This window comes from Corallococcus sp. AB032C, assembly GCF_003668935.1.
Taxonomy (GTDB): Bacteria; Myxococcota; Myxococcia; order Myxococcales; family Myxococcaceae; genus Corallococcus; species Corallococcus exiguus.
Genome location: NZ_RAWP01000077.1, coordinates 1 through 49,876 on the forward strand (window position 1 = coordinate 1; position 49,876 = coordinate 49,876).

The 49,876-nt window shown below is 68.8% G+C and carries 39 protein-coding genes and 2 tRNA genes; 19 read left to right on the top strand and 22 right to left on the bottom strand.

Annotated elements, in window-relative coordinates; genetic code table 11:
• Positions 1 to 145: 145 nt before the first annotated feature.
• The 6 genes from D7X99_RS28395 to D7X99_RS28425 all read left to right on the top strand — a co-directional run bounded on the left by D7X99_RS28395 (position 146) and on the right by D7X99_RS28425 (position 13,494).
• Positions 146 to 1,744 (top strand): ABC-F family ATP-binding cassette domain-containing protein, encoded by a 1,599-nt coding sequence (locus D7X99_RS28395; protein WP_121780532.1) that lies wholly within the window; start codon positions 146 to 148, stop codon positions 1,742 to 1,744.
• A gap of 179 nt (positions 1,745 to 1,923) precedes the next feature.
• Entirely contained in the window at positions 1,924 to 7,101 is a 5,178-nt protein-coding gene (locus tag D7X99_RS28400; protein WP_121780533.1) for a DUF4011 domain-containing protein, read from the top strand.
• A 13-nt stretch (positions 7,102 to 7,114) separates the two neighbouring features.
• Positions 7,115 to 8,680, top strand: coding sequence for a DUF4041 domain-containing protein (locus D7X99_RS28405; protein WP_121780534.1), 1,566 nt, complete (start codon positions 7,115 to 7,117; stop codon positions 8,678 to 8,680).
• Positions 8,681 to 8,720: 40 nt separating this feature from the next.
• On the top strand, positions 8,721 to 10,451 hold the full coding sequence (locus tag D7X99_RS28410; protein ID WP_121780535.1) for an SIR2 family protein: 1,731 nt from the start codon (positions 8,721 to 8,723) through the stop codon (positions 10,449 to 10,451).
• Between the two features lie 6 nt (positions 10,452 to 10,457).
• The gene (locus tag D7X99_RS42435) at positions 10,458 to 11,123 is read left to right on the top strand and encodes a hypothetical protein (protein WP_147476292.1); all 666 of its coding nucleotides are present in this window, start codon (positions 10,458 to 10,460) and stop codon (positions 11,121 to 11,123) included.
• 919 nt (positions 11,124 to 12,042) lie between these two features.
• Positions 12,043 to 13,494 (top strand): hypothetical protein, encoded by a 1,452-nt coding sequence (locus tag D7X99_RS28425; protein ID WP_147476293.1) that lies wholly within the window; start codon positions 12,043 to 12,045, stop codon positions 13,492 to 13,494.
• Here the strand turns inward: D7X99_RS28425 and D7X99_RS28430 are convergent.
• A complete protein-coding gene (locus D7X99_RS28430) occupies positions 13,481 to 14,578 on the bottom strand; it encodes a serine/threonine-protein kinase (RefSeq protein WP_158624397.1) in 1,098 nt (365 codons plus the stop codon). The genes D7X99_RS28425 and D7X99_RS28430 overlap by 14 nt on opposite strands.
• A 237-nt stretch (positions 14,579 to 14,815) precedes the next feature.
• Here D7X99_RS28430 and D7X99_RS28435 point away from each other — a divergent pair, with 237 nt between their 5' ends.
• Complete coding sequence (locus tag D7X99_RS28435) at positions 14,816 to 16,351, top strand: serine hydrolase (protein ID WP_233613798.1); 1,536 nt, start codon at positions 14,816 to 14,818, stop codon at positions 16,349 to 16,351.
• Positions 16,352 to 16,358: 7 nt separating this feature from the next.
• On the opposite strand, the gene D7X99_RS28440 is transcribed toward D7X99_RS28435, so the two are convergent.
• The gene (locus D7X99_RS28440; protein ID WP_120576684.1) at positions 16,359 to 17,018 is read right to left on the bottom strand and encodes a glutathione S-transferase family protein; all 660 of its coding nucleotides are present in this window, start codon (positions 17,016 to 17,018) and stop codon (positions 16,359 to 16,361) included.
• Positions 17,019 to 17,109: 91 nt separating this feature from the next.
• On the opposite strand from D7X99_RS28440, the gene D7X99_RS28445 reads away from it, so the two are divergent.
• From D7X99_RS28445 to D7X99_RS28455, 3 genes are read left to right on the top strand one after another with little or no spacing between them, the layout of a single operon-like run.
• The gene (locus D7X99_RS28445) at positions 17,110 to 17,622 is read left to right on the top strand and encodes a helix-turn-helix domain-containing protein (protein WP_121780539.1); all 513 of its coding nucleotides are present in this window, start codon (positions 17,110 to 17,112) and stop codon (positions 17,620 to 17,622) included.
• Between the two features lie 23 nt (positions 17,623 to 17,645).
• Positions 17,646 to 18,266: a hypothetical protein gene (locus D7X99_RS28450; RefSeq protein WP_147476294.1), complete on the top strand. Its 621-nt coding sequence runs from the start codon at positions 17,646 to 17,648 to the stop codon at positions 18,264 to 18,266.
• A 48-nt stretch (positions 18,267 to 18,314) separates the two neighbouring features.
• Positions 18,315 to 18,800: a hypothetical protein gene (locus tag D7X99_RS28455; protein ID WP_121780541.1), complete on the top strand. Its 486-nt coding sequence runs from the start codon at positions 18,315 to 18,317 to the stop codon at positions 18,798 to 18,800.
• A 53-nt stretch (positions 18,801 to 18,853) separates the two neighbouring features.
• On the opposite strand, the gene D7X99_RS28460 is transcribed toward D7X99_RS28455, so the two are convergent.
• The 5 genes from D7X99_RS28460 to rfbB form a co-directional block, all read right to left on the bottom strand.
• Complete coding sequence (locus tag D7X99_RS28460) at positions 18,854 to 19,915, bottom strand: YihY/virulence factor BrkB family protein (RefSeq protein ID WP_121780542.1); 1,062 nt, start codon at positions 19,913 to 19,915, stop codon at positions 18,854 to 18,856.
• Positions 19,916 to 20,060: 145 nt separating this feature from the next.
• The gene (gene rfbC / locus D7X99_RS28465) at positions 20,061 to 20,606 is read right to left on the bottom strand and encodes a dTDP-4-dehydrorhamnose 3,5-epimerase (RefSeq protein WP_121752054.1); all 546 of its coding nucleotides are present in this window, start codon (positions 20,604 to 20,606) and stop codon (positions 20,061 to 20,063) included.
• Complete coding sequence (gene rfbA, locus D7X99_RS28470) at positions 20,603 to 21,484, bottom strand: glucose-1-phosphate thymidylyltransferase RfbA (protein ID WP_120576678.1); 882 nt, start codon at positions 21,482 to 21,484, stop codon at positions 20,603 to 20,605. The genes rfbC and rfbA overlap by 4 nt, the downstream gene beginning before the upstream one ends.
• Before the next feature lie 72 nt (positions 21,485 to 21,556).
• Positions 21,557 to 22,456 carry an SDR family oxidoreductase gene (locus D7X99_RS28475; RefSeq protein ID WP_120565563.1) on the bottom strand — a complete coding sequence of 300 codons (900 nt, stop codon included), beginning with the start codon at positions 22,454 to 22,456 and terminating at the stop codon, positions 21,557 to 21,559.
• Between the two features lie 4 nt (positions 22,457 to 22,460).
• Complete coding sequence (gene rfbB, locus D7X99_RS28480; protein WP_121780543.1) at positions 22,461 to 23,486, bottom strand: dTDP-glucose 4,6-dehydratase; 1,026 nt, start codon at positions 23,484 to 23,486, stop codon at positions 22,461 to 22,463.
• Positions 23,487 to 23,600: 114 nt separating this feature from the next.
• Between rfbB and D7X99_RS28485 the strand changes: the two genes are divergently transcribed.
• The 6 genes from D7X99_RS28485 to D7X99_RS28510 all read left to right on the top strand — a co-directional run bounded on the left by D7X99_RS28485 (position 23,601) and on the right by D7X99_RS28510 (position 29,350).
• Entirely contained in the window at positions 23,601 to 25,247 is a 1,647-nt protein-coding gene (locus tag D7X99_RS28485) for a glycosyltransferase (RefSeq protein ID WP_120576676.1), read from the top strand.
• On the top strand, positions 25,237 to 25,776 hold the full coding sequence (locus D7X99_RS28490) for a hypothetical protein (protein ID WP_121780544.1): 540 nt from the start codon (positions 25,237 to 25,239) through the stop codon (positions 25,774 to 25,776). The genes D7X99_RS28485 and D7X99_RS28490 overlap by 11 nt, the downstream gene beginning before the upstream one ends.
• A gap of 64 nt (positions 25,777 to 25,840) precedes the next feature.
• Positions 25,841 to 26,752 carry a bifunctional 2-polyprenyl-6-hydroxyphenol methylase/3-demethylubiquinol 3-O-methyltransferase UbiG gene (locus D7X99_RS28495; RefSeq protein ID WP_121780545.1) on the top strand — a complete coding sequence of 304 codons (912 nt, stop codon included), beginning with the start codon at positions 25,841 to 25,843 and terminating at the stop codon, positions 26,750 to 26,752.
• Positions 26,753 to 26,811: 59 nt separating this feature from the next.
• Entirely contained in the window at positions 26,812 to 27,510 is a 699-nt protein-coding gene (locus D7X99_RS28500; protein WP_121780546.1) for a glycosyltransferase family 2 protein, read from the top strand.
• 5 nt (positions 27,511 to 27,515) lie between these two features.
• Positions 27,516 to 27,926, top strand: coding sequence for a DUF2304 domain-containing protein (locus tag D7X99_RS28505; RefSeq protein WP_121780562.1), 411 nt, complete (start codon positions 27,516 to 27,518; stop codon positions 27,924 to 27,926).
• Between the two features lie 26 nt (positions 27,927 to 27,952).
• Positions 27,953 to 29,350, top strand: coding sequence for a DUF2142 domain-containing protein (locus D7X99_RS28510; RefSeq protein WP_121780547.1), 1,398 nt, complete (start codon positions 27,953 to 27,955; stop codon positions 29,348 to 29,350).
• A 4-nt stretch (positions 29,351 to 29,354) separates the two neighbouring features.
• Here the strand turns inward: D7X99_RS28510 and D7X99_RS28515 are convergent, their stop codons facing one another.
• The 12 genes from D7X99_RS28515 to D7X99_RS28570 all read right to left on the bottom strand — a co-directional run bounded on the left by D7X99_RS28515 (position 29,355) and on the right by D7X99_RS28570 (position 44,076).
• Positions 29,355 to 30,227, bottom strand: coding sequence for a bifunctional 2-polyprenyl-6-hydroxyphenol methylase/3-demethylubiquinol 3-O-methyltransferase UbiG (locus tag D7X99_RS28515; protein ID WP_121780548.1), 873 nt, complete (start codon positions 30,225 to 30,227; stop codon positions 29,355 to 29,357).
• Between the two features lie 18 nt (positions 30,228 to 30,245).
• Positions 30,246 to 33,854 (bottom strand): class I SAM-dependent methyltransferase, encoded by a 3,609-nt coding sequence (locus D7X99_RS28520; RefSeq protein WP_121780549.1) that lies wholly within the window; start codon positions 33,852 to 33,854, stop codon positions 30,246 to 30,248.
• A 150-nt stretch (positions 33,855 to 34,004) separates the two neighbouring features.
• Positions 34,005 to 36,191, bottom strand: a complete 2,187-nt coding sequence (locus D7X99_RS28525; RefSeq protein ID WP_158627086.1) for a glycosyltransferase — start codon at positions 36,189 to 36,191, stop codon at positions 34,005 to 34,007.
• A gap of 4 nt (positions 36,192 to 36,195) precedes the next feature.
• On the bottom strand, positions 36,196 to 37,617 hold the full coding sequence (locus D7X99_RS28530) for a glycosyltransferase family 2 protein (RefSeq protein ID WP_121780551.1): 1,422 nt from the start codon (positions 37,615 to 37,617) through the stop codon (positions 36,196 to 36,198).
• Positions 37,614 to 38,465: a glycosyltransferase family 2 protein gene (locus D7X99_RS28535; RefSeq protein ID WP_121780552.1), complete on the bottom strand. Its 852-nt coding sequence runs from the start codon at positions 38,463 to 38,465 to the stop codon at positions 37,614 to 37,616. Before D7X99_RS28535 ends, D7X99_RS28530 begins: the two co-directional genes overlap by 4 nt.
• Positions 38,462 to 39,772, bottom strand: a complete 1,311-nt coding sequence (locus D7X99_RS28540) for an ABC transporter ATP-binding protein (protein ID WP_121780553.1) — start codon at positions 39,770 to 39,772, stop codon at positions 38,462 to 38,464. Before D7X99_RS28540 ends, D7X99_RS28535 begins: the two co-directional genes overlap by 4 nt.
• A complete protein-coding gene (locus D7X99_RS28545) occupies positions 39,769 to 40,548 on the bottom strand; it encodes an ABC transporter permease (protein WP_120576666.1) in 780 nt (259 codons plus the stop codon). Before D7X99_RS28545 ends, D7X99_RS28540 begins: the two co-directional genes overlap by 4 nt.
• Positions 40,549 to 40,703: 155 nt before the next feature.
• Positions 40,704 to 40,778: transfer RNA gene (locus D7X99_RS28550), tRNA-Gly, on the bottom strand.
• A 30-nt stretch (positions 40,779 to 40,808) separates the two neighbouring features.
• Positions 40,809 to 40,883 (bottom strand) — tRNA-Gly (locus D7X99_RS28555).
• A gap of 85 nt (positions 40,884 to 40,968) precedes the next feature.
• Positions 40,969 to 41,658, bottom strand: a complete 690-nt coding sequence (gene pgsA, locus D7X99_RS28560; RefSeq protein ID WP_014397631.1) for a CDP-diacylglycerol--glycerol-3-phosphate 3-phosphatidyltransferase — start codon at positions 41,656 to 41,658, stop codon at positions 40,969 to 40,971.
• An 11-nt stretch (positions 41,659 to 41,669) separates the two neighbouring features.
• Positions 41,670 to 43,430 (bottom strand): tetratricopeptide repeat protein, encoded by a 1,761-nt coding sequence (locus D7X99_RS28565; RefSeq protein WP_121780554.1) that lies wholly within the window; start codon positions 43,428 to 43,430, stop codon positions 41,670 to 41,672.
• Positions 43,387 to 44,076: a transglycosylase SLT domain-containing protein gene (locus D7X99_RS28570; protein WP_121780555.1), complete on the bottom strand. Its 690-nt coding sequence runs from the start codon at positions 44,074 to 44,076 to the stop codon at positions 43,387 to 43,389. Before D7X99_RS28570 ends, D7X99_RS28565 begins: the two co-directional genes overlap by 44 nt.
• A gap of 89 nt (positions 44,077 to 44,165) precedes the next feature.
• Between D7X99_RS28570 and nadB the strand changes: the two genes are divergently transcribed.
• The 3 genes from nadB to D7X99_RS28585 are packed head-to-tail and all read left to right on the top strand — an operon-like array spanning position 44,166 to position 47,128.
• Positions 44,166 to 45,752: an L-aspartate oxidase gene (gene nadB, locus D7X99_RS28575; protein ID WP_121780556.1), complete on the top strand. Its 1,587-nt coding sequence runs from the start codon at positions 44,166 to 44,168 to the stop codon at positions 45,750 to 45,752.
• A gap of 6 nt (positions 45,753 to 45,758) precedes the next feature.
• Complete coding sequence (locus tag D7X99_RS28580; RefSeq protein ID WP_169830003.1) at positions 45,759 to 46,523, top strand: rhomboid family intramembrane serine protease; 765 nt, start codon at positions 45,759 to 45,761, stop codon at positions 46,521 to 46,523.
• A gap of 2 nt (positions 46,524 to 46,525) precedes the next feature.
• The gene (locus D7X99_RS28585; protein WP_121780557.1) at positions 46,526 to 47,128 is read left to right on the top strand and encodes a TIGR00730 family Rossman fold protein; all 603 of its coding nucleotides are present in this window, start codon (positions 46,526 to 46,528) and stop codon (positions 47,126 to 47,128) included.
• A 17-nt stretch (positions 47,129 to 47,145) separates the two neighbouring features.
• Here the strand turns inward: D7X99_RS28585 and D7X99_RS28590 are convergent, their stop codons facing one another.
• The 3 genes from D7X99_RS28590 to D7X99_RS28600 are packed head-to-tail and all read right to left on the bottom strand — an operon-like array spanning position 47,146 to position 49,604.
• Complete coding sequence (locus tag D7X99_RS28590; RefSeq protein WP_121780558.1) at positions 47,146 to 47,775, bottom strand: hypothetical protein; 630 nt, start codon at positions 47,773 to 47,775, stop codon at positions 47,146 to 47,148.
• On the bottom strand, positions 47,772 to 48,347 hold the full coding sequence (pyrE, locus tag D7X99_RS28595) for an orotate phosphoribosyltransferase (RefSeq protein WP_121780559.1): 576 nt from the start codon (positions 48,345 to 48,347) through the stop codon (positions 47,772 to 47,774). Before pyrE ends, D7X99_RS28590 begins: the two co-directional genes overlap by 4 nt.
• Before the next feature lie 3 nt (positions 48,348 to 48,350).
• Positions 48,351 to 49,604: a ParB N-terminal domain-containing protein gene (locus D7X99_RS28600; protein WP_121780560.1), complete on the bottom strand. Its 1,254-nt coding sequence runs from the start codon at positions 49,602 to 49,604 to the stop codon at positions 48,351 to 48,353.
• Positions 49,605 to 49,876: the final 272 nt, after the last annotated feature.

Here is a 49,876-nt window from a genome sequence, read left to right on the forward strand (position 1 = left end):
GGGTGGCTGGGGGGATGGAAACCCGGTGGGAAGGCGGCATTTCCGGGGCGGTCCGGCGGTTACATTGGGTCCTCCGGTACGCCGCCGGGCTTCGATTTACCGCGCGTCTTGGGTCGCCGCGCCATTTCCGTTACAAGCCGCCGCCATGTTCAACGTCATCAACGTCTCCAAGGCCTATGGGCCCAAGAAGCTGTTCGAGGAGGTCAACGTCGCCTTCTCGCCGGGCCGCCGCTACGGCCTGACCGGTCCGAACGGGGCCGGCAAGTCCACGTTCATGAAGATCCTCGCGGGAGACGAGGAGCAGGACATGGGCGACATCATCCGCCCGCGGAAGCTGGGCATCCTGCGCCAGGACCACTTCCGCTACGAGAGCGACCGCGTCATCGACGTGGTGCTGATGGGCAACCGCCACCTGTGGGCGGCGATGGACGAGAAGAACAAGCTGCTGGCCAAGTCCGACATCACCGAGGAGGACGGCAACCGGCTGGGTGAGCTGGAAGGCGTCATCGCGGAAGAGGACGGCTACTCGGCGGAGAGCGACGCGGCCACGCTGCTGGCAGGCCTTGGCATCGAGGAGTCCTTCCACGAAGAGCCCATGCGCCAGCTGACGGGCGGCCTGAAGCTGCGAGTGCTGCTCGCGCAGGCGCTGTTCGGCAAGCCGGAGGGGCTGCTGCTCGACGAGCCCACGAACAACCTGGATATCGACTCCATCCGCTGGCTGGAGAACTTCCTCCATGTGTACGAGGGCGTGCTGATCACCATCAGCCACGACCGGCACTTCCTGAACTCCATCTGCACGCACATCGCGGACATCGATTACGAGACCATCATCCAGTACACGGGTGGTTACGACGACATGGTCCGGCAGAAGTCGCAGCTGCGCACCCGGGTCGAGTCCGAGACGGAAGAGAAGAAGAAGAAGATCGCCCAGCTGCAGGACTTCGTGGCGCGCTTCCACGCCGGTACGCGAGCGTCGCAGGTGCAGAGCCGCATCAAGCAGATCGACAAGCTGAAGACGGAGGACCTGAAGCGCTCGAACATCGCGCGGCCGTTCATCCGGTTCGACCAGAAGGTGATCAGCGGTCGTCAGACGCTGATGTTCGAGGGCCTGAAGAAGTCCTTCGACGGGGTGCCGGTCATCAAGCCGTTCACGGGCCTGGTCTGCAAGGGCGAGCGCATCTGCGTGATTGGCCGCAACGCCGTGGGCAAGTCCACGCTGGTGAAGATGCTGGCCAACCAGCTGGAGCCGGACGCGGGGACCATCACCTGGGGCCACCAGGCGACGGTGGGCTACCTGCCGCAGGACCACCACGGCGTCATCCACAAGGGCACGACGTGCTTCGGCTACCTGCGGGAGATCAGCGAGAAGCTGACGAACGAGGAGATTTCAGGCGTGTTGGGCCGGATGCTCTTCTCGGGTGAGGAGCGGATGAAGGCGACGGACACGCTCTCCGGTGGTGAGACGGTGCGCGTGCTGTTGTCCAAGCTGATGATCACGCAGGACAACGTGCTGATCCTCGACGAGCCGACGAACCACCTGGACCTGGAGTCCATCGCGGCGCTGGCGGAAGGCCTGTCCAAGTTCGACGGCACGGTCATCTGCGTGACGCACGACCAGGAGCTCATCTCCGAGGTCGCGACCCGCATCTGGAGCCTGGAGGCGGGCAAGGAAGTGCTCGACTTCAACGGCCCGTATTCGGAGTTCAGGGAGAAGCACGCGGACGCGGCGCTCAAGCGCCGGTAGTCCTTCGCTCCTTCAGGCAGTGCCGACGCCGCCCGTTTCCGGTCTTCCGGAAGCGAGGCGGCGTTTTCGTGCGGGTGTCAATCACCCTCACGAGGGATGCACTTGTCGCGGGGAATAGGCCAGAACCTGCGGTGCCAGGTCGCCCTTTTGCGTGACGACCCGGGGAGGGGCACGCATCCATGAATCCGCACGACCCGGTCCTGCTGAAGGAGCTTGAACGGCAACGCACGCGACTCCTGGACCTGAGTGCATCCAACCGGCTGCTGCACTTCAGGCACACGGCGCGGACGTCGCTGCGGCTGGTGGACGAACTGCCCGGCGTCATCTTCGAGCGTTTGAGTAATCACCGCGCGCTCACGTTCCTGCCGGTCCCCGAGCCGATCCGGGAGCCCCCCGCGAAGGAAGCCGGACCCGGGGTGCTGACAATGACGGCCGTCGAGCCGCTTGGCGTCTCCCGGCAGCGGTTGGCGATCCAGGAAGCTGAACGCCTGGGCATCGACATCCGGTTCGATCTGCCGCCAGCATTCCCGGAAGAGGCGTCCACCCCCAGGAAGCATCAGGACCGCCACCTCCAGACCCTCTTCTTTCCAGAGGAGCTGGAGGCCCACCTGCACCGCCTCCACGGCCTCGCGCAGACGGCCATCCAGGAGACGGGGGCGAACCTGCTCCACCTCGTCTTCGGGTTCCTGCGTTGGTTCGAGGCGGGTGACACCCAGCGGGAGAAACCCCGCAGCGCGCCCCTGGTGCTCATGCCGGTGAGCCTCAAGCGCGGCCCTCCCGACCCGAGGACCCAGCTCCACGCCTACGACGTGGACTACAACGAGGGCGAGGCCATCGAGCTGAACCTCACGCTTCACGAGAAGTTGAAGCAGGAGTTCGGTATCGCCCTGCCCGCGTTCGATGCCGACGAGGGATTGGAAGCGTACTTCGCGAAGGTGAACGCGCTGCTCGCGAGCCTTCGCCCGGGATGGGCCCTGGAGCGGCAGGTGACGCTGACGCTGCTGTCGTTTGGACGGTTGCTCATGTGGCGGGACCTGGAGCCAGGCCGATGGCCGGAGGCGAGCCCGCTGCTGACCAGCCCCCAGGTCCGGACACTGCTGGGTGCACGCGACGCACCCGAGGCCACCGAAAGAGGAACACCGTCCTTCGCGCATCGCCGGCACGAGATCTACGACCTGGACTCACCCGCGCTCGCCGCGGAGTTGCCCCCGCTCATCACGGACGCGGACAGCAGCCAGCACAGCGTGTTGGTGGACGTGTTGCGCGGGGAGAGCCTGGTGGTGCAGGGCCCGCCTGGCACGGGCAAATCCCAGACCATCACCAACCTCATCGGCGCGGCGCTGGCTGCGGGCAAGACCGTGCTCTTCGTCACCCAGAAGCTCGCGGCGCTCGAGGTCGTCTCCCGGCGCCTCCAGCATGCGGGGCTGGGGGACTTCTGCCTGGAGCTGCACAGCCACAAGACCCAGAAGCAGCAGTTCATGGACGACCTGCGTCGGCGGATGAAGCAGCGTCACGCCGCTGCTTCCACAGGCCCACTTGTATCCCAGGTCACGAGTGCCATTGGCGTCCTGCGCGCCCATACCGAACGGCTGCACCAACCGGCCGGGGCACTCGGCCTGACGCCTCACGACATCTTCTGGAGGGTCAGCCGGGCCGAGACGGAGTTGGGGGACGCGCTCGCGGAGCTGGAGGGCATCCGGATCGAGTCGACGGAGCGCTTGTCATCAGAAGCCCTGGAGGACCTGCGTGAATCGGTGCGCAAGCTCGCGGCGCAGCTGGAAGACGTCCGCCGCATTGCTCCCCTTCCCTTCGACCACCCGTGGTTTGGCGTCACCAGCCCGCAGCTGTCCGAACGGGATTGTCAGACGCTCCTCGAGCACGTCGCCCGTTGGGAAGAAGCCGCACTGCACCTGAAGAAGGGCCTGGAAGCCTTTACGCCGCTCACGGGCGTGAGCCTTCGCGACAGCGCGCTCGCCGCGGATGCGCTGGTGTCCGCGGTGCGGCTGCTGCCAGAGCCGCCAGCCGCGACGCCGCCGGGGCTGCTTGCTGCCTTGCTCGACGCCACCCATCGTGAAGGGCTGCGCGCGCTCCTGGACGCCGTTGATTCGGTCCAGAACCAGTGGGCCGCGCTGGGGGACAGCTGGCGTTCGCGGGAGGAGCTGTCCTCGACGGCCCTGTGCGGCGCGGAGGCGGTGCTGGACACCTGTCTGCGCCTCTTCACGCCCGAGACCACGCTGTTGAGCGTGGTACGGGCTCACGAAGCCGTGGAAAAAGCCGCGCTGGCCGTGGCGGCGGGCCGTGGCTTCGCGGAAGCAATTGCCCCCGCCCTGGGACTTGAAGGCGCCCTGACGCCGACGGAGATCCAGACGCTCGCCCGGGTCGTGGAGGTGGTGGCGGATCTCGACGACGGAGCCCTGGAGTGGCGCGAAGCCCGATGGGTCACCCGGGAAGCGGAAGAGGTGATCAGGGCCGCGGCGACGACCTGCGCGGAGCTGAAAGAGCAGGCGCGTGCACTCTCGGTCCGCTTCATGCCCGAGCTTGTTCCTTCCCTGGAGGTGTTGAAGGCCCACGCCGTCGCGGTCGCGACCGCGCCCTTCATCCCGTGGCTCTCTGGCGCCTGGCGGTCCGCACGGCGCGACTTCCAGGCCATGGCGCATGGCGTCCGGCCAACGCGGCCCATCTTGATCCAGGCGTATAACGACCTGCTGGCCCACCACGCGGCCCGTGAGCGGTTCCAGGAGGACGCATCGCTCAAGGCGCTGCTGGGGACTCGCTTCCAGGGAACCAACACCCGCTTCGACCGACTCATCGCGTGGGTGGATGCCTATCGGAAGGCGGAGCCCCTGCTACACGCGATGAGGCCCGCGCTGGCCCAAGCGGTCCTGGAGCTGCCCGCGAGTCCGTGGCGCGACGTACTGCTCAAGGCGCGTGCTCGTGGTGAAGCCTGGTCCCAAGCCCGTGAGGTCTGCACCATCCTGCAGGAAGCCGCGAACCGCCTGAACTTGCGGAACGCGCCCTGGGGCACCGAGCCCGCGGCGAAGGCCCAGGACAGCGTGGACGCGCTTCTGCGTCACCTGGGCGAAGTGCTTGCGTGGGCACGCAAGGGGGATGTGCCACCGTCACTGCCGCTGTCCCGGCTCCAGTCGCAGGTGCATGCCGTGCGGCAAGCCTGTGAAGCCGCGGACCGGCTGGCGGATCATGCAGCCGCCGCGGCATTGCTGGGCCCGGTGTATCAGGGCCGGAAGACGCCGACCGCCGGGCCGAGGACGACCTTGCGCTACGCCGATGACGTGCTCGCGGCACCTCTGCCGGAGGGGATCGCGGCCTGGCTTCTCCTGGAGGCCACGGCCCGGCGTCAGGCGGAGCTGGCCGCCTCCGCTCGCGACGTGGAAGCGCGGCTCCAAGCGTACCAGGAGGCGGCGGCCCGGGTCTGGAGCCTGGGTCAGATGGCGCCGGGAACCTGGGAGGATGCCGCCTCTGAAACGCCGCTGACGGCCACCGTGAAGCGGCTGCAACGGGCACAGGGACGTGCCTCCACCCTCCCCGGCTGGGCCGCGTATCAACGTCAGCGTCACGCGGTCGCGCGACTGCGCGGCACCGCCGCGTTCCTGGAGCGCATCGATACCCGGCCTTCCCTTGCCACGTCGAAGGTGCTCGCGGCCTTCGACGCGGTCTTCTTCCGCTCCCTGGCGGAAGCCCTGCTGCGGGACCAACCCGAGCTCGACCGGTTCTCCGGGGCCGTGCACGCGGCGCAGCGAGAGGACTTCGCGAGGCTGGACGAGCAGTCCATCAAGCAGCAGGGCCCGAACCTGGCCCACCAGCTCAGCCGTCGTCCGGTGCCACAGGGAGTCCACTCGCAAAAGGTGGCGGGCCTGACGGAGGTCCAGCTCATCGAGCACGAGCTTGGTAAGAAGCAGCGCCATGTCTCCATCCGCGAACTGGTGCAGCGCGCGGGCAAGGCGCTCCAGGCACTGATGCCTTGCTTCATGATGGGGCCGCAATCGGTCTCGCAGTATCTGCCTCCCGGACTCCTGCGATTCGACCTGGTGGTGATGGACGAAGCCAGCCAGCTTCGCCCCGAGGACGCGCTGGGAGCCATTGCCCGGGGTAGTCAGCTGGTCGTGGTGGGAGATCCGGAACAGCTTCCCCCTACGAGCTTCTTCGCGCAGTTGGAGCAGGACGACGACGGCGCGAGCGATGACGCCGGTCAGGAGGAGGCGCGCGGCCCCTCCCTGTTGGATGAGTCGGAGAGCATCCTCGTCGCCGCGGCCCAGCGCTTCCCCATGCGGATGCTTCGCTGGCACTACCGCTCCCGGCATCCCGCGCTCATCTCGTTCAGCAACCGGGAGTTCTACAACGGGGACCTCATCGTCTTTCCCGCGCCGGGACAGCACCTGGAGGGACTGGGCGTCCGTTTCCATCGGGTGGAGAAGGGCCTGTACGAAGCCAACCGCAACGAGCCCGAGGCTCGCGAGGTCCTGGCAGTGGTCAAGCAGCATGCAAGGACACGCGCCGATCAAAGCCTGCTGGTCGTCACGCTGAACTCAAAGCAGCGTGACCTCATCGACGACCTGGTGACAGCGGAGGAGAAGACAGACGACGCGCTCAGGGCCTTCCTGGCGAAGTGGGCGAAGACGCCCTCCCCGTTCGACGTGAAGAACCTGGAGAACGTCCAGGGTGACGAACGCGACGCCATCTTCGTGTCCGTGACCTTCGGTCCAGACAGGGAGAGCCGCTTCCGGAAGAACTTCGGTCCCATCAACCAGGCGGACGGCTACCGGCGCCTGAACGTCCTCTTCACGCGAGCGCGGTGCGCGCTGACGGTGTTCGCGTCGTTCGACCCGTCGGACCTCAAGGTGCAGGAGAGCAGTCCACGGGGGATGCGGGTCCTCCAGCGTTACCTGCTGGAAGCCCAGGGCTCGGTCGTGGCGCATGGGGTTGGGAGCGGCCGTCCACCCGATTCGGACTTCGAGGTCGCGGTGGCGAAGGCGCTCGCGGCGCGGAACTACGAGGTCGTCCCGCAGGTGGGCGTCGCGGGGTACTTCATCGACCTGGCCATCCGGCATCCCCATCACCCTGGCCGTTACATCCTGGGGGTGGAGTGTGATGGCGAGCGCTATCACTCGTCGCGCTCCGCGCGGGACCGCGACCGCCTTCGGGATCAGGTGCTGAAGGGGCTGGGGTGGAAGCTCCACCGCATCTGGTCCACGGACTGGTTCCGCTCGCCGTCGGAAGAGGTCGCCCGGATCGTCGCGCACGTGGAAGCGCTGCTGCGGGACGAGGCGGCAGCGGAGCTACCAGCAGTGGTGCGCGAGGAGCCCGCGGCGGAGAATCAGTTGCGCGCCGTCAGCGCCTGAACAGGAGACAACCATGACCACGATCATTGCCATTGGCCTGGGTGTGCTGGGCCTGCTGCTCCTGGGGCTGTGGCTCCAGGCGCGAAGCCGGCTCAAGGCGGTGCAGGAGCGCTTCAAGCCCATCCTGGACCTGGAGGCCGAACGGCGCCGGGTCGCCGAGGAGCTGACGAAGGCCCGCACGGACGCGGACGCCGCGATGGCCGCGGACCAGAAGCGGGTCCGCGATGAGCTGGCGAAAGCCAGGAGCGAGGCGGACAGCGCGCTGGCGGCGGAGCAGAAGCGGGTGGAAACCCAGCTCGCCCGGGCCAAGGCGGACGTGGAGCAAGCCATCGCGGCCGAACAGGGCCGGGCGAAGGCGGAGTTGGGCAGGATTCGCGAGGAGACGGCCAAGACGACCCAGAGCGCGACGCGCGCCATGGAGGAAGCGGAGGCGCGGCGAAAGCAGGCGAACACCGAGCGAAGCAGCCTGGAGTCAGGCATCGCCCGATTGAAGGCCGAATTGAAGGCACTGGAGGAAGAGGAGGTCCTGCTCTCCTTTGGCTTCTACAAGCCGGTGTACGCCCTCTCTTCCGTAAAGGAATACGAGGAGCGCCTGGAGCGGATCCGCGAATCCCAGAAGCAGCTATTGAAGAGCAAGGAAGCCGCCACGTGCTCCATCCAATGGGAGGTCAATGGCAGCAAGGCGGAGGGCAAGAAGCAGACTGACCGGACCCTGAAGCTGATGCTGCGCGCCTTCAATGGCGAGGCGGACGCGTGCGTCGCGAAAGTGTCGTACAAGAACGTGAAGGCCATGGAGACGCGCATCGAGAAGGCGGCTGCCGCCATCAATGGCCTCGCGGAGATCCAGCAGTGCGTCATCGCCAGGCGCTACGTCAAGCTCAAGGTCGAGGAGCTGATGCTCGCGTATGAGTACTCGGAGAAGGTGCAACAGGAGCGGGATGAACAGCGCCGCATCCGGGAGCAGATGCGAGAGGAGGAGGCCGCCCAGCGTGAACTGGAGAAGGCGAAGCTGGAAGCAGAGCGCGAGTCGAAGCGCGACGCCGACGCCCTGGCGAAGGCGAAGGCGGACTACGAGCAGGCCAAGGGCTCCGAGCAGCAGAAATTGCTGGAACGCATCGCGGAGCTGGAGCGCCGGGTGGCCGAAGACCTGGAGAAGCAGCGGGCCATCTCCCAGGCACAGCTCACGCGGACAGGGCACGTCTACGTCATCTCCAACATCGGCTCCTTCGGGGACGGCGTGTACAAACTGGGAATGACGAGAAGGCTCGTGCCGCAGGACCGCATCGACGAACTGGGGGATGCATCCGTGCCCTTCGAGTTCGACGTCCACGCCATCATCCGGACCTCGGATGCCCCGGCCCTGGAAAATGCACTGCACAAGGCCTTCGCGAACCGACGCGTCAACCGTATCAACGAGCGCAAGGAGTTCTTCCGCGTGGGCCTCGAGGAAATCGCGGAAGCCGTGCGCAAGCATCACGGAGAGTTCGAGCTGACCCAGCTCGCGGAGGCGGCGGAGTACCGCAAGACGTTGGCGCTCCAAGAGGAGGAGCAAGGTCGACCAGGTGAGCGAGCCGCATGAATTCTGACCGGCTTGCACTTCTGGTAGCGTTCAGCTCCCGATGAGTCCCGACCAGTTTCTGCATCCTGCGGATGCGCTCCCGAACGCCGTCATTACCGCCTCTCAAACTCGGAAGATCGCGTTTTTGGTGGGCTCCCCTTTGTCGATGCAGGAAAGAGCTGACGCCCCCCAGGTCCCTGGGGTGAATGCGATGCTGGAGCTAATCCGCGAGCACGTTCCAGCCCAATTTCAAGCGAGATTCGATTCAGAGCGAGCTCACATCAAGAGCAATGCATATCAATGGGCCATGCATTTCGTGCAAGGCGTTGGAGACAAAAAAATCGCCGAGAGGGTTGTGAGAGAGGCTGTCCTCCGCGCACGGCTGGATCGTCAACGGGATGGCACGGCAACTGACGACCAGCTTGATCAGGATTATAAAGGATGGGCGCTGCCGCCTGCGACGGAACACCTTGGCAAACTGCTGGTGAGCAAGGCCGATAAGTTTGGTCCTGTCTTGACCACAAACTTCGATCCGCTCATTTCCGCCTCAATCAAGATGGCTGGCGGAGATCCCCATCGCACCATCGTGGTCGACGACAGCCCCTTCGGACACACAACTCTGTCCTCCAGTTCAACACACATCATTCATCTCCACGGTTACTGGCATCAATCCCGAACGTTACACACCAGCGTGCAGATTGCTCGCGAGCGCAAAAGCGTTGTCGCGGAACTCATACAGATTCTTCAAGACCACACCCTGGTTGTCGTCGGGTATGGCGGATGGGCCGACGTCTTCACGCAGACGCTCGCAACCATTGACGGCGACCGTCACAAGGACGTCGATATCCTCTGGGCGTTTTACAATAAGGAAGATGACGCCGTAGTTGAGGCCCGCTATCGGAACCTCTTCGACAAGGTTCCCAACCTGCGGGGCAACAAGGGACTTCGCTGCTATAGCGGAATCAACTGCCACGAGTTCTTTCCTGAGCTGCGAAGGCAGTTTGGCGAGTCAATTGCCCCGCAACCGGCCTCTCCAGGCACAGTCCGACAGCCACCGCCGCCATCCATCCCAATCGCCTCGACCAGCAGAGCCCCTGGGCCGGCGACCTCGCCCCCCTCAGGTGCGGCGAAGCCACCCGAGCCTGTGCCCTCCGCGTCGGACCGTACCACCTCCCCTTCCGTTCCGAAGACGGACAGCACGGGCAGCCCTCCGAAATCAGGCTCCAGGAGAATCCTGCCCTTTGCAGCTGCCGCGCTGTTTGCTGGCGGCATGGCAGCGGTCTGGCCATCCCCGAGCAAAGGCGTCAGCAATGACGTCTTTGTCGTTCAGACTCCGCGCAATCTGAGACCTGTCCAGCCGCCGCCCCCGACGACAACTGCTCCGGTCGCGGTACCCGCGAGCACGCTCAGAGGCGTGCGCCAGCAACACCAGGTCGTGGCCGCTTCGGACGCCGAACGCGGGGCTCGCGTTTCGCAACTTCCCCGGGGGCGCTACGCATTTGTGCCGATGAGCGCTGTGCCCACCTACAGCGCGAACACTCCCATCTACGGCCCCATCCAAGAGGGAATCGAGCTTCATCGCGCCCTCTCGGATGGATCCCTGTACCTCGTGGGCTACGCGGATGCCCCAACCATCACGGCCCTGGGATATCCAAACCCTGCGCCCATCGTCATCACCCCCACGCCCAGCAACAGAAGGGCGCAGGTGGCGAGCATTCCTGTGACTCGGATGGCCACCGCTGAAGTTCGCATGGACAAAAGCGCCCGCGTGTTGGTTCTCCATCTCAACTAACAATCAATGACACTCAATAATCGAATCCTCTTTCTTGGCCTGACGTCGGTTCTCTTGCTTGCGGGCTGTGGGCCCGAGGACTTCAGCCCAGGACCCATCACGGAAGACCCGCCACTCGAAGAAATTTGTACTTTGGCGAACTGCGGAGGCTGCTGCGATCCGACCACGAACAAGTGCGTCGAAGTTCGTACCAACGACGCATGCGGAGTCACCGGCACCAAATGCACGAAGTGCGCGACCGGGACCATCTGCCATCCATCACAGCAGCAGTGCTACACGCCCACCATTCGCACGAAGATCCAGCCCCTGCGCGCCACGATCGCACCGCAGGATCCTGCTGACAACAGTGACTGGGATGTTGATGGCTCGCCGCCGGATGTCGTGATCAACCTGTCCTGCCCCAACGCGCAGCCCGCCGTTTCCCCCTCGGAGGAAGTTGAAAGCTTCACTCCCACCTGGGTGAAGGGGTCATGCGACGTCCTGAGTACCGATCTGCTTTCGGCCCCCATCCAGTTCAGCGTCATCGACGTTGACGCCTTCTTTGACGACCCGATTGCGTCGGCGCAGTACCAGATAACCCGAGCCGACATTGACCGTGGCGTCCTGGAGTTCACGGGTTCCGGTGCGCTGCCCTCCGTGGCCTTCCAGATCACCACCTACTACGCCGAATAGGTCGGAGCCAAGAGCGCAGGTTCCAAGGCTCCAGGCAGTGCCCACGCCGCCCGCTTCCTATTCTCCGGAAGCGAGGTGGCGTTTTCGCAGAACTGTCCATCCCCCCTTCGAGGGATTGGGGTTTTCAGCCCTCAGTGGCATTACAATATCCCCCATGGCCAGAAGAACTCAGATTGAGAAACCCATGCTCCATTTGGTTGTCCACCACGAAGACGACCCGAATCGCACTTGGATGAACGAGTGGATTGACGCGAACAGGGTCAAGTTCATCTCAACGACGACTGAGATTGGGCACCTCTGTGAAGCGGCCTTACGCAACGGAGAACAGGTTCGATTCCACAGGTGTGGCTACGGCGCCTCAAGACCGCTTGTTTGTGCCGAAGCGCGTGTCACGTCGGTTCAACGCATGGACAGGACGACGTGCTTGGTGTACTTCGACGGACACACCATTCTGAATGAAGAGCCGCAGGTGAGTCCTCAGCGAGGAACCAACTGCTATCATAAGTAGAGCATCCCAAGAGCATGGACGAATGAACTGGGCCATGTGGCTTCCCAGCGTATGATTCATTCCTGCTCCTCGTTCGTCAGACTCTTCCTGCTCTTGCTGGTGCTGCGCCCCCCTTCACGTCGGCGCTGTCCCCATGTCCGCGGAGCAGTTGGTCGGAATCTGAGGTAGTGAGCACATCCTCGGACCTCAAATCCGGGGGAAACTGACGCTGGTGCGGGAAGGGAACTCCTGGCACACAAGCATCGTGGGATTCGACGTTCCGGCCCGGGTCGACGCAAGGTATTCGTCTTCTTTCCCGGTGACGGGGGCAAGCTTCGAGCCACGCTTGCAGAGAATAGCCAGAGCATCATCAGGCACTGGATCCAGCCGCGCGTGCTCATCAGCGACATGAAGTAGGTATGATGCAGGGCCATGTATCCGAGACGCCGTCTTCTGGCCCGTGGACAGTGGCTGTTCGATCTCAGGCCGCATCGGCTCATCGTCTTCCACGGAGCCGAAGGCGTGCGCCGGGAGGCCAGTGGAGACGTGCCGAATCCTCCGTCCGCGCCCGTGGTGCTCGCCGCGCTCGACGAGGCGACGGGCGTCTGGGTGGGGTGCGGGGATCGGCGTGTCTTCTCCGTGGGGGACGGCGCGAGCGCTCCCGTCCAGGCCTTTCCGCGGGAGTGCTTCGATCTCACCACCGATAGGGACCGGCTCATCGGAACGGTGGTGGACGGCTCCCTCAAGCTGACCACCCTCTTCACGACCGATGGATCCGGGCAGCGATGGGAACCCATGACCTTGCCCAAGCCAGTGTCCGCCAGGCACGGGTACGGATATAGCGAGGGGCACCCCCACCGTCAGTCCCCCGATGGGGCGTTCCTCGACACGAGCCCCTTTGGCATCACCGTCGTGGAGAAAGGCCGGGGCCGCGTCTGCGTACTCCGCCCGGGGGCGGCTCAGCCAGAGGGTGCGCTCCAGTTGGAGCCGGGCCATGAGCAGGACATCTGGCGTGTCCTGGCCACTCCCCACGGCGTGCTTCTCCTGCTCGTCATCAACTACCGGCAGACGGTGCTCCTCCACTTCGCGCTCGACGGCACCCTGCTCGGCTCCATCCCGGCTCAGGATGATGAGGACGATGAGGATGATGAACTGACCTGGGGCGGTGCCGGGGTGTGCGTCCTCGACGCGGACCGGGCGCTCCTCTTCGTCCAGGACAAGATCCTCCTGGTGTCCCTGCCCGGGCTCCAGGTGCTCGAGACGCTCGTGGGGGAGTGGCCCCACTTCGTGTCCGTGACACCCGCGGGGCCTGACCGGTGGTGGGTGGGCCCCGAGGACAGTGACGCGCTCTTCCTGCTCACCGCCGAGCCCGGACACCCCTTGCGCCTCAACGCCTCGAACCGTCCGGTGAGCCCGGGCTCGCCGCTCATGCACGTGGGCTACAAAACGCCCGCGATCCACTGGACCGAGCACACCTCTGCGCCGCTGACCGTGTCCGCGCCCGTGACCGAGACATGGCGGGCGGTGGTTCGCAATGACGGGACCGCGTGCGAGGCGGTGCGGGTCCGGGTGTCCGGGGTGCTCGTCGGCGCTCGCGTGGTGGACGTGAGCGTGCGGTATCGCGGCCAGCCGCTCCCGATGGTGGAGGAGCACCGCGTGAACGTTGTGGGCGTTACCGCCGGTCTGGAGGGAGGGGTCACCGCGGAGCTGGAGGTGAGCTTCAAGCCCCGGGGCGAGGGCTCAGGACCGCTGACCATCACCGTCGAGCCATGCTCCTGGCAGTCGCAGGGCAAAGAGTGGCAGTGGCAGACCCAAGAGGAGTCTCGCGTCCTCGCGGTGACGGGCCATCCAGCATCTGCCCAGCTCCTGCTCACGGTGGAGTAGCGCGAACCTTCCCGGGTTCTGGCGCGGCGCCCATCTTCCAGAGCAGGGCGCCGCCTCCGAGCAGGACCGCCAGGCCGACTGCCGCCAAGAGGATCCAGCCTCGTCCCACGCGGGGCCGGGCCTGGCTCTCCGGACCGTCCGGAGCCGGGGCGATGACGGTCGGGTCGTCGCTCGGAGAGACCTGCTGGACGAGCTGGGCCAACTGCCGCGGGGTCACGGGCTCACCCACCGAGCGGATGAAATCCTCCAGGTCCTTCCGGAACGCGTGGCAGTCCGGATAGCGCTCATCGAGATCCTTCGCGAGCGCCCGAGCGAGGATGGCTCGAAGGGCATCGGGCAGGTCCGGCCGGTGCTGCTCGGCGGGCACGATGGGCTCGGATACGACGGCCCGAAACAAGTCCCAGTCGGACGTGGATTCAAAGGGCCTGCGCGTGGTGAGCAGTTCGTAGAGCACCAGACCCAGCGCGTAGACGTCCACCCGCCGGTCCACCGACACGCCCATGATCTCTTCGGGCGCCATGTACCGGTACTTGCTCATGTCGGGGATGTGGTGCTGGGGGGCCCACCGGACCCGGAAGTGGTCGATGCCGAAGTCCACCACCTTGGCCATCCCCTGGCGCGACAGGAGGATGTTGTACGGCCGGACGCAGCGGTGGATGAGCCGCAGCGGCTGGTTCGTCTCAGGGTCGGTGAGGTCGTGGGCATAGGCGAGCCCCTCGCAGGCTTGCGAGATGATGCGCGCGCACAGGGTCGCCGGCAGGGTCATCCGCTCGGCCGCCACGTGCTTGATCACCCTGCGCAGACCAGGCCCATCGATGTGCTCCCTGGCGAGGAAGTACGTGCCGTCCGCCTCACCGACGTCGAAGACCTTCGCGAGGTGCGGGTGCGTGAGCTGGGCGGCGTCCCTCGCCGTGTCGAGGAACATCTCCGGGAAATCCACCTGCTCGGCCATGTCCGAGCGGAGGCACTGGAGCACCAGCGTCTTATCGACGCCCTGCGGGCCCGCGGTCTTGGCCAGATGATCCTCGATGATGCCTTCGGTGAGCAGGCGGATGCGCTGGTATTTGCCGACATGGGATGTCACGAGACGTATGAATAGCAGACCATGACCCGCTACCGCTTCCTTGGGCTTCTGCTGGCGCTGCTCCCTGTCCATGTCGGCGCTGTTTCCATTCCAGCCGAGCAATTGGTGGGCAGCTGGGGCAGTGAGCGCGTCCTGGGTCCTCAAGTCCGAGGCGAACTGACGCTGGTTCGGGAAGGGAACACCTGGCGCGCGCGCATCGCCGGATTCGATGTTCCTGCCCGGGTTCAGAGTCTGAAGGTGTCCGTCGTCTTCCCAGGAGGCGAACTCCGAGCGACGTTGGCTGAGAACGGGCAGAGCATCACCGGTCACTGGATCCAGCCGCGCGTGCTCATGAGCGGAATGAAGTTCGCCAGTCCGGTGGAACTGCGAACACTTCAGCCGGGTGTCTGGCGCGGCACCGTGACGCCGCTGGAGGACCGGTTCTCGCTGTACCTCGTCGTCAAGAAGCAGCCTGATGGCTCCGTGACAGCGTTCATCCGCAATCCGGAGCGGAACTTCGGCAACCGGATGCTGTTCCGCGTGGAGCTCCAGGACCGCACGGTCCGGCTCACGGCCACCACGGGCACCACCCAGATCGAAGGCACGTTCGACGCGCAGTCCGGTCGGCTGTCCCTCCCCTACCCTCCCTTCGACACGACGTTTGACTTCACCCGCCGGGACCGGTCACAGGCCGTGGGCCTCTACTCCCGCACGCCCGCTCCCGGCCCCTACGCCTACCAGCAGCCCATCGCGGAGGACGACGGCTGGACCACGGCCTCCCCCGCCGACGTCGGCATGGACGTCCAACCGCTCCAGAACCTCGTGCAGCGCATCCTCGACCAGGAGCCGAGCCCGGAGTCAGTGCCCGCCATCCAGGGCCTGCTCATCGCGCGCCACGGAAAGCTCATCGTCGAAGAGTATTTCCAGGGCTTCGACAAGGAGCGTCCTCACGACCTGCGCTCCTCCTCCAAGTCCTACGCGCCCCTGCTGATTGGCATTGCCCTGGACCAGGGTGCGGCCTTCTCCGTGGACACGCCCGTCGCGTCCCTCTTCCCCGAGTACAAGGGCAAGCTCTCCAACCTGGACGCGCGCAAGCGCAAGCTCACCGTCGCGCACTTGATGACCATGGCGACGGGCCTGGCCTGTGACGACGACAATCCGGACTCACCCGGCAACGAGGACCGGCTCGAGGACTCCGTGCCGGATTGGTACAAGTACACGCTGGACCTCCCCATGGTCCGTGCTCCCGGCGGCGGGAAGGCCGTGTACTGCTCCGCGAACATCAACCTGCTGGGCGGCGTCCTCCGCAACACCACCCGCACCTGGATCCCCGAGTTCTTCACCCAGAACGTCGCCACCCCCCTCCAGATGCGCGGCTACCACGTCGACCTCATGCCCGACGGCGAGCAGTACCTGGGCGGCGGCATCTACATGCGCCCTCGCGATGCCCTGAAGCTCGGGCAGCTCTACCTCTCTGGTGGCACTTGGAACGGGAAGCGCGTGGTCAGCCAGCGCTGGGTCGAACGCTCCGTCGCGAACCAGGCGACGATGCCGGACGGACGGACCTATGGCTACACGTGGTGGCGCCATGAACTGCGCGTCGGCGACCGCGTGTATTCACAGTACGAAGCCAGCGGCAACGGTGGCCAGCTGGTGATGGTCGTTCCCGAGCTGGACCTCGTCGTGCTGTTCACCGCGGGCAACTACAACCACGTCGCCCTCTGGCGGAAGTTCCGCGAGGAACTCCTGCCCCGGTACATCATGGCCGCGGCCTCCACGCCCCCGCGGCCTTGACCCACTCTCAATCCCGGTCCGGCGCTCCCAGCGGGAAGAGGGGGCGGTACGGCCTCCCGCCATCCACAGCCCGGGCGACCGACGGACGCGCGAGCAACCTCGCGCGATAGGCGCGCAGCTGGGGACACGACTCGGGAATCCGGTGCGTCCAATCCGCGTAGAACAGCGACGGCGCTGCCGCACAGTCCGCCAGCGTGAAGTCGTTGCCCGCGGCCCAGGTCCTGCCCCCGAGCTGCCCTTCAATCCAACCGTAGGCGCGCTCCAGCTTCTCCACCGCCATCTTCATCCCGTCCTGGCGCTTCACCGGGTCCCCCGTCAACGCCCCGTCCACGGCGTGCTGGACCATGTTCATGACGTGCAGGTCGAAGAAGCGGTCGAGGAACCGCACGTCCAGCGCGACCATCGGGTCCTCGGGCAACAGGCGCACCGGCCCGGGATGCTTCAGCTGGAGGTACTCGATGATGATGCTCGTCTCGACGACGTTACGCTCGCCGTCCACCAGCAGCGGGAACTTGCGCAGCGGCCAGCGGCGCAGCCATTCGGCTGAATGCTCCGGTGTCTCCGGGCTGATGCTTCGAAACTCGAAGGGCGTGCCGTTCTCGTACAGCGCGATGAGCACCTTCTGCGTGTACGAAGAGAAATAGTGACCGTAGACCGCGAGCGACATCGTCGGACCTCTCCATTCGACCACTTGCGTTTCACAATGGGTTGAACCGTATTTGCACCACTTGCATACTGCAAGCAGAAACCCCAGGAGCATGGCCATGCCGCAGACAGGGCGCTCCGGCTGCCCCATCAACCTGACGCTCGAACAGCTCGGCGACCGTTGGAGCCTGATCGTCATCCGCGACGTCATGTTCGGGAACCGGCGCAGCTACGGCGACCTGCTCTCCCAGAGCGAGGAAGGCATCGCCTCCAACATCCTCGCGGACCGGCTGAAGCGCCTGACTGCGTCCGGCCTGCTGTCGCGACGCCCGGATCCGAACCACCAGCAGAAAGGCATCTACAGCCTCACGGAGGCGTCCATCCAACTGGTGCCCCTGCTCGCGCACATGGGTGCCTGGGGCCGCCGGCACACGCAGGTGAGCGAGGAGCTGTCGGTGCGCGCGGAGCTGCTGGAGATGGGCGGCCCGTCCCTCTGGAACGCGTTCATGGAGGAGCTGCGCCACCTGCACCTGGACGCGCCGCGCCCTTCCCGCTCGGTGTTCCGCGAGCTTCAGGCCGCCTACGAGAAGGCCGTCGCTCGCAACGCTCGGGACGGACGGACCTGAAGCGGGTAGCGTTCACCGCGCTCATGAAAGTCATCGGCTGGTGGATGTTCGTCCTGATGTGCGCGCTGTGGCTCCCCGCCTGCGGTCCCTACGACTGCACCCCGGAGAACTGCGCGGACGGCTGCTGCTCCTCGTTCAATGAGTGCATCTCGTTCCGGAGCGACTCGGAATGCGGCCCCAATGGCAGCGCCTGTGAACCCTGCGCGGAGGGCAGCGTCTGCCGGCTCGACCAGCACACCTGCTACGTGGGCGTGATGCGCACCTATATCCAGCCTCGGTACGCCACCATCGCGGACGTCGACCCGGATACGGGCGAGGACTGGGACTCCGACGGCTCTCCTCCGGACGTCGTCGTGGAGATGAAGTGTCCCGGCGCTCCCGAGCGCTCCCGCACCGAGGAGGACGAGAGCTGGGACCCCGAATGGCGCTCCGGCGGCTGCCAGGTCATCACGTCCAACCTGCTGCGCTACCCGCTCGAAATCTCCATCTTCGACAACGACGACTTCACCTTCGATGACGAGTTCGGCGGCCTCTCCTACCAGGTCACCCGCGCGGACCTGAACCTGGGCCGCATCGAGCTCTCCATCCCGCCCATCGTGAAGACGCTCGTCTTCGACCTGAGCCACAACTACGCGCCGCAATGAGCCGGGCCCTGCTGTAACCGCCTCCGCGCCCCTGGCGTAGTCCTGGGCATGCGCGCCCACGCACTGCCCCTCCTGGTCCTGTTCGCCTCCGCCTGTGGTCCCTCCTCCTCCGTGGACGAGGGCCTCGGCGTCGTCCAGGGCATCGACACATCCGAGACCGGCATCACCGCCTTCGTCCGCTCGGGCGAGTACACCTCCTGGCTCGCGGAGCCCTCGGTCCACGACACGCGCGCGCCCCACGGCAGCAAGGTCCGCGTGTTCTTCAACGACGTCGTCGCGCGTTCGCTACGCGACGGCAACGCCACGCACCCCGTGGGCAGCATCCTGGTGAAGGAGCTCTTCGAGGACGACAGGAAGACACTCCGAGGCCACGCGCTGGACGTGAAGGTCGAGGAAGGCCCCGGCAAGGACACCTGGATCTTCTACGAGGGCTTCGGCCCTGACTACACCCGGAACTATTACGGCCGCGCCCACTCGACCTGCCACGGCTGCCACTCCGACGGGACGGACTACGTCACGTCACCGCTGCCGTGAAAATGGCAACGGGCGGCCCCCTTTCGAGGACCGCCCGCCGCTAAACACCATGCCTATCGCGCCGTGGACTTGCGGCGCATCAGGAACACGCCCAGGCCCACGCCCGCGGCCCACTTCGCCGCGGCGGCCAGCGGCGTCTTGCTCAGCGCCACCGGGCGGCTCTCGTACTGGGGCTGGGGCGGAACCGGACGGAAGTCCGTGGCGCCGGGGAGGTTCGCGCCTCCCTCTTCCGCCTCCGTCTTCGTCACGTTCGGTCCCGGCGCGTCCGGATCCCGCGACCCCGGCGCCTTCCCGTCCGGCGACTTGTGCTCGAGGATGCCGTTGATCTCCGCGCCCAGCAGCACGACCATGCAGGAGATCTGCATCCACAGCAGCATCACGATGACACCGCCGATGGCGCCGTAGTTCACGTCATACGAGCCGAAGTTCGCCACGTACTTCGAGAAGCCCCACGAGGCGATCACCCAGATGACCACGCTCACCACCGAGCCCGGCGTGATGAACTTGAACTTCTGCTTCACGTCCGGCAGCACGTAGTACAGCACCGCCAGCAGCATCATCATCAGCAGGCCCGCCACCGGCATGCGCAGCCACAGCACGACGCTGGTGAACGGCTCGCCCAGCCGGTTCGCGATCGCCGGTGTCACGATGGCGACGAGGGCCGCCAGCACCACCGTCACCGCCGTCCCCAGCGTCGTCAGCAGCGCGAGGCCGCGCTTCTTCCAGAACGGGCGCTTCTCCGTCACGCCGTAGACCGTGTTGAGCGCATCCATCAGCGCCACCACACCGCCGGAGGCGGCCCAGATGGCGCCCACGCCACCGATCGTCAAGAGCCCCACCGGATTGCTGCTCGCCAGCGCCTCCAGCCGCTCGCCCAGGATCTTCGTCACCTCCTGGGGCGCCACCTTCGACAGCTCCTGGATGAGCTGCTGCGCCTGATGCGGATCAATCAGCACACCGGCCAGGGACACGAGGAACAGCAGGAACGGGAACAGCGCCATGATGGCGGAGAACGTCAGCGCCCCCGCGACGTTGCCCACGTTGTCGCGCCCCCACTCATCCTTGAGGGACTTGAAGAACTCCTTCCAACTCATTCCCCTGCCGGGCAGGACCATGCGTCTCCTCCTCGGAGGAGATTGGGCATTCCATCCCCCGGCTGGCTTCCTCCCCTGGGACGCAGCTCGCCCCCCTGCCTGCTCACCGCGCAGGGGGCGGGGAATGACAAGCCCCCGCGCCACGCCTGCCCGGCCGCCCTTCGCGTTAGAAAACGGGCAGCACGGGCGCGTCCTTCAACCGGGGCGCGCGCTGATCCTTCGCCGACAAGAGCGGCTGCTTCACCGGCCACGGGATGGCCAGGTCTGGATCATCCCAGGCGACGCTCTGCTCGGACTCCGGGGAGTACAGCGCGGTGCACTTGTAGAAGAAGTCCGCCGAGTCGCTCACCACGCAGAACCCGTGCGCCAGGCCCGCGGGCACCCAGAGCTGATGCTTGTTCTCGCCCGTCAGCTCCGCGGCCACCCAGCGGCCGAACGTGGGCGACCCCTTGCGGATGTCCACCGCCACGTCCCACACCGCGCCCGCCAGGCACTGCACCAACTTGCCCTGCGCGTTCGGCTCCTGGAAGTGCAGGCCTCGCAGCGTGCCCTTCACCGAGCGCGACAGGTTGTCCTGCACGAACGGGCCGACCACCCCCACGTCCGCGTAGCGCTTCGCGTGGAAGGACTCGAGGAAGAAGCCCCGGTCGTCGCCGAACACCTTCGGCTCGATGAGCAGGACGTCCGGAATCGCCAGCGGGGTCACCTTCACGACACCGCCCCCCGCTTCTCCACCAGGTCCAACAGGTACTGGCCGTACTCGTTCTTGCGCATGGGCTCCGCCAGCGCCGTCAGCCGCTGCTCGTCGATGTAGCCCATGCGGAAGGCGATCTCCTCCGGACAGGCCACCTTGAGGCCCTGACGGCGCTCGATGATCTCGATGTAGTTGGATGCCTGCATCAGCGACTCGTGCGTGCCGGTGTCCAGCCACGCGTAGCCGCGTCCCATCAGCTCCACGTTGAGCTGGCCGCGGCGCAGGTACTCCGCGTTGACGTCGGTGATTTCGTACTCGCCGCGCTTGCCCGGCTTGAGGTTCGCCGCGATGTCGATGACCTGGTTGTCGTAGAAGTACAGACCGGTCACGGCGTAGTGCGACTTGGGCTTCGTCGGCTTCTCCTCGATGCTGACGGCCTTGTGCTGGGCGTTGAGCTCCACCACGCCGTAGCGCTCCGGATCCTTCACGTAGTAGCCGAACACCGTGGCGCCCTGCGTGCGCTTCGACGCGCGCTGGGTGAGCTCTCCCATGCCGTGGCCGTAGAAGATGTTGTCACCCAGGATGAGCGACACGGGGTCGTTGCCCACGAAGTCGCGGCCGATGACGAACGCCTGCGCCAGGCCTTCTGGACGCGGCTGCTCGGCGTACTGGAGGCGGATGCCCCACTGCTCTCCGTCGCCCAGCAGCTCGCGAAAGCGCGGCAGGTCCTGCGGCGTGGAGATGACGAGGATCTCCCGGATGCCCGCCAGCATCAGCGTCGTCAGCGGGTAGTAGATCATCGGCTTGTCGTAGACGGGCAACAGCTGCTTGCTCACCACGCGCGTCAGTGGATACAGGCGCGTGCCCGAACCCCCGGCCAGAATGATTCCCTTCATGCGTGCTCCCCTGTGTTCCACGGCGCGGCCGCGAAACGGATGCGCGCGGCCCGGCCGCCACGCGCGCGATGCTCAACCGGCGCGGTGCGCCTTCCAGGCCGCGTGGAAGCGCGCCAGTGACTCCGCCAGCTCCAGCGGCTGGGCCTTCAGCTCCGTGCGCACCTTGTCCGTCTTGAGGCCGCTGCGCAGCGGACGGGGGCTGGCCAGCTTCAGGTCCGCCATGCGCGTGGGCGTGATCAGCGACGCGTCGAAGCCGAACACCTCGCAGAGCGCCCGGCCGAAGCCCACCCGGTCGATGACCGTGCCGCCGCAGGTGTTCCACACGCCACCAAGGCGGCGCTCACCCAGCTCCACCAGCATGGCGGCCACGCTGTCCGCGAAGCTGGGGGACACCACCTGGTCCTCGAAGAGCTTCACCGGCTGGCCCTTCTCCAGCGCCCCCACCAACCACGCCCCGAAGTTGGGACGCCCCGCCGCGGGCCAGCCATACACCACCGCCGTGCGCGCGATGGCGCAGCCCGGCGCGAACACTCGCGCCGCCTGCTCGGCCATGTGCTTGGTCAGCGCGTACACGCCACGCGGGTTGGGCAGCGCGTCCTCGGAGTACGGCCCGGCGTCTCCGTCGAAGACGTAGTCCGTGGAGACATGCACCAGGTGCGCGCCCGCGAGCTTCGCCGCGCGGGCCACCGCCGCCGTGGCGTGGACGTTCGCCGCGTAGGCCGCGTCCGGGTCCTTCTCACACGCGTCCACTTCCGTCATGGAGGCGGGGTGGATGATGGCCTCCGGACGGGCCTGGGCGATGGCCGCGGCCACGTCCTGCTCGCGCGTGAGATCCACCTCCACGTAGCCGTGCGTGCCGCCCGTGCGCCGGGGACCGCGCCCCAGGCCCACCACTTCGTGACCGCGCTCGGTCAGCTGCGCGCAGACGCGGCTGCCCACCAGGCCGTTGGCTCCCGTGACGAGAAAGCGCATGGCGTCAGCCCCGCCCCTGCAGACGGGCCTTGTACTGGGTGTCGAAGTACTGGCGATAGGCGCCGCTGGTCACCCGCTCCCACCAGGCGCTGTTGTCCACGTACCAGGCCACAGTGTCCGCCAGCCCCTGCTCGAAGGTGTGCTTCGGCTGGTAGCCCAGCTCCGTGCGGATCTTCGTCGGGTCGATGGCGTAGCGGCGGTCATGGCCCGGCCGGTCCGCCACGTACTGGATGAGCGACTCGGGCTTCTTCAGCAGGCCCAGGATGCCCTTGACGATCTCGATGTTGCGCCGCTCGGAGCCGCCGCCGATGTTGTAGACCTCGCCCGCGCGGCCCTTCTCCAGCGCCACCAGCAGGCCCTGGCAGTGGTCCTCCACGTGGAGCCAGTCGCGCACGTTGGCGCCGTCGCCGTAGACGGGCAGCGGCTTGTCGTGCAGCGCGTTCACCACCATCAGCGGGATGAGCTTCTCCGGGAACTGGTAGCGGCCGTAGTTGTTCGAGCAGCGCGTCACCACCACGTCCATCTTGAACGTGTGGTGGTAGGCCAGCGCGATCAGGTCCGAGGACGTCTTGGAGGCCGAGTACGGGCTGGAGGGCTGCAGCGGAGAGGTCTCCGTGAAGGCGCCCGTGGGGCCCAGCGAGCCGTAGACCTCGTCGGTGGAGACCATCAGGAAGCGCTTCACGCCCCGGGCGCGGCAGGCTTCCAGCAGCTGCTGGGTACCCAGCACGTTGGTGTTGATGAACACCTCCGGGCCCAGGATGGAGCGGTCCACGTGGCTTTCGGCCGCCAGGTGCATCACGGCGTCAATGCCGTGCTGGACGATGAGGTGTTCCACCAGCTCCCGGTTGGCGATGTCGCCGCGCACGAAGACGTGCTTCGGGTCACCTTCCAGGTCGGCGAGGGTCTCGAGGTTGCCCGCGTACGTGAGCTTGTCGAGGTTGATGATCTTCCAGTCAGGCCGCTCGCGGCGCAGGTACTTCACCAGATTGGAGCCGATGAAGCCGCAGCCCCCTGTCACCAGGACGTTCATTGACAAGCCACCACTCGCACTTCGAGAGAAAGCGCCCTCCGTAGCGGAGGGAAGGATCCCCGTCAAGGCAAGCGCGCGACCACTTGTGGCCGGTCCGGGCCAGGGGTAAATGCCATGCCCAACGTGAGCCTCTGGAACAGCAAGCGAGGGACCGCGTCCTCGAGCGCCGGAGCAATCCACCAGCTCGTGCCGCGGCTGGCCTGGGGCGACGCCGTGGGCAACCAGGTGCGCTACCTGCGAAACCTCCTGCGCGGATGGGGATACGCGTCGGAGATCTACGCCGAGCAGTGGGACGAGGCGTGTCGCGACGAGGTGCGCCCCGCCCTCGACTACGCGCGCGACGCGGGCCGGGACACCGCGCTGCTCGTCCACCACAGCTTCGAGTCGCGGCTGGTGCCGCTGGTGGCCAAGGCGAAGGGCCGCAAGGCGCTGCTGTACCACAACGTCACGCCCGAGCGGTTCTTCGAGGGCACCGACCGCCACGTCGCCCGCGGCTGCATGCTGGCGCGCGAGGAGCTGCTCCAGCTGCGCGAGCACGTGACGCACGCCTGGGCGTACTCGCACTTCAGCGTGGAGGAGCTGTCCGCCGCCGGCTATCCGGACGCGAGCGTCCTGCCCTTCGCGGTGGACTGGAACGCGTTCAACGTGCCGCCAGACACGGCCCTGCGCGAGCAGGTGGAGGACGGGTGCGCCAACGTGCTCTTCGTGGGCCGCACGGTGCCCAGCAAGCGGTTGGAGGACGTGCTGCGCGTCTTCACCGCCTACCAGCGCCTGTACCAGCCCAAGAGCCGGCTGCTGGTCGCGGGGACGCTCTACAGCAGCGCGCCCTATGACGCGTCCGTGCTGGCGCTGCGCGAGCAACTGGGCCCGGATCGCGTGGTGTTCCTGGGCCGCGTGGACGCCGCGCAGCTGTCCGCGTGCTTCGCCTCCGCCACCGCGTACCTCTCCATGAGCCGCCACGAGGGCTTCGGCGTGCCGCTCCTGGAGGCCATGTACCGGGGCGTTCCGGTGGTGGCCTATGGAGCCGCGGCGGTGCCGGAGACCATGGGCGGCGCGGGCCTCACCACCCTGTCGGACGACCCCGCGCAGGTGGCGGGGCTGCTGGCGGTGCTGGAGCGAGACCCCGCCCTGCGCTCGCGGGTGGTGGAGGCGCAGCGCCAGCGACTGGCGTCCCTGGACCAGCAGTCCGTGGCCCAGCGCGTGCGCGAGGCGCTCATGCCCTTCCTCCAGGGGGATGCGCCCCCGGCCCGTCCGCCCGCCGCGCCCGCCGTCACCGTGGTGTGCCCGGGCTTCGACGCCGCGCCGGATGCGCCCATGTCCCAGCTGGCGCGCGCGGTGGTGGACCGGCTGCCGGACGCGAGCCTGTGGACGGTGCGCCGTCAGGTGCTGCCCCTGCAGCTGGCCCCGAGCGATGAGCGCGACGGCGTGACACGGGTGCGGCGCTTCACGCCGGACGAGCCGTGCTTCGGGTTGGACGGGGTCAGCCCGCCGTCGTCGTCGCTGGAGACGGGCGTGCGGTGCGCCCCGGGGCCGTTGCTGTTCGCGGGTGCTGGTGAGGAGGTGGCCCGGCGCACGGTGTCGCGGCTGCCGCCGGACTCGCGCGTCGCGGGCATCTGGGAGCCTCGCCGCGCGCCGGACGCGGGCGTCAAACAGGTCCTGGGAAAGAGGCTGTGGGAGCTCACCCCGGGGGGCGACCTGACGTCGCTGGCGGCGGAGCTGGCAAGGGAGCTGGACGTGGGAGGACGCCCGCATGCGCGCTGAAGACCTCATCACCGGCGACCCCACCGTGAAGGCGGTGCTGGAGTCCCTGGAGCGGCTGCCCACGCCCGAGCCCGAGAAGGTGGAGGCGCTGCGCAGACGCCTCGCCGCCACCCAGGGCCCGGCCACCAGCCCCGCGTGGCCCCCGTTCCTGGAGGGCGCGCGGCTGAAGCGCGACGCGCGCTACGCGGACCCGCCTTCGTCCCACCGGCCCGTGGTGGGGCCCGCGCTGGTGATGGCCAAGCGCGCCTTCCGTCTGGCGTTCCAGCCCTTCATCAACGAGGCGCTCCGGCGGCAGGTGGAGTTCAACGAGGCCATCCTGGACGCGCTCGCGCTCATCCACGAGCACCAGCGTGTCCAGGCGCGCACGCAGTCCCTGTGGCGCCAGGAGGTGGAGCGCCAGTTGGAGCAGTTGACGTCGCGCCAGCCTGCCGCGACGTCGGAGCCTTCGCAGAAGCCGTCGCCGGAGCCGTCGCAAGAGCCCACGCAGGAACCGCCGCGCCGTGGGCCCTCGCGGCGACGGGGCCGCTAGCCGGCCTGGAACCCTGGCGGACACGTGACGGGGGACGCGCGGAAGCGGTAGGGTGCCGCCCCCTATGTCCGCCCCCTCCTGCCCCGCCTGCGCTTCGTCCTCGCTCCGACCGTCCTTCCAGGGACCCCGGCTGGACGTGGAGACCTGCGCGAGCTGTGGCCACCGCGTGGCGACCCACCGCGCGCCGCGCAACACCGCCGACTACCACGCGCAATACGACAGCGGCGGCTTCATGGACTCGCTGCGCGTCACGCGCCAACGCCAGGCCCGGGGCATCGTCGAGCGCCTGCGCCGCCACATCCCCCAGCCCACGCGGCTCCTGGACTTCGGCGCGGGCCGGGGCTGGTTCCTGGAGGGCTGCCGCGAGGCGGGCGTCCAGGAGCTGGCCGGCGCGGACATCTCCGAGCTGTCCGTCAACCTGATGCGCGACGCGGGCATCCCCGCCATGCGCCTGCCCCTTCCGGAGGGCGGACAGTGGCACCTGCCCCTCCAGGACCTGCCCTTCCGTCCGCGCATCCTCACGCTACTGGACGTCGTGGAGCACTTCCCGGGTGCGCACCTGACGGACATGGTGCGCCACCTCGTCACCCAGCTGGCGCCCGAGCTGGAGTGGGTGGTGTTGAAGGTGCCGGTGGCCAGCGGCCTGCTCTACCGCGTCTCCCGTGCCATGGCCGGCGTGGCCTCGCCGGGGCTGCTGGAGCAGCTCTACCAGGCCGGCACCTTTCCTCCGCACGAGAGCTACTTCACCCACGACTCCATGGAGGCCCTGCTCCCGCGCGTGGGCCTGGAGCGCGTGGACGCCTTCGGGGACCTGGACTTCGAAGCCGACAGCCTGGCGGACCGGGCGCACGCCCTGCGGAAGCTCCCCCGGCCGCTCGTCTCCCTGGCGGGCCAGGGCCTGGGCGCGGTGGCCCGGGGCCTGAGCCTGGAGGACGCGGGTATCTTCATCGCGCGCGTGAGCGGGAACCGGGCGTAGCGAGTTGTTCGTGTGGGCCGGGAAACGATAGAAGCCCGGAAGACGCAGGAGGGGGCTGAATGGACACCCGACAGGGCCTCATCGTGTTGCTGGCCTTCAACGAAGAGGAGTGCATCGGCTCGACGGTGGCGGAGCTGCGCGAGGCGCTGCCGGAGTTCGACGTGCTCGTCGTGGACGACGGCTCACGCGACGCCACGGCGCAGCGCGCGCGGGACTGCGGAGCGAGGGTGCTCAGCCATCCGTTCAACCTGGGCGTCGCCGCGGGCGAGGCCAGCGGCCTGCTGTTCGCGTCCCGCAACGGGTACGAGCACGTCATCCGCATGGACGGCGACGGGCAGCATGATCCGGCGTCCGTGCCCGCGCTGCGCGAGGCGCTCCAGTCGGGCGTGGAGCTGGTCATCGGCAGCCGCTTCGCGGGCGTCACCAGCTTCCGCTCCACGTGGCTGCGCCGCTTCGGCAACCAGTTCCTCGCGGGCCTGCTGTCCACGCTGAGCCACCACCGCATCACCGACCCCACCTCCGGCTTCCGGGGCTTCGGTCCGCAGGCGATCCGCTTCTTCGCGCGCGTCCACCCGCATGACTACCCGGAGCCGGAGAGCGTGCTGATGGCGGCGCGGCAGGGCTTCGCCATCGCGGAGGTGCCGGTGCGCATGCGTCCGCGCCTCACCGGCACCAGCTCGCTGACGCCGTGGAAGTCGGCCTTCTACATGGCGAAGGTGTCCTTCGCCCTGCTCATGGAGCGGGTCCGTCCCGTCTGATGCCCATGCTTCGCTCCAGCCTCATCGGCGTGGCCTTCGCGGCCGCCTTCGCCTTCAGCGTCCTGTGGTCGGCCCGGGGTCGGCGCACCAGCGAGCGGCACACCTTCGCGTGGCTGCTGGTGGCGGTGGCCATCGCGGGCCTGTCGCTGTGGCGCCAGGGCATCGACGCGCTGGCGACGGCCATGGGCATCTACTACGCCCCGTCCGCCCTCTTCTTCATCGCCCTGACGTGCCTCATGTGGCTGGTGTACCGGCTGAGCCTCCAGGTGGCCGACCAGCGCCAGCAGCTCAAGCGGCTGGCCCAGGAGGTCGCCCTGCTCACCTCCGCGGAGGCCGAGCGCGCCGCGCGTGCGCAGCCCCGTCCTGAAGTCATCTCCCCCGCCGTCGCCGCCCATCGCGACTCGCACGCCGTCTGAGGGCCCACCGGGCCCACCCCTTCTCCATGCTTCCGTCTTCACCGCCCCCGTCCCCGCTGCGTCCGTTCTTCATCGCGCCCGTCGTGGCCTTCCTCGTCGTGGCCGCCGTGTTGGGCGCGGTGCTGAGCTTCCTCACCCCGCCGTTCCAGGTGGCGGACGAGCCCGCGCACTTCTACCGCGCATACCAGGTCTCCGAGGGACAGCTGACGGCCACGCGCATCCCGGTGGGGGACGCGGGCGGGCAGCTCCCGCGCAGCATCGTGCGGGTGGCGCAGGAGGTGTCCGACGGCGTGGGCGGCCATCCCGAGGTGCGCCAGGACCGGCAGCGCCTGAGCGACGCGATGCACGCGGCGCTGGCGCCCCAGGACACCCAGGAGTGGCGCTTCGCCGCGTCCGCCATCTACTTCCCGCTGGTCTACTTCCCGCAGTCGTTGGGCATGGTGCCCGCGCGGCTGTTGGAGGCGTCCCCGGTGGCGGTGCTATGGGCGGGCCGGCTGGGCAACGTGCTGGTGGCGCTGTTGCTCACCGCGCTGGCGCTGCGGCTGATGCCCTTCCAGCGGTGGGCCTTCGCGCTGCTGGCGCTCACGCCCATGGTGCTCTTCCAGCGCGCGTCGGTGTCCGCGGACCCCATCACGATGTCTGCGTGCCTGCTGCTGGTGGCGCTGTCGCTGCACTACACCTTCGCGCACCCGGGGCCGCTGGGCGCGAAGCAGCTGGGGCTGCTGCTGGCGAGCGCGGTGTTCGTGGCGCTGTGCAAGCAGGCCTACCTTCCGCTGTCGCTGGTGTTCCTGCTGCTGCCGCTCACCCGACTGGGGACGCGCGGCCGCTACGCCCTGGCCCTGGCCGCCATCGTCGCCGTGCCCGCGCTGCTCCAGTTCGCGTGGTCCTCCACCGTGCGGGACATCTTCCGCCCCAGCGAGGTGGTGGCGCAGGTGGCCCACATCCGCGCGCACCCCTTCCAGGTGCTGGGTGTCCTGGTGAGCGACTTCTGGAGGCGGCTGCCGGACTTCCTGCACCAGGGCGGCGGCGTGCTGGGCTGGCTGGACACGCCGGTGCCCCGCCCTGCCCTCTTCGCCCTGGCCGCGTTGCTCCTGGGAGTGATGGCGCTGGACGCCGACGGGTCCGCGCCGAAGGTGGGCTGGCGCGAGCGCGCGGTGGCGCTGGGGGTGGCGGTGGCGGGCGTGCTGGCCATCCAGGCCATGCTGTACCTGGCGTGGACGGCGCCGGGCGCGAACCACGTGGACGGAGTGCAGGGCCGCTACCTGCTGCCCTACACGCCGCTGCTGGTGGTGGCGCTGGCCCCGCCCGCCTGGGCACCGCGCACGCTGACGCGCTTCAAGCCGGTGCTCATCGCCTGCTTCATCCTGCTCACCGCGGCGGTGACGCTCACCACGGTGTACCAGCGCTACTACGGCCCGGCGTAGGGCCTCAGGCCTGGGGCTTCTTCACTTCCAGGACCCACACCACTTCCAGACACGGCGGATCCAGGAAGGCCAGCTTGATGTCGAAGGGCAGGCCCAGCTGGTCGCGGGCCGCGGAGAACAGCTCGAACATCTCGTTGAAGGTCCACACGTGGAAGTGGATGTTGGTGCCGTTCCGGATGAAGTCCTCCGTCAGGCGGGCCAGCTCCTCGCCCTCCTTCCGGTCGATGACGCGCAGCCACTCGTCGTAGTGGGCGCGCCGGGAGACCTCCGGCCCCTTGAGGTGGTCCTCCACGACGTGCGCCGCGGAGGTGAGCGCCCGGGGCAGGTCGAAGGTGAAGCGCTTGTCCGGGATGGCCATGAAGAGGATGCCTCCGGGCCGCAGGACCCGGATGAAGTTCTTCAGCGTGCCAATGGGATCTTCGCAGTGCTCCAGCACGTGGTTGGCGATGACGAAGTCCTGTGACTCCGGCGCCACCGTGCCCAGCTCCTCGCCGTTGTCCACGATGTCCGGCGTGACGATGAGGTCCGCCACCTCCGGGAAACGGGCGCGCAGCACATCGATGGGCGCCACGTCCACATAGCGGACCCGGACTCCCGCGGGCAGCTGCGTGGGATTGGACAGGGCACCAATCTCCAGGCCTTCACCGCGCAGGTACTGGGCCGCGATGAGCTGCCGGGTGATGGGCGGAAGCGTGGGGGCCGGCGGTGGCGGCGCCTCGACGACCGACGGTGACAGCTCCACGGGGACCGGCGGCGACCAGCGCGACCGCAGCGATGCCAACTGGTTCTCCGTGCGCGTCAGCCCCGTGTGGAGCTGGGAGCGCACGGCGGTCTTGATCGCGGGAGGAATCAGGGCCTTGAGCTGGGACAAACGCATGGGTCGTCTCCGGTGGGTTCAGCGTTGGGTCGCCGCGGTGTTGGCTTCCTTGAGAGGCGTGCTTCGGGCAGGCGGATTCACCAGGCCGGACAGGAGCCCGTGGAGCTCCTTGGCCTGGGTCTCGTAGTCGCGCACGGTGGTGCGCTGGGAGCTCGGTGCGCGCGACAGACGCTCCGGGTGGGCCACCAGGTCGCGCAGCACGCGGCGGAAGCCGTCGGCGTCCGTCATGTCCACGACGTTGCCGTTGATGCCCTCCACGATGTCCTCGCTGACGCCGCCTGACGCCGTGGTGACCACCCACACGTCGCGGGCCATGGCCTCGCGCACCGTCAGGCCGAAGCTCTCCTTGCACTGCGAGGGCATCAGCAGCACGTCCACCCCGTCGAAGAAGGCGTCCATCCCGTCCTGATCATACGGAGGCACCACCTCCACCTGCCCCTTCACCTTCCACTCCTTCGCGTCGATGGAGGCCGACCCCATGCGCAGCTGGATGTCGGTCATCTTCAGGACCCAGCCGGACTCCGGCACCGACTCCAGGATGTCCTTGAGCCAGAAGTACCCTTTGTGCACCGCGTGGCCGCCCAGGTAGGCGAAGCGCACAGGGGCGTTCGCGGGGCGCGGGGCGCGCGCACGGCCCGGCAGCAGCACGCCGTTCTTGTTCACGACGATGCGCTCCGGCGCGACGCCGTTGGCGATGTAGAGCTGGCGCTGGAACTCGCTGGGCGCCATCAGCAGGGCCGCGCCGTCCAGCACCTTGCGCAGGGCGAACGTGCGCTTGAAGGTGAAGCGCGAGTCCGGCACGCACTTGGTGCACACGCGCAGGTCGATGCCCTTCTGTCCGCAGTACGTGGCGTCCTCGCGGACCATGAACTGCCGCTCGCACAGCCACCACGCGTCATGCACGGTGATGGTGTACGGGATGCCCTCCGCGGCGCACGCCGTGGCGAGCGCGGAGCTCAGGAGCTGGATGGAGTGGAAGTGCACCACGTCCGGGCGCACCGCCTTGAGCACCTGGGTGAAGGTCTCCCCCATGCGCGGGTTCTGGTACTCCTGGGCGCGGTCGGTGAGGGCCGGCACCTGGGTGGCGATGACCGGCAGGCCCAGCGCCTCGTAGCGCACCACCGAATAGGCGGGCAGCGGCGAGTTGAGGATGCCGGTGAACACGGTGACGTCGCAGCCCTCCGCCTTCAGCTGGTGCGCCAGCTGCTCCGTGACAACGGTCGCCCCACCGAAGCTCAAGGGCGCGAAGAGGATGTTGGCTTCCAGCACCTTCAGGCGCGGAGGCGGCGCGGGCGGCAGGTGCTGGAGGATGGGCTGAAGCCGCTCCGTGGCCACCACCGCCGGGTGGTAGCGCGCCATCACGCTGCGGTGGGCCTCCTCGCCCATGCGCTTGCGCAGTGACGCGTCCAGCACCAGCGCGGACAGCCCGGACTCCCACTCCTCACGGGTGGTGGCGACGAAGCCGTTGCGGCCGTGGTCGATGATCTCCCGGAACGGCCCGGAGCCGGAGCACACCGCGGGCACGCGGAAGATGGACGCTTCGATGAACTTGATGTTGCTCTTGGCGTCGTTGAAGACCGTCGTCTCCAGCGGCGCGATGGAGATCTGCCAGGACGCGAGCGCGCGCAGGTAGTCGTCCGCGTCCAGGAACGGGATGCGGAAGACGCGGTCGGAGTAGCGCTCGAAGCCCGCCGGCAGCTCCAGGAAGCCGTGGATGGCCAGGCGCACGTTCGGGTGGCGCTCCATCACCGCGAGGATGGCGTCCGCGGCGATGGCGAAGTCGGCGTCGTGCGTGCGGGTGCCGCTGCCGTAGCCGATGGTGACCGTGTCCGCGTCCACCGCGGGCGGGCGCGCTTCCATCTCCCGGGCCAGCTCCAGGATGCCGTCGTCCAGGCAGTTCTCGACGACGTAGACCTTGCCGGAGATGACGCGGGCCATCTGCTCCGCGATGGTGGGCGTGCTGGCGATGGCGTGCTCACACAGGCTGAGCGCCTTGCGGTAGAGCTTCGCGCCGTTGAGCAGGAGCTCGCGCTCGTTCTCCGGCAGCCGCTGCACGTTGGTGTTCTTCTGGTACTCCTCCACGTCGAAGATGAGGTCGTCGACGTCGAAGAAGTGCGGGACGCCCAGGCGCTTCGTTTCCGCCAGCAGCTCCTCCACGCCAGGGAACGCGGGCACCCGGTAGTAGATGACCAGGCCGTGGAACTGGAGCGCGGCCTTGCACTCCTCGTGGTCGTTCCAGCGCAGGACGGTGACGTCGTACCCGAGCCGGTGGAACATGGCGACCTTCTGATCCACGCGGTAGCGCTTGCACTGGGGCAGCGACAGCTCCGCGATGATCAGGATGCGCCGGCCCAGGCTGGCCTGGGAGAGCTGCGTCAGCGGCGCGGTCCACGGAGCCGGAGGCGCGAGCGGCGCGCTCGGGGCCACGACCGCGGCGATGGAGGCGGTGGGCGCGGCCGGCTTGAGTGCGGCCTTGGCGGCGCGCAGTGCCTTGAGCGCGCCCTGCTTCGCGGGCAGCTTGATCAGCTTCGCGCCCACCTTGTGCAGCGTGCCCTTGCTCCTCTGGTAGAGGTGGCCGCGCTTCGTGCCGGGGGGCAGCACGCGCTCGCGCATGGCCCAGTAGCGGTTGATGGCCTTCCACGCGAGGCTGCCGTTGATGTGCGCCAGCTCCGAGCCCTGGCGCGACACGTGCGCATCCAGTTCGTAGATACGGGCGTTCTTGCGGCCCAGCTCCTCCTGGAGCATCCGCTGGGCCAGGCCCTGCCGCGCGAGCCGGCCTTCGAACTCGCGCAGGGTGCTGGCGGTGTCGCGCGCCGCTTCACGGGCGGCGTCCAGCTCCGCCTGGAGCTGCTGCGCCTGGCGCGCGTGGTCCGCGGCCTGCTGTTCCTTCTGGCCGTAGGCGTCGCGCAGGTGCTGCCGGTGCAGCAGGAGCGTCAGTCGCCCGCCCAGCGTGGCGAAGGCCTGCCGCACGTGTTCGCGCTCCGCGTCCCGGGTGCTCGTCAGCGCGAGCATCCCTTCCGGCTGCTCCGGGCCCACGGCGAGCACGCCCAGACCGAAGCCGTGCTCGAACTCGAAGGAGGGATGCTGGCCCCGGAGCTCCTCCCACAGCTGCCAGACGCCGAAGTTGCGCTCGTGCACATGGGTGTCGTGGAAGAGGATGACGCCGCGCGCGCTCATCTTGGGGCGCCAGTGCTCGAAGTCCGCCTTCACCTGCGCGTATTCGTGGCAGCCGTCGATGTGGAGCAGGTCGATGGAGCCGTCCGCGAACTGGCTCAAGGCCTCGTCGAAGGTCATCTGGTGCAGCTGGGAGAACCGGCTGTAGAGCGGGTCATGGTGCGCGCGCAGGTCCGCGAGCACGTCCGCCCCGTAGAAGCCCGCGTGCGGGTCGCCCTGCCAGGTGTCCACCGCGTGGCAGCGCGTCTCCAGCTTCAGCGCGTCCACCGCCTGGCAGAACGCGGAGTAGGACACGCCAGTGTGCGCACCCAGCTCCACCAGCGTCGAGGGACGCAGCAGGTCCACCAGGAACATCGCGAACGGGACGTGCTCCACCCAGGCAGAGGAGGCCAGCAGCCGCAGGGGCTGCGTGAGGCAGAGGGGGTGTTCCAGGGGATTGAGCTGTGGATGCATGTTGGTGGCGTCCGGAAGGCCGACCCTCGCTGCAGGCAAGGCACGCCCCCCTCTCCTTGGCGGATGTCCTCCATGTCACCCCCCTCCGGGAGCGTCAAGGCTGGCAGCCCGCCCGCTCCCCATGGGAGGAGGCGCGTTCACTGTTCATTTCTACGGTGTCTGGAGAAAGCCGAGGCGCGGATGTCCGGTGGGGTCGGTCCGTCCCGCGCGGGCCCACGCTTCACGGAGCCGGTCGGCGTCGTGGGAGACCTCGGGTGCGTCGTCCCGGGAGCGGGTGCGTACGAGTCGCGCATGGGGTGCGTAGAGGACGCGCAGCCCGGCTTCGCTCGCGCGCAGGCACAGGTCCACGCCGCGGGCCTCGTCGGAGGTGAAGGCCGCGTCCCAACCTCCGAGCGACTCCAGGACCTCGCGGCGGATCATCGCGCAGGCGCTGGAGACGGCGCGCACGTCGCGCGGCCAATGCGAACCACCGAATGCGCCGAGCGTGGGATCGAACAGCCCCGCGAAGGGACGCAGCACCCGGCCCTCTGCGTCGAAGCGCAGCCCGGCCTCCAGCACCAGCCCCCAGGGAGAGACGATGCGCGCGCCCACCACGCCGACGCCGGGGCGCGCAGCCTGCGACGCGAGCTCCCTCAGCCACCCCGGTCCGGTCGGGAGCGTGCCTGCCTCCAGGACGAGGATCAGCTCGCCCCGGGCCTCGCGCAGCAACTGGTTCGCCACGGCGCCCGGAGTCGCGGCCGCGTCCACCTGGACGCGGATGGAGTTGCCGGTGGAGGAATCGCCTGGAGACAAGACAGGGACGCGGACCTCCACGTCCAGGTCGTCCGTGAAGGCGAGGAGCGCCGCGAGCTCGGCCTCGGTGGGCGCTTCCGACAGCAGCACGGACACCCGGGGACGGCCTACGAGCGGGTGGCGGATCCGGTACAGCCCTGGCGAGACCGTCTCCGCCGAGCCACCCTCTCCCATTCGCGCCAGATGCTCCGCCACGGCCCTGCGTCCCGCTTCGGAGGCCGCGGGCTTCGCGCTGGCGTCCGTGGCCGTGGAGCCGGGCAGCGTCCTCCAGTGGTAGAGCACGCGGGGGATGTGCTCGAAGCGCCGCGTGCGCTCCATCAGGCGCAGCAGCAGGTCGTGGTCCTGCGCTCCCTCGAAGCCCGGGCGGATGCCTCCCACCTCGCGCAGCAGCGATGCACGCACCACGAGGAAGTGGCACACGTAGTTCACCGCGCGCAGCAACTCCGGAGACAGCGCGGGCTTCAGGTAGGGCGCGAAGCGCAGCCCCTGCGCGTCCACCTTGTCCTCGTCCGAATAGACGACGTCCGTGTCCGGCGCTTCACCCAGCCGCAGCGCGACCTCGGCCAGCGCGTGTGGCGCCAGCAGGTCGTCGTGGTCGAGGAAGCCCACGTAGTCGCCGGTGGCCAGTGCGAGCGCGGCGTTGGTCGCGCGGGCGATGCCCTGGTTCGACCCCAGCCGTTCGAAGCGGATCCGCGCGTCGCCGGCCGCGGCCTCTCGCAGCGTGTCCGCCACCGCCGCCGAGCGTGATCCGTCGTCGACGATGCACAGTTCCCAGTGCGGATACACCTGCGTGCGCACGGACGCGACGCATGCGAGGAGGACGTCCACCGGCGTCTCCCAGGCGGGCGTGACCAGGCTGATCAGCGGCCGGCGCTCCAACCGTGCCAGCGCGGCGGTCGCGTCGTGGACCTCGTGGGCCTCCTGCTCCAGGGCGTCGCGCGTGTACCCCACCGGCGCGGGCAGAAGCACGGCGGGACGGGCCGCGCCCAGGAGGTGCCGCAACAAGCGGATGGTCGCGTGATTGAAGGCGACCTGCCGCCGCCACAGCTCACGCCACAAGGGCAGGCCCACCGCGCCGGCCTCTTGCGACAGCACGTCGCAGCGGGCCTCCAGCGCGTCCAGTGCCTCGGCGGCGCCTTCGGTCCGGAGGGGCCATCCAGGTCTGGATAGCAGGGCCACGACCGCGAGGTTCCAGGCCCGCTGTGCCTCCAGCCCAGGCACGGAGGGAAGCCACCGGCCCACCAAGCCCACGGGCCGCGGATCCGCGAGTCGCGCGAGTTCCTCGCGGGCCAGCTCCGGCAGCGTCCGGTCCGGCTGCCGGATCAACGCCCTCAGCCGCAGGTCGAAGCGCAACTGGCGGTCCAGCACCCACCGCTGCAAGGGCGAAAGCCCCCGCGTCCCCAAACGTTTGGCGGCGGTGATGACCGGGCCCCAGCGCGCGCGGTGCGACCGCGGAACATCGAAGCCCAGCACCTCGACGAAGATATCGCGCGGCGGATGCGTCTCCCGCGAACCACGAGGGCCATCACTGTCGGCGGTGCCCATCGTCTCAGCGTCCGCTGCCGGATTTGAGCCGGTTCGCCAGGGCCTTGAGCGTGCCGTGGACCCAGGGGATGCCGTGGACGCGGGCATTCAGCATGTCCACCACCCGGTGGCGGAACTCCCGGGCCTGGAGCGTCTCTTCGCGGATCCGCGCCACGACATCCACCCAGGCATCCAGCGGGCGCACCAACCAGGTCCCCGGAGCCACGGCGACGGCCGGCGGCTCGCGCGGACCGCGTACCTCACACGAGGCGATGCCGCCCAGGAACACCGGAGGAAACAGCGCCCCCAGCCGCGCGGGCAGGTCCCCGAGTCCCGACTCCATCGCCACCGGGAAGGGCCCGATGCGACTCCGGTCGATCACCATCGCGTGGACGAGCTCCGGGTGGATCACCAGGTGCTCCACCTCCAGCCGCTCACCCAGCGGGAACGGCACCTTCGCGCGCACGTACGGCGGGGTCCCCTCATCGGACGCCCACTCGGTGCGGAACGCCCGCGCCAACGCCCAGGCCTCGCGGCCCGTCTGGAGCGCGCGCACCAACTCCACGAAGTGACGCGGGTACACCACACACCGTGCATCCACCAACGCCAGGTACTGTCCTCGGGCCTCACGCACGGCCTCCGCGTACAGAGCCCCCGAGGGCGCGCGCACGGTGCGCGCCTGGAACGACCCCAACCTGCCGTAGCGCTCCAGCGCCGCCTCCGCGGCGGACAAGTCCACGCCCTCGGGCGCCGCGAGCAGCAACTCCAACGGCTGCTGCTCCTGACAGGCCAGCGCGAAGAGGGCCTCGTCGAGCGCCGCGTTTCGAGTCCCCGGCTCCACCATGACGACGACGCTGAGCAGCCCCGCCACCGGCGCGCGCACGGGCCCGTCCGGCACCGCGACGTAGAGCCCCTCCTCCACCTGCGTGGACGGCGACAGCTGGGCCAGCAGCGCCCGAAGCGCCTGCGCAGTGTCCTCCGCCAGCGCCGTGCCCCCGGACGCGCACGGCACCACCTCACGGTGCGCCACGCGGTAGCCCGCATCGGCCAGCCGCCGCAGCATCCGCTGTTCGGAGAGCCCCGCGCGCACCGGCGCCTCTCCCGTCAGCGCGCCCATCAGCGCCCGCGCCGAACCGGCGTTGCGCAGGCTGAACACCAGCTCCGCTCCCGGAGCCTCGCGCCGCAGCGCCTCCAGCCCTTCCTCCAGCACCCGCTCGACCGCGTCGCCCTCCAGCACCACGAGCGTCGGCGCGGGTCCCTTGCCCCGCTTCCACTCCGGCCCGGACAGCTCCCGCACGGAGCCGCCCCGAGCCCGCAGGGCCTCCGCCAGCGCAGGCGACGCGCCCACCAGGCACACCGCCGCGCCCGCGTGCGCACGCGACAGCACCAGCTCCATCCACCGCGCGGACGCGGCGGACGGAGGCGCCTCTTCGGACAGAGCGTTCACCAGCGCCTCCGAGCGAACTCCAGATGGTGCCTGAAGTCCGCGATGCCCGCGAGCCGCCGCCCGGGCTTGAGGATGTCGGGCGCCTGGAACGGCTCGCCGCCCAGCTGCGCGTACTCCCGCAGGCGGGCGTTCGTGAAGGCCGCGTCACCGTACTTCGCCCCGAGCAGGGCCGCGCTGCGGCGGACCATCCGCTCGCGCACCGGGCTCTCCTCCCGGGTGACGGTGTAGTGGTGAACCAGCGCGGAGGGCGCCACCCGGATGGACAGCCCGGAGGCCCTCGCCCGCCACGACAGGTCCACGTCCTCGCAGTACATGAAGAAGCGCTCGTCGAAGCCGCCCACCGTCGCGTGCAGCTTCTTCGTCACCAGCAGCACGCAGCCGCTGCACCAGGGCGTCTCGCCCGTCGCCGGATGGTACGGCTTGGGGTGCTCGTCCGGGAACAGCCGGGCCTCCACCAGCCCCGTGTCCCCCCGTTGATCCGCCACCCGCGCCAGCTCCCGCACGCAGTCCGGATGCAGGAGCCCATCCGGGTTCACGCAGACGTAGTACCGCGCCCCACCCGAGCCGAAGGCCTCCGTCATCAGCCGATTGTGCGCGGCGCCGAAGCCCAGGTTCCTCCCGGCGTGACGGTAGTCCGCGTCCGCGTCCAGCCGCTCCACCCGCGCGCGCAGCGTGTCGTCCGGCGAGTTGTCCATCCAGACGACCCGGAACGCGGGCGCACCCGGGGCCTCGCGGTTCCACCGGAGCGACTCCCACAGTCGCTCCAGCTCCCGCTCCGGGTTCCGGTAAAGCACGATGCCCAGCCAGATGCCCGGCCCCCCCCCGTTCGCCGAAGCAGGGCCGCTCACGATCCGACGTCTCGCACTGGCGCCACGCGAGCCGCGGCGCCCTCCACGATCCACCGGTGCGGAGGCCGCGTCAGGCCTCCGTCCCGCACGCCGGAGCGCACCTCGAAGGCGCACGCCGCCTCGCGCTTCTCCCGCACCTGCCCTGCCCTGTCGCGCACCACCACCGTGAACGCGTAGCGCCCCGCGGTGAGGCCCAGCCGGTCCACCACGAAGCGCACCGTCCCGCTGCCGGCCGCCGCCGCGCAGAAGGGCACCTCCTCCGCGAACGTGTCCGTGGCGTGCACCAGCACCCCGTCCGCCCGGGAGAGCTCGAGCCCCAGGCCCAGCTCCGGCGCGGGCGTGCGCGCGGTGTACGCCACGCTCAGCTCCAGGCCATCCTCGGTGTCCACGGACTCCACCGCCGCGCCGTCCCGGCCCAGCAGCCGCACCGCGTCCACGGTGAGCGGAGACGGTTCGGCCTGGGGCGCCGCCAGCGACGGCAGCGCACCGCCGTCCGACGCCAGCGCGGGCGCCTCCATGGACATGCCGCGCTCCTCCGCCAGCGCCACCGCGCGACGGTAGCTGCGGATGACGTCCGCGGGCGGACCGAACTCGCGGATGCGCCCGGCGTCGATCCACGCGCCCAGGTCGCACCAACGCTCCAGCGTCCCCAGGTCGTGGGTGACGATGACGATGGTCTTCCCGGCCCGCTTGAACTCCGTCATCTTCGCCAGGCTCTTCTTGCCGAAGTGCTCGTCACCGACGGCGAGGATCTCGTCGATGATGAGGATGTCCGGATCCACGTGCGTGGCCACGGAGAACGCCAGGCGCATGTACATGCCGCTGGAGTAGGTGCGCACCGGCTCGTCGATGAAGTCGCCCAGCTCGCTGAAGGAGATGATCTCCTCCATCCGCTCCTTCACCTCCGCGCGCGACATCCCCAGGATGATGCCGTTGATGAGGATGTTCTCCCGGCCGGAGAAGTCCGGGTGGAAGCCCGCGCCCAGGTCCAACAGCGCGCTGATGCGCCCGTTGATGTCGATGGTGCCCGTGGTCGGCGTGTAGATGCCGGAGATGAGCTTGAGCAGCGTGCTCTTGCCGGAGCCGTTGCGCCCGATGATGCCCACCGTCTTGCCGCGGGGCACCACCAGGTCAATGCCCCGGAGCGCTTCGATCATGGACTTGCCGTCCGTGTCGCGCTGGCCACGCAGGAGGCGGATGAGCTCCGACTTGATGGTGGTGTACTCGCGCCGGATGGTGCTCTTCCGGAAGCTCTTCACCACGTTGCGGAGCACGATGGCGTCCGGAGACGCAATGGCGGTGGTCATATGAACTCCGCGAAGTCCTCGCGACGGCGCTCGAAGATGCCCGCCGCCACCCACAGCAGCGCAGCGGAGATGCCCATCCACATCAGGAGCGGTCCGGGCTGCGGCAGCTGGTGTTCGTAGAAGATGGCCTGGTACGACGTCACCATCACCGCCATGGGGTTGAGCAGCACGATCGGCCCCCGGGCCGCCTCCGGCAGCGAGTCCACCCGGTAGAACACCGGCGTGACGAAGAACCACATCGTCAGCAGGTTCGCGATGATCTGCTGCAGGTCCCGGAACGTCACGTTGAGCGCGGACACGATGTAGACCAGCGCCACCGTCATGCACAGCTGCGTGAGCAGCACCACCGGGAACGCCACCACGTGCCAGCTGGGCACGTAGCCCAAGAGCAGCCCCAGCGCGACCATCAGCGGCAGGGACAGCACGTAGTTGCACAGGTTGGTCACCACCACCGTGGCCGGCAGCACCTGCGCGGGGAAGCGCACCTTGGTGAGCAGGTCGCGCCGGTCGCTGATGGCGCTGGCCCCGGTCCCCAGCGACGTGGAGAACCAGATCCACGGGAGCAGACCTATGAAGACGAAGAACGTGTACCCGGGGATCTTCTGCCGCATGTAGACGGTGAAGAGCAGCGAGTAGACGCCCATCTGGAGCATCGGGTTGAGGAACGTCCAGAAGAAGCCGAGCACCGAGTTCCGGTACCGCGCCTTCAGCTCGCGCTGGGTCAGGCTGAGCAGGAGGCCCCGGTACTGGTAGAGCTCACGGAGGTTGCGAAGCATGCGGCGCCATCCATACCTCATGCCCCCGGAAGGTGTCAGGCATGGGACTCCAGCCATCCGCGCGAAAGCCCGTCTGGCCGGCAGCCCTCGCGCGCCCTCGGAGAGGCCATCTTGGAAAAGAAAAAGGCCCCCTGGTTTCCCAGAGGGCCTTTGATTGGAGCGGGAAAAGGGATTTGAACCCTCGACCCTCGCCTTGGCAAGGCGATGCTCTACCGCTGAGCTATTCCCGCATCAGGGACTGCAGTGCTGCGTGCTTCGTTTGGAGCGGGAAAAGGGATTTGAACCCTCGACCCTCGCCTTGGCAAGGCGATGCTCTACCGCTGAGCTATTCCCGCATCAGGTGCCGCTGTGCTGCTTGCCACCCGCCGGTCGGTGCCGCGCCGGAGGTGGGGTGCGATATACAGAGGCCCTTCGGGCACGTCAAACACTTTTCGCATCCGGATCCGTGCTGCCCCGGCGGGCGAGCATGTTGAGGAACGCGCGGAAGTAGACGACGGCGCTCCACACGGAGAACGCACCCGACAGGTACACCAGCACCTTGCCCACCTGGTTGTAGTCCACCGTGACGACGCGGAAGCCCACGTCCAGCGGGTGCACGTAGTGGACGCACAGGGAGATGATCCCCACCAACTGGAGGGACGTCTTCCACTTCCCCTCCTGCCCCGCGGCGATGACCATGCCTTCACTGGCGGCGATGGTGCGCAGGCCGGTGACGATGAACTCGCGGGCCAGCAGCACGATGACGACCCAGGCGGCGATGCGGCCCAGGCGCACCATCATCACCAGGGCGGCCATGGCGATGAGCTTGTCCGCCAGCGGATCCATGAACTTGCCGACGACGGTGATGAGGTTCCAGCGGCGCGCCAGGTAACCGTCAATCACGTCGGTGATGGCGGCCACGGCGAACACCAGGCCGGCCAGCAGCGAGTGCAGGGGGTCCGCGTCGTAGGTGAGCCAGACGAACACGGGGATGAGGAGGATGCGCCCCAGCGTCAGCATGTTGGGCAGGTTCCAGAACTCCTGCACCAGGATGCTGGGACGGCGGGACGCGCGGCGGCGGGCCCGCTCCTCGCGCTTGCGCTGCTTCCTGAGGGCTCGCTCGGTGGCCATGGGCGCGCGTTCTACCGGACCCCGAGTGCGATGAGGGCAAATCCTTCACCGCCCAGATCCACCGCCGCCTTCAGTGTCTCCCCGCCAGCGGATGTCACGAGCGGCACCACGCGGGGCGTGAGGTTGCCCACCCAGCCCACCAGGTGCGTGAGGGGCACCGTCACTGGCTGGTCCATGGCCACCGGCACCGAGCGCAGCGGGCCCGTCAGGCTGAGCAGCACCCGCCCCTGCCCGCGCAGGTGCACCAGGTCCAGGTCCTGGGCCAGGTCCGACGGCACGCGGCCGTTCTCGAAGACGACGGGCTCCTCGAAGGCGAAGACGCACGCGTCGCGCAGGTAGACGGACTCGTCATCCAGGGAGATGGCCACCCACTGCCGCCCGGACACGGGCTCCAGGTGCAGCGTCCCCTGCCCCCGGGCGCGCACCATGGACTGGTCGCCCTCGCCAAAGGGCTTGTCCGTGGCCCGGCCCCGGAAGCGCTTCATCTCCGGCTCGAAGGTGACCTGCCCGCGCACGGCGATCAGCCCCTCCAGGCGCGTGAGCAGCTCGCCTTCCACCGCGAGCGCCATCGCGGACGCACTCTGGGTGAAGGACTGGCCCGGCACCGCGCCCGGCAGCGCCACCGAGGGCACCCACGCGGTGAGCACCGGCGGACTCACGCCCGTTCCGGCATCAGGCGAGGAAGGCGGTTCGGCGGAGTGGGTCACCTGAAGCGACCCGATGGACCGGGTCAGCTGGAGCGGCTCGGCAGACCGGGTCGCCGGGGGCGGCTCGCTCGTGGCCAGCGCGGCGAAGGTCTCCGCGAAGGCGTCGCCGGGCTCCGACTCCAGGTCGGACGCGAGGACGGGCGGCTCCTCGGAGACCTCGATCTCCTCCGACACCGGCGTGGGGGGCAGCTCGTCGGCGACCTCGACGTCGTCACCGGAGGTGTCCGCGTCCGTGGTGGCGGCGAGCTCCGCGTCTTCGTCAAAGAGGCTCTCGCCCGCGGCCAGGCTGGGGTCCTCGTCCTCCTGGGCCTGGGTCCCGGCGTGCGAGGTGAAGGCGTGGTCATCCGTGGGAGCAGGAGGGCCCTCGTCCTCCGCGAAGCGCATGTCGTCGTCCGGCGGCTTCGCGGCGACCTGGGGCGGCGGCGCGGCGGCGGTGCGAGGACTGCGCGGCGCCTCATCCAGACCGAACTGGGCACCCCAGTCACTCTCGCCGGAGCTGGACGCAGGCGGCGCGGCGGTCTCCTCTTCCTCCTCGCGCGGACGGGCCGGCATGGGGGCGGAGGGAGGACGGCTGTAGACCTCCCCGGCGATGGCGCGCGACATCTTCTCCGCCATGGCGTCGCTGCCAGACAGGAGGAAGTGCTCGCGCGCGCGGCCGTACTCGCCCATCTGAGCGAAGGTCAGGCCCAGGTAGTTGTGGGCCTTCTTGTGATCCGGAGCCAGGTCGGTCGCGGTCTCGAACTCGCGCGCCGCTCGCTGGAGCGCGTTCGTCTTCAAGTAGACGAGCCCCAGGTTCACGCGCAGCGTCGGGTCCACCGGGTTGTCCCGCACGAGCATCTCGTACAGGTCGGCGGCGCGGTCGAAGAGGCCCAGCTTGAAATACGTCAGGCCCAGGAGGTTCTGGGCCTTCTCATGGCGCGGCTGGAGCTGGTGCGCACGCTCCAGGAAGTCCTTCGCTTCGGTGACCTTGCCGGCGCCCAGCAGCTCGCTCCCGCGATGGAGCTGCTGCAGGAACTCCTCGTCAGCGGGGCCCGGTGGCTTCGTCCCCTTCGTGCGCGTCGTCATTCTCGGGTGTGGGCTCACGGCTGCTGGCCTCGGCCTGGGCGAGCCGCTCGCGCTCCTTGTAGTGTTGGTAGAGCTGGAGGACCTTGCGCACGTAATCCTGCGTCTCGGCGTACGGCGGCACCTGGCCTCCGTACTTCTTCACCGCGTCCGGTCCAGCGTTGTAGGCGGCGACCATCTTCACCATGTCGCCGTCGAACATGTTGGCCAGCACGCGCAGGTAGCGCACGCCGCCCTCGATGTTGTCCTTCGAGTCGAAGATGTCCTTCACGTACATGTCCGACGCGGTGCCCGGCATGAGCTGCATCAGCCCGCTGGCGCCCTTGTGGCTGAGCGCGTTCGGGTTGAAGTTGCTCTCCGTGTGCATGATGGCGCGCACCAGCGCCGGCGGGATGCGGTAGCGCAGCGCCGCGGTGGTGATGTGCGGATCCAGCTCCGTGGGCGTCCGCGAGCGGCCCCGCACGGGAGCGGACTTGGCCGGCGCGGGCGTGAAGGTCCCGGACAGCTTGCGGGCCTTGCGCGCGCCTCCGGGCGGCACGTTCGTGTAGACGATGGTGCCGTCCTTCTCCACGTAGCTGTAGATGCCGTCCGAGGCAGCGGCCGGCAGGGCGGCGGTCAACAGGACGACGAGGGCGGTCAGGACACGCATGGCGGCGGTGCGAAACCTTAGACAACGCCCGGAAAGTCCTCAAGAAAACGCCTTGTTTCCAGCACTTACCGCCATTAAGCCTGTTGGCCATGCCCCATCGGTTTGATTTTCTGGTCATGGGCGGCGGCGTGGCCGGACTGTCGTTCGCCCTCCAGGCGGCACGGCACGGCACGGTCGCCGTGCTCACCAAGCGCGAGCGCGGCGAAGGCAACACCGCCTACGCCCAGGGGGGCATCGCCGGGGTACTTTCCCCCACGGACACCTTCGATTCGCACATCGAGGACACGCTCGTGGCGGGCGCGGGCCTGTGCCACCGCGACGCGGTGGAGGTGACGGTGCGGGAGGGGCCCGCGCGCCTCAAGGAGCTGGTGGCGCTGGGCGCGGCGTTCGACCAGCGCGGCGGAGAGTTCGACCTCACGCGCGAGGGCGGCCATTCCGCCCGCCGGATCATCCACGCGGGCGACATCACCGGCCGCGAGGTGCAGCGCGCGCTGCTGGCCGCGTGCGACGCGCAGCCCAACATCACCTTCTTCCAGAACACGGCCGCCATCGACCTCATCCTGGACCGGCGTCCGCACACCTCGGCCGGCAGCCGGTGCCTGGGCACGTACGCGCTGATGGAGGACGGCTCCATCGAGCGCTTCCTCTCCAAGGTGACGGTGCTGGCCACGGGCGGCGCGGGCAAGGTGTACCTCTACACGTCCAACCCGGACGTCGCGACGGGCGACGGCGTGGCCATGGCGTACCGCGCGGGCGCGCGCGTGGCGAACATGGAGTTCTACCAGTTCCACCCCACGTGCCTCTTCCACCCGGAGGCCAAGAGCTTCCTCATCAGCGAAGCGCTGCGCGGCGAGGGCGGAAAGCTGCGGCTCAAGGGCGGCCAGACGTTCATGGACCGCTACCACCCCATGCGGGACCTGGCCCCGCGCGACGTGGTGGCGCGCGCCATCGACGCGGAGCTCAAGCGCACGGGCAATGACTGCGTCTACCTGGACATGACGCACCTGGGCCGCGCGTACCTCACCGAGCGCTTCCCCAACATCTACGCCACCTGCAAGGCCTTCAACATCGACATGGCGGTGCAGCCCATCCCCGTGGTGCCCGCGGCCCACTACCAGTGCGGCGGCGTGGTGACGGACCTGCACGGGCGCACCAACATCCCGGGCCTCTACGCCATCGGCGAGGTGTCCTGCACCGGCCTGCACGGCGCGAACCGGCTCGCGTCCAACTCGCTGCTGGAGGGCCTGGTGTACGGCCACCGCGCGGTGCAGGTGGCCTCGGAGGAGCTGTCCTCGCTGACGCTGCCGAAGGAGGACCCTCCAGCCTGGGACTCCGGCAGCGCGGTGGACTCCGACGAGAGCGTGGTCGTCACCCACAACTGGGATGAGATCCGCCGGCTGATGTGGAACTACGTGGGCATCGTCCGCACGGACAAGCGGCTGATGCGCGCGCGGCGGCGGCTGGAGCTCTTGCGCGAGGAGATCCGCGACTACTACTGGCGATTCAAGGTCACCCGCGACGTCATCGAGCTGCGCAACATCGCGGAGGTGGCGCACCTCATCGTGGACTGCGCCAGCCGCCGCAAGGAGAGCCGGGGCCTGCACTACACCTTGGACTACCCCCACACGGACGAGCATCAGGGCACGCGCGACACCGTCCTTTCGCGGGAGCTGTGAGAACCCATGTCCCGTCCGCGCCGCATGCTGGATGACCTCCCCGGCCCCTCCGGGCTGGGAGATGAGCAGGCCCCTGCGCCACGTGGACAGGGCGGGGACGGACCGCCCCCGGGGCCCCAACAGCCCCGGCCCGCGCTGCCCACGCCCTACGTCAGCTTCGCCATCATCGCGGGCGCGGTGGGGATGTTCGTCCTCAGTCGGTCCCTGGGCCGGCCGCTGATCATCGACGGGACGAACTACGGCATCGTGGGGCCGCTGGCGCTCTACGGGCCGTGGGTGCAGGCGGGCGAGTACTGGCGCCTGCTCGGCATGGTGTTCGAGCACGGCGGCGCGATGCACCTGCTCTTCAACATGCTCGCCGTCTATTCGCTGGGCGCGTCGCTGGAGCGCGGCATCGGAAGCCTGAGGTTCCTGGGCCTGTCGCTCGTCACCGCGCTGGGCGGCTCCGCGTTCGCGCTCTTCTTCAACTTCGACATCGTGACGGTGGGCGCGTCCGGAATGATCCTCGGCTGGGGCGGCGCGATGCTGCCCATCCTCAACCAGCAGGGCCGCCGGGATCACATGTTCTGGCTCGTGCAGGTGGCGGTCATCAGCCTGCTGCCCGGGGTGAGCTGGGCGGGGCACCTGGGCGGCTTCGTCTTCGGCCTGCCGTGCGGCATGGCGCTGCGCATGGGCCCGAAGGTCTACTCGCGCGCCATTCCCGTCCTGCTGTTCATCGCCGCGGCGCTGGCCGTGGTCGCCGCCCATCCCGGGCGCCTTGGAGGCCTTTGACGATGGCTGAACCCACCGTGCGCAGCGTCTGCGTCTTCTGTGGCTCGCGCTCCGGCGTGCGCGCCGAGTACCGCGAGGCCGCTTCCAGGATGGGGGCCGCGCTGGCGAAGCGGGGCCTGACGCTCGTCTACGGCGGCGCCAGCGTGGGGCTGATGGGCGCGGTGGCGGACGCGGTCATCGCCAACGGCGGCAAGACCGTGGGCGTGCTCCCCCACTTCATGGACGCGAAGGAGTTGGCCCACCCGCGGCTGACGGAACTGCACCGGGTGGACTCCATGCACTCGCGCAAGGCGTTGATGGCCGAGCGCTCGGACGCCTTCGTCGCCCTGCCCGGCGGCTTCGGCACGCTGGACGAGCTCTTCGAAATCGTCACCTGGGCGCAGCTGGGCCTGCACCGGAAGCCCATGGGCCTCCTGGACGTGGACGGCTTCTTCCAGCCGCTGCTCGCGATGGCGAAGCAGATGGTGGAGGCGGGCTTCGTCCCGGAGACACAGGGCGTGCCCTTCGCGGTGAATGCCTCGCCGGACGCGCTCCTGGACCGCCTGCTCGCGGGGCCCACGATGCCGCTCACGTCGAAGTGGCTGAAGGACGGCCAGCAGACCTGACGGCCGTCCCGCCGCGTTCAGCGCGCGTGGACCTTCAGCTCCGCGTTCCCCAGCGACGAGGCGACGCGGAGCATCACCTGCTCGGTGCCCTCGGGGATGACGGGCTGCCCGTCCGAGAACGTCTTGGGGAAGCGCACGCGGTAGCCCACCCAGAAGAGGCTGGCGTAGGGGTAGTAGGCGCGCACGTTGAGGTCCGCCCGGCCCAGGCGGCGGATCTCCATGGGCGTGATTTCGCCCCCGGGCGTCACCAGCGCGATCCGCCAGATGCTGTTTCGGTGGGCGAAGTCGTCGTAGCGGTAGTCGTTGACGTGCACCGCCAGGAAGAACTCGTGGAACTTCGCCGCGTCGGCCAGTTCCTCCGCCAGCAGCTGCTCCACCTTCGCCGCGGGCAGCGTCTGGAAGATGGCGCGGCGGTGGATGCGGGCCTCGCGGAACGCAGGCGTCTGGAACGTGGCCCCCGCGAAGACGCGCGTGTCGAAGCCGTCGTAGATCTCCTTGCGGTCCGAGTACCGGTCCAACACCGCCATGTAGGCGGACTCCTGCTTCGGGTCATCCAGCGTGGGCGCGGGCTCTCCGACGATGGGGGGCGAGGTGGAGCAGCCGCCCAGCACGCCCAGCAGCACCGCGGCCAACAGCAGCCTTCTCACGGGATGAAGTCCTTGCGCGTGAACAGCGTGGTGAGGCGGTGGCCGGCGGACTCCACGGCCTCGCGTCCGCCCTCCAGCCGATCCACCAGCGCGAAGGCGCCCAGCACCGTCAGGCCCTCCAGCTTCGCGCGCTCAATCGCCTTGATCGTGGACGCGCCCGTCGTCACCACGTCCTCCACGATGGCCACAGGGGCGCCGGGGCCCAGCGCGGACAGGCCTTCAATCCACTGGCCGGTGCCGTGGCCCTTGGGCTCCTTGCGCACGATGAACGCGTGCAGGGGCTTCTGGCCGCCGCCCTCCAGGAAGCTGGTCAGGCTCACCGCCGACGCGAGCGGATCCGCGCCCAGCGTCAGCCCGCCCGCGGCCACCGCCGACGGAGCGTCGCGCCGGATGGCCTCCAGGAACAGCCGGCCGATGAGGTAGTGGCCCTCGGCGAGCAGCGCCGTGCGCTTGCAGTCGATGTAGAAGTCCGACTCCTTGCCGGAGGAGAGCACCACGCGCCTGCGCTCGAAGGAGCGCTGCGTGAGCACCTCCAGGAGCCGGGCGCGGTCGCGTTCGAGCGTTTCCGCCATGGCCTAGAGACCCTCCAGGTACGTCACCAGCTGCGCCGAGTAGCGCAGCTGCATCAGCAGTTCCGCCTTGCGCGATTCGTCCAGCGCGGCGAACACGTCCGCGAGCAGCGAGAGGTCCTGGTTGAGGGCACCCATGCGCTGCGCGACGTCCACCGCCAGCTCGTCCGCGTCGATCTCCTCCTCGACGCCCTCCGGAGCCAGCGTCTCCTCGGTGGCGAGCGCCTTCTCCAGCATGTCGCGAACCGGCGCCGTCAGCCGGCCTTCGGCCTCCAGCGACTCGCGCTTGGCCTCCAGCACGTCGTGCTCCACCGGCGAGGCGTGGATGGCCTCCGCCAGGGACAACAGGAGCGCGTCCTCGTCGGACAGCTCCTCGTGCACGCGCACCTGGACCTGGTCGCGCTTGAGGAAGCGCAGCGCCGCCACGCGCCGGAAGCCGCAGATGAGCTGGTAGTGCTCCTCGCCGCGCGGGCGCACGTCCACCGGGAACAGCTGGCCCAGCCGCGCCAGGTCCGTCGCCAATTCGGACACGTCCCCTTCGTCCCGCAGGCGGAAGGTGGTGTCCTCCTCCAGTCGCTCCAGCGGCAGCACCATCGCCGTCACCTGTCCCATCACGCGCGGCTCAATGGCCTGCGCGTGGGGCTCCCCATCCGAAGTCGCCGCGCCGTCGTTGGCGCCTTGTTCCAAACCTTCGCCGGAGCCCGCGTCCTCCTGGCTCGCACGGCTCGCCACGTCCCAGATGCCGGCGCTCAGGAGCGCGTCGTCCGCGCCCGACACCGGACCGGAGCTCGGCTCCGCCACCACGTCCTTCGCCTCCCCGCCACCGTCGCTGCCCGTGGCGGAGGCCTCCTGGACGCTCTCGCCCGAGGACAGCTCCACGTAGCGGCCGGGGCCCACAGAGGCCTCCGCGTCCGCCGGGGTGCTGGTGCCCTCGCCCTGCACGGTCGCGCCGGAGCCTTCCGGTTCGCCAGCGTGGACGGTTTCTCCACCCGACGTCACGGCGTCCCCGGAGGGAGCCTCTTCCCCGGTGCGGCCCGGCGACTCGTCGCCCTCGGTGCGTGCCTCCGGCTCACTGGAGGCTCCGGCGGCCGTGCTGGCCTCGGTCGCGCTCGCGGTGGCCTGCCCACCCTCTCCGGGCAGGTCGGTCTGCGCCCCACCCGCTTCGGCCTGGGGGGCACCTTCCGGCGTCACGTCTCCACTCGCGCCCTCGCCTTGCTTCGGCGCGGACGCGTCAGCCGCTCCCTCCTGCTGGGACGGCATCGCATTCTCTCCAGGTGTGCCCGGCATCCCTTCCTGTCCCTCGGCCCTGTGCTCGGCGTCCATGGTGGCACCCCCGGTTGTTCCACCCGCGCGCCGCCGGAAACGACGGCGCGGCGGGCGGGCTCTAACGGGACTTCTTCACCACGACCTTCTTCTTCGCGCCAGCACCCATCACGCGGGAAAGGGGCGCGCCGGCACTGCTCGCCTGCTCAGTGACTGCCGGACGCGGAGGCTCCGGAGCCCGGGTCGTGGTCGCGGCGGGAGGCGGGGGC

Coding starts and splice junctions, on each gene's coding strand:
- D7X99_RS28395 (WP_121780532.1), top strand. CDS start 146: ATGTTCAACGTCATCAACGTCTCCAAGGCCTATGGGCCCAAGAAGCTG.
- D7X99_RS28400 (WP_121780533.1), top strand. CDS start 1,924: ATGAATCCGCACGACCCGGTCCTGCTGAAGGAGCTTGAACGGCAACGC.
- D7X99_RS28405 (WP_121780534.1), top strand. CDS start 7,115: ATGACCACGATCATTGCCATTGGCCTGGGTGTGCTGGGCCTGCTGCTC.
- D7X99_RS28410 (WP_121780535.1), top strand. CDS start 8,721: ATGAGTCCCGACCAGTTTCTGCATCCTGCGGATGCGCTCCCGAACGCC.
- D7X99_RS42435 (WP_147476292.1), top strand. CDS start 10,458: ATGACACTCAATAATCGAATCCTCTTTCTTGGCCTGACGTCGGTTCTC.
- D7X99_RS28425 (WP_147476293.1), top strand. CDS start 12,043: ATGTATCCGAGACGCCGTCTTCTGGCCCGTGGACAGTGGCTGTTCGAT.
- D7X99_RS28440 (WP_120576684.1), bottom strand. CDS start 17,018: ATGTCGCTCGCGGTCTACGGTCACTATTTCTCTTCGTACACGCAGAAG.
- D7X99_RS28445 (WP_121780539.1), top strand. CDS start 17,110: ATGGCCATGCCGCAGACAGGGCGCTCCGGCTGCCCCATCAACCTGACG.
- D7X99_RS28450 (WP_147476294.1), top strand. CDS start 17,646: ATGAAAGTCATCGGCTGGTGGATGTTCGTCCTGATGTGCGCGCTGTGG.
- D7X99_RS28455 (WP_121780541.1), top strand. CDS start 18,315: ATGCGCGCCCACGCACTGCCCCTCCTGGTCCTGTTCGCCTCCGCCTGT.
- D7X99_RS28460 (WP_121780542.1), bottom strand. CDS start 19,915: ATGGTCCTGCCCGGCAGGGGAATGAGTTGGAAGGAGTTCTTCAAGTCC.
- rfbA (WP_120576678.1), bottom strand. CDS start 21,484: ATGAAGGGAATCATTCTGGCCGGGGGTTCGGGCACGCGCCTGTATCCA.
- D7X99_RS28475 (WP_120565563.1), bottom strand. CDS start 22,456: ATGCGCTTTCTCGTCACGGGAGCCAACGGCCTGGTGGGCAGCCGCGTC.
- rfbB (WP_121780543.1), bottom strand. CDS start 23,486: ATGAACGTCCTGGTGACAGGGGGCTGCGGCTTCATCGGCTCCAATCTG.
- D7X99_RS28485 (WP_120576676.1), top strand. CDS start 23,601: ATGCCCAACGTGAGCCTCTGGAACAGCAAGCGAGGGACCGCGTCCTCG.
- D7X99_RS28490 (WP_121780544.1), top strand. CDS start 25,237: ATGCGCGCTGAAGACCTCATCACCGGCGACCCCACCGTGAAGGCGGTG.
- D7X99_RS28495 (WP_121780545.1), top strand. CDS start 25,841: ATGTCCGCCCCCTCCTGCCCCGCCTGCGCTTCGTCCTCGCTCCGACCG.
- D7X99_RS28500 (WP_121780546.1), top strand. CDS start 26,812: ATGGACACCCGACAGGGCCTCATCGTGTTGCTGGCCTTCAACGAAGAG.
- D7X99_RS28505 (WP_121780562.1), top strand. CDS start 27,516: ATGCTTCGCTCCAGCCTCATCGGCGTGGCCTTCGCGGCCGCCTTCGCC.
- D7X99_RS28510 (WP_121780547.1), top strand. CDS start 27,953: ATGCTTCCGTCTTCACCGCCCCCGTCCCCGCTGCGTCCGTTCTTCATC.
- D7X99_RS28515 (WP_121780548.1), bottom strand. CDS start 30,227: ATGCGTTTGTCCCAGCTCAAGGCCCTGATTCCTCCCGCGATCAAGACC.
- D7X99_RS28520 (WP_121780549.1), bottom strand. CDS start 33,854: ATGCATCCACAGCTCAATCCCCTGGAACACCCCCTCTGCCTCACGCAG.
- D7X99_RS28525 (WP_158627086.1), bottom strand. CDS start 36,191: ATGGGCACCGCCGACAGTGATGGCCCTCGTGGTTCGCGGGAGACGCAT.
- D7X99_RS28540 (WP_121780553.1), bottom strand. CDS start 39,772: ATGACCACCGCCATTGCGTCTCCGGACGCCATCGTGCTCCGCAACGTG.
- D7X99_RS28545 (WP_120576666.1), bottom strand. CDS start 40,548: ATGCTTCGCAACCTCCGTGAGCTCTACCAGTACCGGGGCCTCCTGCTC.
- pgsA (WP_014397631.1), bottom strand. CDS start 41,658: ATGGCCACCGAGCGAGCCCTCAGGAAGCAGCGCAAGCGCGAGGAGCGG.
- D7X99_RS28565 (WP_121780554.1), bottom strand. CDS start 43,430: ATGACGACGCGCACGAAGGGGACGAAGCCACCGGGCCCCGCTGACGAG.
- D7X99_RS28570 (WP_121780555.1), bottom strand. CDS start 44,076: ATGCGTGTCCTGACCGCCCTCGTCGTCCTGTTGACCGCCGCCCTGCCG.
- nadB (WP_121780556.1), top strand. CDS start 44,166: ATGCCCCATCGGTTTGATTTTCTGGTCATGGGCGGCGGCGTGGCCGGA.
- D7X99_RS28580 (WP_169830003.1), top strand. CDS start 45,759: ATGTCCCGTCCGCGCCGCATGCTGGATGACCTCCCCGGCCCCTCCGGG.
- D7X99_RS28585 (WP_121780557.1), top strand. CDS start 46,526: ATGGCTGAACCCACCGTGCGCAGCGTCTGCGTCTTCTGTGGCTCGCGC.
- pyrE (WP_121780559.1), bottom strand. CDS start 48,347: ATGGCGGAAACGCTCGAACGCGACCGCGCCCGGCTCCTGGAGGTGCTC.
- D7X99_RS28600 (WP_121780560.1), bottom strand. CDS start 49,604: ATGCCGTCCCAGCAGGAGGGAGCGGCTGACGCGTCCGCGCCGAAGCAA.